Origin of the sequence: Sulfuritalea sp., from assembly GCF_017302275.1 — a bacterium.
GTDB lineage: Bacteria > Pseudomonadota > Gammaproteobacteria > Burkholderiales > Rhodocyclaceae > Sulfuritalea.
In genome coordinates, this window is sequence record NZ_JAFLDR010000017.1 from 1 (window position 1) to 54,912 (window position 54,912).

The window sequence follows — 54,912 nt, forward strand, 5'->3', positions numbered from 1 at the left end:
CAGCGCAGGGGCAGGCGCTGCCGCAGCCCTTGCCGCCGCTTCGGCCGCCGCTGCCGCTGCCGCTGCCGCCTTCACCGCCGCCTCGGCCGCCGCCTTCTTCGCCGCCAGTTCGCTGGCGACCAGCGCCTTCAGCTGTTCCTGGCCGAAGCGCTGCAGTGGCTTGCCATTGACGAAGAACTCCGGCGTCTTGCCGACGCGGAAGGCCTGCGCGTCGCTCAGGTCCTGGCCGATCACGCGGGCGATGGCCGGGTCGGCCATGTCGGCTTGCAGGCGCGCGACGTCGAGGCCGGCCTTTTTCAGGTGCGGCCAGATCCGGTCGAGATGGGCCTCGTTGTTCGCCGCCCAGTCGGACTGGGTTTTCAGCAGCGCTTCCAGAGCCGGCCAGTACTTGTCCTGCTTGCGCGCCGCCTCGAGTGCCGCGACCACCTTGGCCGAGCCCTTGTGGAAGGGTGCGTAGCGCAGCACGACGGCGATGCTGTCCGGATTGCCGGCGCGGATCTGCTTCACGATCGGGTAGAAGGCGGCGCATGTCTCGCAGGCGGGATCGAAAAACTCGACGATCACCACCGGTGCGTCGGCGCTGCCCAGCAGCGGCGAATGCGCGCGCACCATCGACGGTCCGGTGTCGGCGGGCTTCGGCGGCGGCGGCGCGGCGGCGGGCGGCGCCTTGGCTTCCGTGCGTGCCGCCGCGACCGGGCTCGGCGCTTCCTCGCGTGCGACGTTGCGCAGCAGGGCGGCGATGATGAAGGCGACCAGCAGTCCGATCGCGGCAATGATGAAAATGTTCTTCTGTTTCATGTGCTACTCCTTCGGTGCGCCGTGACCAGCAGCGCGATGATGGTCGAGAACGCCACGGCCGAAAGCAGTGGGATGGTAGGGAAGCCGAACCACTGGGTCACGTTTTCCGAGCAGGTGGCAGCTCGCCACCTGCGCGCCGGGCACGGCCGGCGCCGGCGCGGAACGAATGATACGGCGGTCCGGCGGAAACAGGCCAAACGGCAGGATCGGCGCCAGCGGGAACATGAAGATGCGCTGGTACCCGCACGGCACACGGATCGGCGGTTCCACGACCGCGCCGAAGAATAGCGCGTCCAGCGTGGCGGCGGCGGCGACCAGCCAGGCAGCGAACGGCGGCGTTGCACTATCGCCTTCGCCCGCCGGTCAGATGCCTGACGGGATGGGCATCGGCCGCAACTCGGGCCCGGTATTGCCGGGCGGCAGCCCTGGTGCGAAAGTCGGCGCTGGCAGCACGGCAGGGAACCCGACACTTTCCGGCGTAATGCCGCCGATGTGCCGGCCCATCGCGAAATGGCGTCCCGGCATGGCCACCATGCGGCCTTGGATGCGCCGGCACCACTCATGAGAGCTGCCGAATTCCGGCTGCGAATGGTCGAGGGTCAGGATGCCGCGCGAGCGCGGCGCTTCAGGAATCGAGGCGGCCTTTTTGCTCGGGTTGCGGCGCACGCGGCGGCGTAGCCCTGGGTTCGACGTTCACCTTGGCGCCGCCCAGGCTTTGCGTGATCTCGACCATGCCGGCAAAGATCCGCTGCTCGGGATTCTTCAGGCAGTAGGCGTCGAGCAGGGGAATCAGCACCGCGACGCTGGCGACCACCGGGCTCGCCGTCGCGCTGCCGCCGCGAGCGTAGACGTTGTGGCCGGCGATGAAACCCTGCGCCCACTCCAGCGCCATCGCGCGTGATTCGATGTTGCGCGCGTCCTTCCATTGCTGCCATTCGGTGCATTTGCGGATGCCCATGCCCGCCAGCTTGACGTCGCGCGACGGAGCCTGCGCGCTGCCGTCGGTGGCAAGCAGCAGCGCCAGGGTCAGGGCGGGAAACAGCAGGCAAGCGCGCGGCATGGGCATCGGGCGGTCGGCGGGGGGCAAGCGCTATCCTAGCAGCTTGGCATCCTCGCGACGAGGCGAGGTGGGTTCGCGTTCAGCCGTCAAGGCGCTGCGCGACATGCTCGGCCAGCGCGAGGCTGGAGGTGAGGCCCGGCGATTCGATGCCGTAGAGGCAGACCAGCCCGCCGCAGCCATGGTCGGCGGGGCCGGAAACGAGGAAATCGCAGGCCGCCGCGCCCGGCGCATGCGGCTTGGGGCGTATTCCGGCATAGGCCGGCAGCAGCGCGCCGTCGGGCAGTTGCGGCCAATAGCGGCGGACCTCGGCATAGAAGGCGTCGGCGCGCCTGGGGTCCACGGTGTAGTCGATCGCATCTATCCATTCCACGTCGGGGCCGAAGCGCGCCTGCCCGCCGAGGTCCAGCGTCAGGTGCACGCCCAGCCCGGCGGCCTCGGGCACCGGGTAGATCAGGCGCGAAAAGGGCGCGCGGCCGGCCAGCGAATAGTAGTTGCCCTTGGCAAAGTGCAGTGGCGGCACCGAATCGGGCGGCAGGCCGCGCAGGCGGCGGGCGACGCCCTGGGCGCCGAGGCCGGCGCAGTTCACCACCGTCGTCGCGTGCAACTGCATGGCCTCGTCCGCATCGCCGCCGATCTCCAGCACGATGCCGTCACCGACGATCCCGCCGCCGCGCACCGGGCTGTTCGCCGCGAGCACCGCGCCGCCGCGTTCGGCATCGCCCAGCAGGGATAGCATCAGGGCGTGGCTGTCGATGATGCCGGTCGACGGCGAGAGCAGCGCCGCCGTGCATTCCAGCGCGGGTTCCAGCGCGCGGGCCGCGTCGCGCGACAGTGCCTGCAGGTCGTCCACGCCGTTGGCCGCCGCCGCGGCGGCGATGCGAGCGAGTTGCTGCCCTTGCGCCTCGGTGGTGGCGACGATCAGCTTGCCGCAGCGGCGGTGGGCGATGCCGCGCTCTTCGCAGTAGGCATAGAGCCGCTGGCGGCCGGCAACGCACAGCCGCGCCTTGAGCGAACCTGCCGCATAGTAGATGCCGGCATGGATCACTTCGCTGTTGCGCGCGCTGATGCCGGTGCCGAAGGCGGCCTCGGCTTCGAGGATCAGCACTTCGCGGCCGCGCGCGGCAAGTTCGCGCGCCACGGCAAGGCCGATGACACCGGCGCCGATGATGGCGCAATCTATTTTTTCCATGGATTCTTTTGTGGCAGAGTAATACGCTTGAATGATAACCGAAGGCCCCTTGCGGACAAGGAGCGGCAGCATGCACACACGATCCATCGCCACCATCTGCTTGTCGGGCCTGCTGCTCGCGGCGCCCGCGGTGACACTTGCCGCCGATGCTCCGGCGAAGGCCGCCGGCAATGCGACGGCCACGCCGCGCATGGTGTTCCAGGTCAACGAGGACGATTCGCGCAAGTGGCACACGGTGCTGGCCAACATCAACAACGTGCAGGAAGAACTGGGCGGCAAGGTCGAGGTCGCGGTGGTTCTGATCGGGCCGGGGCTGGGCATGATCAAGGCCGACGCGCTGACCGCCAACGGCGTGCAGGACGCGATGACTACCGGCGTGCGCTTCGTCGCCTGCGGCAATTCGATGCAGTCGATGAAGCTGGCCAAGGACGACCTGGTCGATGGCGTCGCCCATGCCCGCGCCGGCTATGTCGAAATCATGCGCCTGCAGAAGCTCGGTTATGCCTACATCCGGCCTTAGTGCGGAAGTGCGCGCGCAACTCGACTGGTCCGCCATCGACACCGTCCTGCTCGACATGGACGGCACCCTGCTCGACCTGAACTTCGACAACCATTTCTGGCAGACCCACCTTCCGCAGCGCTATGCCGAAGCGCGCGGCCTGCCGCCCGGGTCCGGGCGCGAGGAGCTGATGGCGCGCTACCACGCCCGCGCCGGGACGCTGGCGTGGTACTCGGTGGACTTCTGGGAATCGGAGCTGGAACTGGACATCATGCGCCTCAAGGAGGAAGTGGCGCACCTGATCGACATCCATCCGCATGTAGTCACGTTCCTCGAAGCCATGCGTGCCGCCGGCAAGCGCGTGGTGCTGGCGACCAATGCCCACCACAAGAGCGTGACGCTGAAAATGGCGAAGACCGGACTGACGCCGCACTTCGATGCCATCGTCAGTTCGCATGCGCTGGACGCCGCCAAGGAGGAGCAGGCCTTCTGGCAGCGGCTGCGCGCCATCGAACCCTTCGACCCGGCGCGCACGCTGCTGGTCGATGACAGCCTGCCGGTGCTCGACAGCGCGCGCCGCTACGGCATCGCCCACCTGGTGACGATCAGGAAGCCGGACACGCAGAAGCCGGTGAAGGACACCGGCGACTACCCGGCGATCGACGACTTCTCGCAGTTGATGCCCTAGCGAATGAAAGGGAGTACAAATGGACTGGAATGCGGTGTCTGCTGTCGCCGGCGTGATTTCGGCCTTGTTCGTCGCACTGAGCGTGGCCTACCTTGCGCTCCAGGTAAGAGCCGGAACCAGGGCGACACGCTCGCAAACCTACTACCAGACGACAGCGGCACTGGCTGATATCGCCGCAATCATCGGCAGCGATGAGAAGCTTGCCAGGGTCGTTCGGATCGGGTGGGTAACACCCGAGAAGTTGACCGAAGACGAGCTCACTCAGTTTGGTTACCTGATGGTCAGCTTCCTGCGCCGCTACGAGAATATTTTCTTCCAGTACGAGTCCGGGCTGGTGGACGAAGGCTTCTGGGCCGGCCATCGCGAGAATCTGCTGTGGGCGTTCCGTCGCCCGGGGATGCAACTTATCTGGAAGGATAGAAAGCAGTCCTTCAGCGTCGGCTTCCGGGAGTTCCTCGAGCGCTCGGACTCAATCGAACTTGCCACGCCGGACAGTCGTCGCTTGTAGCGTCCCGCCGGCGCCGTCCGCAAGGGATACCGCCTCCGGACGTGCCGGAGACATAACTTTTCGCTCGGACTGGCGCAAGGCTTCGGTGCGCCGACCATTCGAGTTCAGGTGTTGCAGCGCAGCTTGACGCCGCCCGCCGGCGCCCTGTAAGTTGTATACAAAATATCGTATGCAATAACAAATCCACGTGAAATCAAAGGTTAATCGTTCTTCCCTGTCGGAGCAGGCGGTGGGTTTGTTGCGCGAGCGCATCTACAACCACGCACTGCTGCCGGGCCAGCGGCTGGACGAGGCCCTGCTGGCGGAGCAGATGGGGATCAGCCGCACGCCGCTGCGCGAGGCGCTCAAGGTGCTCTCCGCCGAGGGGCTGGTCGACCTGCAGCCGCACAAGGGCTGCTTCGTCGCCGAGCTGAGCCTGCGCGACCTGGAGGAAATCTTTCCCATCATGGCCACCTTGGAAGGCCGCGTCGCCCACGAGGTCGCGCAAAAGCGCACGCCGGCCCAGCTCAAGGCGCTCGACGCGCTGCACGAAAAACTGGAGAAGCACGCCGCGGCCGGCGACGTGGATCGCTACTACGAGACCAACTATGTTTTCCATGACCAGATGCAAACCTGCGCCGGCAACCGCTGGCTTCAGATCGTGATCGGCGACCTGAGGAAGCTGCTGAAACTCTCGCGCCACCATTCGCTGCGCCTCGACGGCCGGCTCGCGGCCTCGCTGGCCGAACATCGCGCGCTGATGCAGGCCTTGCACCGGCGGGATGCCGATGCCGCGGAACGCGTGATGCGCGGGCACCTGCTGGCGCAACTGGCCGCGCTGCACCAGATGTCGCTGGCAGCCGAGGTGATCGATGGTTGAGCGCCTGGTCGACCGCCTGCGCTCGATAGTCGGCGCTCGCCACACGGCGGACCTCCGGCCGCGCCAACTCGACGACTGGCGCCGGCTGCTGGCGGAATGCGCCGAGGCCAAGGGCGGCGAGGTGTCGACGCGGACCCGCGCCGCGGCGCTGGCGCAGACCTACCTCGGGCTCGACGACGAAGGCCGCCACGCCTTCCTGCGCCTGATATCGCTCGAATTCGGTCCCGAGCCGGCGCGCGTCGCGGAGGCCCACGCGGCCTACCAGGCGGCGGTGGGCATGGCGGCGCAGTGGGACGCCGAAGCCGACCTGCGCGCCGCGCTGCGCTCGGCACGGATTCGGATACTGACCCAGTTCAACGCCATCCCTCAGGGCGTCAAGTTCCTGGTCGACCTGCGCGCCGACCTGCTGCGCTACCTGGAGGACGACGCCGAACTGGCGCCGCTCGACCGCGAGCTGGAGTCGCGCCTCGCGGCGTGGTTCGACGTCGGCTTCCTCGAACTGCAGCGCATCACCTGGAACGCGCCGGCCGCGCTCCTGGAAAAGCTGATCGAGTACGAGGCGGTGCACGAGATCCGTTCCTGGGCCGACCTCAAGAACCGCCTCGATTCGGATCGCCGCCTCTATGCCTTCTTTCATCCGCGCATGCCGATGGAGCCGCTGATCTTCGTCGAGGTGGCGCTCACCGACCGCCTCGCCGACAACGTGCAGGCGCTGCTCGACGAGCATGCGCCGGTGTTCGACGCGCGCCGCGCCGACACCGCGATCTTCTATTCGATATCGAACACGCAGGCCGGTTTGCGCGGCGTGTCCTTCGGCAATTTCCTGCTCAAGCGCGTGATCGACGACCTGCAGCGGGATTTCCCGAAACTGCGCCAGTTCGCCACGCTGTCACCGCTGCCGGGCTTTGCATCCTGGCTGCGCAAGAATCCGCAGGAACTGGCGGCCGACCTGCCCGATGCCGAGCTCGGTGCGCTGGCGTCCGGCGAATGGGCCCGCGATCTCGCGACGGCGCGCCGGATCAACGAGGGTCTGGCGCAACTGGCGGCGCGCTACCTGACGCTGGCCAAGGCCAGTCGCGGCGACGGACGCCTGCCCCTCGATCCGGTGGCGCGCTTCCATCTCGGCAACGGCGCCCGCATCGAGCGCATCAACCCGCTCGGCGATGCGTCGGCCAAGGGGCTGAAGCAGTCCATCGGCGTCATGGTGAATTACCTGTACGACCTCGACGAGCTGGAACACAACGTCGAGAACTTTGCCCGCGAGGGCGCCATCGCCAACTCGGCTGCCGTGCGGCGGCTGGCGCGGCCAAAGCAAGTCCAATAGAGGAGACAAGACATGCGAGGTAAATTTCTGACCGGCGCCATCGCGGTAGTCGGCCTGCTGAGTCTCGGCCTGGGCAGCGCCCCGGTGCTGGCGCAGGCCAAGACCCTGAAGATTTCCCACCAGTTTCCCGGCGGCAGCATCGACGAGGGCGACTTCCGCGACCGCATGGTGCGCAAGTTCGCCGCCGAGGTGGAGAAGAAGACCAATGGCGCGCTCAAGTTCGAGATCTATCCGTCCGGTTCGCTGGTCAAGCCGGTCGAGCAGTGGGGCGCGATGGCCAACGGCTCGCTCGACATGTCGCTGTATCCGCTGGCCTATGCCGGCGGCCGCGTGCCGGAGCTCAACATCGGCCTGATGCCGGCGCTGGTCACCAGCTACGACCAGGGCCTGCGCTGGAAGGACGCGCCGATCGGCAAGGAGCTGACGCGCATTGTCGAGGAGAAGGGCGTCAAGATCATCACCTGGGTCTGGCAGGCCGGCGGCATCGCCTCGCGCGCCAAGCCCATCATCAATCCGGACGACGTCAAGGGCCTCAAGTTCCGCGGCGGCAGCAAGGAAATGGACGTGATGCTGAAGGCCGCCGGCGCCTCGCCGACCAACGTGCCCTCCAGCGAAATCTACAGCGCGATGCAGTCGGGCGTGCTCGACGCGGCGCTGACCTCCAGCACCTCGCTGATTTCCTTCCGCCTGCACGAGCACGCCAAGCACGTCACCACGGCGCGCGACAAGACCTTCTGGTTCATGTTCGAGCCGATCATGATGTCCAAGGCCACCTTCGACAAGCTCAGCCCTGACCAGCAGAAGATCGTCATGGAAGTCGGCGCCGGACTGGAGAAGTTCGGCATGGATGCGGCCAAGGCCGACGACCAGAAGCTGGCCGAGGTCTACAAGTCGGCCGGCGACGGCGTGCAGGACATGAACGAGGCGGCATTCGCCAAGTGGCGCGAGGTTGCGCGCAACTCGGCCTGGAAGGATTTCGAGGAGAAGATCCCGAACGGCAAGAAGCTGCTCGAGATGGCCACGGCAGTCAAGTAAGCATGGCACTGCGGCCGGCCTGGCGGGCGTTCGCGGCGACGCTCACCGGGTTGAACCTCTGGCTGGGCTACCTTGCCGGTCTGCTGGTGGCGGTTTCGGCCGTCCTCCTCACCGGCGAGGTAATGGCTCGCTACATCTACAACGCGCCCAGCGACTGGAGCCTGGAGCTGTGCATCCTGATGCTGATCGCCGCGACCTTCATGGCGGCGGGCCACACGCTGGCGGCCAGGGCCCATGTGAACATCGACATCGTCGACCACCTGATGTCGGGCAGCCTCAACCGCTGGCGCCTGTTGCTGGCCGACCTGGGTGCGGCGGGACTCTGCGGTTTCGTCGCGGTCAATGCCTGGCGGCTGACCGGCATCGCCTGGAGCGAGGGCTGGGTGAGCAATTCGACCTGGGGACCGAAGCTGTGGATTCCCTTCAGCCTGATCGCGCTGGGCATGAGCCTGCTGGCGCTGCAGTACCTGGTGCAGATCATCGACCAGCGACTGGCGGCGATGCTTGCGGGGAGGCGTCATGGGCGTGCTTGAGATCGGCTTCCTCTACCTCGGCGCGGCGCTGCTGCTGCTGTTCTCCGGCATGCCGATCGCCTTCGCGCTGGGCGGCACGGCGCTGGCCTTCATGTACTTCTTCATGCCGGCCAACAACCTGGAGAACATCGCCGAGACGCTGTATTCCGAACTCAACAACTTCACGCTGCTGACGATTCCGCTGTTCATCCTGATGGGCGCCGCGATCGGCAAGACGCACGCCGCGGCCGATCTTTACGAGGCGGCGCACCGCTGGCTCTACAAGCTGCCTGGCAGCCTCGGCGTGGCCAATGTCTTTGGCTGCTCGGTGTTCGCCGCGATGTGCGGCTCGAGCCCGGCCACCTGCGCCGCGATCGGCAGCATGGGCATTCCCGAGATGAGGAAGCGCGGCTATTCCGAGGAGCTCGCCACCGGCCTGATCGCCGCCGGCGGCACCCTGGGCATCCTGATCCCGCCCTCATTGACCCTGATCATCTACGGCATCATCACCGAGCAGTCGATCGGCAAGCTGTTCATCGCCGGGGTGATACCCGGCATCCTGCTGGCGTTGTTGTTCGCCGTTTGGGTGATGTATGCCGCGACGCGCGAAGTGGCCGCGGCGCGTGCCGGCAAGGCGGCGAGCGAACTGCTGCAGGCCGAATTCTTCACCTGGCGCCAGCGCATGGAAACCCTGCCGCGCCTGTTGCCCTTCGCCGTGCTGATCGCGGTGGTGATGATCGCCCTCTACGACGGCTGGGGCACGCCCTCCGAGGTAGCGGGGGTCGGCGCCGCCGGTTCGCTGCTGCTGGTGGTATTCATCTACGGCGTCTGGCGCTGGCGCGACATGAAGGAGATCCTGCTCGGCACCGCGCGCGAGTCCTGCATGATCATGATGATCATCGCCATGGCCTTCCTGTTCACCTACGTCATGAGCTACCTGCACATCACGCAGACCATGGCGCAATGGCTGGTCGGGCTGGGACTGTCGAAATGGGTCTATCTGTTCTGGGTGAACATCCTGCTGCTGGTGCTGGGCTGCTTCCTGCCGCCGGTGGCCATCATCCTGATGGTGACGCCGGTGATCATGCCCGGCATACTCGCCGCCGGCTTCGACCCGATCTGGTTCGGCATCGTGCTCACCATCAACATGGAAATGGGCCTGATCACGCCGCCGGTCGGCCTCAACCTGTTCGTCATCAATGGCATCGCGCCCGACATCATGTTCCGCCAGATCATGCGCGGCGTGATGCCCTTCATCTGGATCATGGGGTTCTACATCGTGCTGCTGGCGATGTTCCCCGAGATCGTCATGTGGCTGCCCGAGAAGGTCAAATGAACAAGAACCTCTATCGCCTGCTCGCTGCGCACTTTCCGGAAGACAAGACCGCCGCCTGCATGATCCTGCCCGACGGCCGGGTGTGGACCTACGGCGACGTCGAGCGCGCCAGCGCGCGCATCGCCCATCTGATCGTCGCGCTCGGCCTGCACCCCGGCGATCGCGTCGCCGCGCAGGTGGAAAAGACGCCGGAGGCGCTGGTGCTCTACCTCGCGAGCTTGCGCGCCGGCATGGTCTTCCTGCCGCTGAATCCGGCCTACCAGCGCCACGAGCTGGAGTACTTCCTGCTGGACGCGAAACCCGGGTTGTTCGTCTGTCGCCCGCAGTCGCGTGCGCTGGCCGCCGAAATCGCGGCGCTGGCCGGCGTGCCGCATTTGCTCGAACTCGACGATGCCGGGCGAGGCTCGCTGATCGACGCGGCGGCCCCGCATGCGGACCGTTTCGACACGGTGGCGAGGAGCGCCGACGACCTCGCCGCAATCCTCTATACCTCGGGCACCACCGGGCGCTCCAAGGGCGCCATGCTGTCCCACGGCAACCTCGCGCACAACGCCAAGACCTTGCACAAGTACTGGCATTTTCAGCCCGGTGACGTGCTGCTGCACATGCTGCCGACCTTCCATGTGCATGGCCTGTTCATCGCCTGCCACACCACGTTGCTGAACGGCTCTGCGATGTTCTTCGAGCCGAAGTTCGACGCCGCGCGCGCCATGGAACTGCTGCCGCAATCCACCGTGATGATGGGCGTGCCGACCTTCTACGTGCGCCTGCTGCACGAGGCGTCCTTCGGTCGCCAGGCCTGTCGCAGCATGCGCCTGTTCATCTCCGGCTCGGCGCCGCTGCTCAAGGAAACCTTCGACGAGTTCCAGGCGCGCACCGGGCACACGATACTCGAACGCTACGGCATGACCGAGGGCGGCATGTTCACCTCGAATCCTTACGACGGCGAGCGGCGCGGCGGCACGGTCGGCTTCCCGCTGCCGGGCACCGCACTGCGAATAGTCGGCGCCGGCAACACGGCGATCCGGCGCGGCAGCGTCGGCAACATCCAGGTCAAGGGCGACAACGTCTTCGTCGGCTACTGGGGCATGCCGGAAAAGACCCGCGAGGAATTCACCGCCGACGGCTTCTTCAAGACCGGCGACGTGGGCAACTGGGACGACGGCGGCTACGTGGTGATCAGCGGGCGTTCCAAGGACCTGGTGATCACCGGCGGCCTCAACGTGTATCCGAAGGAGATCGAGGAGCTGATCGACGCCATGCCCGGCGTCGTCGAATCCGCCGTGATCGGCCTGCCGCATCCCGATTTCGGCGAGGCGGTGACCGCCGTCGTGGTGCGGCAGAAGAACGCCGAAGGCCGCGCCCTGACCGAGTCCGGCATAATCGCGGCGATCAAGGACAGGCTGGCGAACTTCAAGGTGCCGAAGTGGGTATATCTGGTCGACGAACTGCCGCGCAACGCCATGGGCAAGGTGCAGAAAAACATCCTGCGCCAGGAATACTCGCCGCAAAAGCCGCGTTGAGCAGGCGACGCCTCCTGGCCTCTCGCATTTTTGGCTGGACAGCGCCCGCTCAAGTTCTTACAATACTTCGAACAATTCGTGGAATTGTAAGGAAATGATCCCGCGCGCGGCAGCTGCGTTACTCGACGACATTCGCTCCGGCTACCCGGTGATTACCCTCACCGGACCGCGCCAGTCCGGCAAAACCACGCTGGCCCGCGCGGCCTTTCCCGACAAGCCCTACGTCTCGCTGGAAACGCCGGACGAACGCGAATTCGCCGCCGGCGATCCGCGCGGTTTCCTGGCGCGCTGGAAAGAGGGCGCGATAATCGACGAGGTACAGCATGTGCCGGCCCTGTTGTCGTGGATACAATCGGACGTCGATGCCGCAGGTACGATGGGGCGTTTCGTGCTCACCGGTTCGCAGAATTTTGCACTGATGGCCCATATCACCCAGAGCCTCGCCGGGCGTTCCGCGCTGGTGCAATTGCTGCCACTGTCCATCGCCGAATTGAATGCGGCCGGCCAGCTGCCGAATGACCTGGACGCCATGCTGCTGCGCGGCGGCTATCCGGCGCTTTACGCACGGCCGCTCAATCCGGCGCGCTGGCTGGCGGACTACACCATGTCCTACCTCGAACGCGATGTCCGGCAGATCACGCAGGTGCATGACCTGTCCGCTTTCCAGCGCTTCCTGCGGCTGTGCGCCGGGCGCACCGGGCAATTGCTCAACCTGGCCAGCCTGGCGCAGGATACCGGTGTCGCGCAAAGCACGGCGCGCGCCTGGCTGTCCGTGCTCGAAGCCAGCTACATCGTCCACCTTCTGCAATCGCACCATCGCAACCTGGGCAAGCGTGTGGTCAAGATGCCCAAGCTGTACTTCATCGATGTCGCCCTGGCGGTATCGATGATGGGAATACAAACCACGGGCCAGCTGGCCATCCACCCCTTGCGCGGCGCCTTGTTCGAGACCTTGATCGTCGCGGAGTTTCTCAAGGCACGGTTCAATTCCGGCTTCCCGTCGAACCTCTATTTCTGGCGCGACAACGTCGGCCTCGAAGTCGATCTGCTGATCGACGAGCCGGAAGGCCTGCACCCCATCGAAATAAAGTCGTCGGCCACGGTTACCGACGACCTGCTCAAGGGCTTGCGCAAGTGGCTGGCGGTGGCGGACGGCGCAGCCCGCCATCCGCGGCTGATATGCGCCGCGCCCGACAGCTACACGCGAAGCGGCATCGAGGTGCGCCGCTGGCAGGAAGCCGCCGCATGAGGAAGGGTAGGCCGTCATGCTGAATGTCCTCCCGGCTCCACTAGTCGGCGCCATCGCCTTCCTGCTGCTGGCCCTCAACGTGTTCTTCTGGGTGCCGATCCTGCTGCTGTTCGCCATCGTCAGGCTGGTGCTGCCGTTCAAGGCGGTGCGGCTGCGGATCGACCCATTGCTGGTCGCCATCGCCGAAGCCTGGATCGCCGGCAACAGCGGCTGGATGGCGCTGACCCAGCGCACCGCTTGGGATGTCGAGGGCATCGAAGGGCTCGACCCAGGCGACTGGTACCTGGTCAATAGCAACCACCAGTCCTGGGCCGACATCTTCGTCCTGCAGCACCTGTTCAACCGGCGTATCCCGCTGCTCAAGTTCTTCATCAAGGACCAGTTGAAGTGGGTGCCGGTCTTGGGCCTGGCCTGGTGGGCGCTGGACTTCCCCTTCATGCGCCGCCACAGCGAGGAGTACCTCAAGCTGCATCCGGAAATGCGCGGCAAGGACCAGGAAGCGACACGCCGCGCCTGTGAAAAATTCGCCCTGATCCCGACCAGCGTGATGAACTTCCTCGAAGGCACGCGCTTTACGCCGGCCAAGCACGCCAAACAGCAATCGCCCTACCGCCACCTGCTCAAGCCCAAGGCCGGCGGCATCGCACTGGCGCTCAACGCCATGGGTGACAAATTCCGCGCCATCCTCGACGTCACCATCGTCTATCCCGATGGCGCGCCGAACTTCTGGGATTTCCTCTGCGGCCGCCTGCGCCGCGTCATTGTCCGCGTGCAGAGCCTGCCGGTACCCGAGCACCTGATGCAGGGCGACTACGCCGCCGACGCCGCGACGCGCGAAGCCTTCGCGGTCTGGGTCAGGCAGTTGTGGCATGACAAGGATGTACAGATTTCGCTGCTGTTGGAGAAGGCCGGGCGCTGAGGGGGTGTGGGGACTCGAGGGTGCGGAGCGGCAGGTTCGTGCCCTTTGCCGTCATTCCCGCAAACGCGGGAATCCAGCGGCATTTGAGCAACGAGCCTGGATTCCGGGTTCCGCTGCGCGGCCCCGGAATGATAGCGGTTGGCCGGGCCCGGCCGCTGCCTTCCAGCTCGCATCCCCGGTTTGCCAGGCCACAGAAACGTCAGCGAATGTGCAGACGCCCTTCTTCGCAGCTTACCGTCATGGCGAAATAGAACAGATCGGCGGGCGGCAGGTGCGGCCAAGTGCCGGCGGCGAGGCGCTTGCCTAAATCGGAACTGCGCAGGCGTGCGCCGAATTCCTCCGGCGCTGCGGGAACACCGCGCAGCAGCGTCTCGATGTAGTCCGCGCAGGCGATGTCCTCGTCGCCATCGCGATCGATCCATTCGCCGGTAATGACGAAGCGGACTTCCACGGCGCGGGGGGCGAGTATCGCCTCGGCGGTTGCCCCTGCGCAGACCAGGCTGGCGGCACACAGCGGGCGTGTGTGGCGAAAGCGGTGCAGTCCCTGCACGCCGGCGGCAGTGCTGATTACCGCTGGCATGCCGGCCAGGTCGGCGTGCATCAGTTCGGACGGCGAATTGGCAAGATCGAAACCGGGTGCCGGCGCGCCGCCGCCGTGGTGAATGGACGCAGCACGTCGATAACGACGACGGTGTCGCTCGGGTCGGGCTGGTTTTGCAGGCGATTCAAGAACGTCCGGGAAAAATGCATGGCTGGTGAATCCGGCGGATGTGTGATTCTGCTGGGCCCGATTTTGTCCTGCCGCTGCCTGCGCAGGGCTTCGGGTTGGCGCCATCGGCGCCGCGCCGCGGCCGTAGAATTGCTCCCGATGCGCGCTTGCGCCAGCCGGACCTCGCCCACGCCATGGAATCCCACCTCACCGACATCAGCCGCGTCATCCAGCTTGCCGTCGCGCCGGTATTCCTGCTGACCGCGATCGCGACCATGATCAACGCGCTCAACTCGCGCTTGGGGCGCATCGTCGATCGCCGCCGCGTGGTGCTGGAACGCCTGCCGACCCGGACGCCGGAACAATCCGAGGAGTCGACCCGGGAAATCCGCAAGCTCGAGCGACGCAGCCGGCTGGTGTATTACGCGATCTTCTGCGCCGTGCTCTCGGCCCTGCTGGTCTGCCTGGTGGTGGCCGGTGCCTTCCTCGGCGCACTGCTCGGCGTCGATCTCGCGCGCAGCGTGGCGGCGCTGTTCATCGCCGCGATGCTGGCGATGATCGCCGCGCTGGGCCTGTTCCTGCGCGAGGTTTACCTGGCCGTGCGCGGCGGCACCCATTACCGACCTTGAACTTGCGCCACCTGATCGCCACCGCCGCCCTCGGTCCGGTCCTGCTCGCCCAGGGCAGGCGCGTGCGCCGCCGCGTGCCGGCGCTGCCCGAACCCGAAGGTCCGCGTGAAGGCGAATGCGGCAGCGGCCCCGCCCTGCGCCTGCTGATCGTCGGCGATTCGGCCGCCGCCGGCGTCGGCGCGCGGACGCAGGACGAGGCCCTGAGCGGGCAGCTCGCCGTGTCGCTGGCGCCGACTTTTCGCGTACGCTGGAAACTGCTGGCCTTCACCGGTGCCACCACCGGCGACATGCTCGATCACCTGCGGCGGGAAGCCGCCACGGACTATGACGTGGTGCTCACTTCGCTCGGGGTGAACGACGTCACCGGCCGCCACTCGCTCGCCACCTGGCGCCGGCAGCAGCGCGAACTCGTCGCCCTGCTGACCGGGCGCTTCCATGCCGGGCAGGTCCTGCTCAGCGGCCTGCCGCCGATGCATCGTTTCCCGGCGCTGCCGCAACCGCTGCGCTGGTATGTCGGCAGCCGCGCGCGCGACTTCGACCACGCGCTGGAGGAACTCGCGGGCGGCCTGGCGTGCTGCGAATTCCTCGGTCTCGGCCATGAGATGATGGATGTTTCCGCCATGGCCAGCGATGGCTTCCATCCCGGGCCGCCGATCTACGCGGTGTGGGCGCAGGAAGCCGCGCGGCGCATCATCCACCGACAGTCGCAGCATCCAACGGAGCCAATCACATGATCGACCTTTACTACTGGACCACGCCCAACGGCCACAAGATCACGATGTTCCTCGAAGAGACGGGCCTGCCGCATCGCATCGTGCCGATCAACATCGGCAAGGGCGAGCAGTTCGCGGCGGACTTCCTCAGGATCTCGCCGAACAACCGCATCCCGGCCATGGTTGACCACGCGCCGGCGGATGGTGGTGCACCGCTGTCGATTTTCGAGTCGGGCGCGATCCTGCTCTACCTGGCCGACAAGACCGGGCGCTTCATCGCGCCCGACCTGCGCGGGCGCAACGAAACGATACAGTGGCTGTTCTGGCAGATGGGCGGACTCGGGCCGATGGCCGGACAGAACCACCACTTCACGCAGTACGCGCCGGAAAAAGTGCCCTACGCCATCGAGCGCTACACCAAGGAAACCGCGCGCCTGTATGCGGTGCTCAACAAGCGCCTGGCCGACCGCGAGTTCGTCGCCGGCGAGTATTCGATTGCCGACATGGCGAGTTATCCGTGGATCGTGCCGCACGAGAAGCAGGGCCAGAACCTCGACGATTTCCCGCACCTGAAGCGCTGGTTCGACGCGATCCGCGCGCGCCCGGCGACGCAACGCGCCTACGCGCTGGCCAAGCAGATCAACCCGGCGCCGGTGATCACGGATGCCGAAAAGAAGGTGCTGTTCGGCCAGGACGCGAGCACGGTGAGGCCGGGCTGAGCTGGCGACCGAAGCTTCCGCGCGTGGCAGCGGCAGGGAATAAACCGCCTTCCGCTTCCGTCATTGCCGGGTGGTCGCGAAATTGCACGGCGCATCGAGGCCGGGAGCGGCCCCTTCCACCCAACCCAGAGGAGCAACCATGATACGCAGAACCTTTGTCCAGCTTGTGCTCGGCGGCACCCTGCTTGTGTCCGCAATCCCTGCCGCGCTGGCCGAAGCGGGCAAGCCGAACATCCTGATCCAGGTCAGCGACGGCGATACCAAGACCTGGAACCAGGCGCTCAACGTCATCAGGAACGTGCAGGCGGAATACGGCAAGGACAAGGTCAACATCGAACTGGTGGTCTTCGGCAACGGCTCGGGCCTGCTCAAGTTCGATTCGCCACTGGCCAACCGCATCGACGAGACGCTGGCGAGTGGCGCGAGCGTTGCGATGTGCGAGAACACGATGAAGGGGCAGAAGCTGACCAAGGACGACATGCATCCCAAGATCGGCTACGTCAAGGCCGGCATCATCGAGATCGTCGAGAGGAGCCGCCAGGGCTGGACCGTGGTCAGGCCCTGACGGCCTTGATCGGCGGCGCGGTTCCGGCGCCCTCATCCCGTCAGCAGGCCGTGCAGCATCTTGGTCGCGAGCAAGGCGAGGAAGCCGCCAAAGGCGCGTTTCAACTGTCTGACCGGCAGGCGATGGGCGAGTCCGGCGCCCACCGGCGCCATCAGGAAACTGATCGCGACCACGCCGACCAGCGCCGGCAGATACACATAGCCCAGCGAAAACTCCGGCAGTCCGGAAGCCTTGAGGCCGCTGCCGATGAAGCCGATGGTGCCGGCGACGGCGATCGGAAAACCCAGTGCCGCCGAGGTGCCGACGGCGTGGCGGATGCCGACGTTGCAGAACAGCATGAAGGGTATCGAGAGGAATCCGCCGCCGGCAGCCACCAGGCTGGAGAAAATGCCGATCAGCGTGCCCGTCGCCACCATGCCGGCTGTCCCCGGTAACTGCCGGTGCGCCTTGGGTTTGAAGTCGAGCATGATCTGCAGCGAGGCGTAGTACACGATCGCGGTGAACATGATCGCCAGCGGGCGCGTCGGTACCCATGCCACCAGGAAGGACCCCGCCAGCGTGCCGGCCACCAGGCCCGGCGCGAAGCTCTTCACGATGTCCCAGCGCACCGCGCCGTGGCCGTGGTGGGCGCGCATGCTCGACACCGAGGTGAACACGATGGTCGCCATCGAGGTGCCCAGCGCCAAGTGCATGCTGTGCTCCACCGGAAACTGCTGCGCCGTGAATAGCATGAACAGCAGCGGCACGATGGTCAGTCCGCCGCCGACGCCGAACAGCCCGGCGACGAAGCCGGCGAAGACGCCGAGCAGCGGGTAGCCCAGCCACCAGAGGCTCAACGCGGGGCTTTCATCAGCTTGCCGGTGATGAACTTCCATTCCGCCGGATCGACCGGCGTGATCGACAGGCGGTTGCCGCGCTGGAGGGCGCGCAAGTTGGCCAGTTCGGGATGGGCGCGCAGTTCGTCGAGGCCGACCAGCCGCGTTTTTTTGACGATGCGCACATCGACGTTGACCCAGCGCGGATTCTCCGGCGTCGATTTCGGGTCGAAGTAGGGGCTTTTCGGATCGAACTGGGTGCGGTCGGGGTAGGCCAGCTGCGCCACCTCGGCCAGCCCCGCGATGCCGGGTTCGGGGCAGGACGAGTGGTAGAACAGCACGCCGTCACCGACCTTCATCTGGTCGCGCATGAAGTTGCGCGCCTGGTAATTGCGCACGCCCCACCAGTCCACGGTCTGTCCGGGCATCGCCAGCACGTGATCGATGCCCACCACCGCTGGCTCGGTCTTCATCAGCCAATAGCGCATTTCAAATTTCCCCGAATTCGGTTGAGCGCGTTTTACCGCGTTTTGCGGCTTCCCGGCTGAACTATCGCGGTAGTGCCGGGGCGGATGGCATAGGGCGACACGACCATCGACCCAGCGGCGAGAGTCCGGGCGACGCCCGGTGTTGCCGACGCCGTCCCCGGCGCTCGGCAATTTCGCCGGTGCTTGCGGCGCCATCCCCGCCCGGCAACTGCTTGACGCCTGCGGCGCGGATAGCCGCATATACCGATTAGTTTTCCCGGTCCCAGGATAACAAAATTTGTTGTCTGACAAGCATGTCCGTGGCGGCGAATGCAGGGCACAATCGCGGTTCTCGCAAGGTCTTGTAGAAGACTGACAACCCACCAGAGATAAGCCATGGCCGACGCAACCACGCTGCAAACCCTGCTATCCACCGCAACCGACACCGCCGCCGCCATCGGCGCGCCCTCGCGAAAATCCCTTTCCCACGGCGAACTGCGCGCCCTGATCGCGCGCACCGTCGCCCGCCTCAACGAACTCGGCGCCGGCCGCAACGACCGCGTCGCCATCGTCCTGCCCAACGGCCCGGAGATGGCGGCCTGCTTCCTCGCCGTCGCCACCGGCACGGCCTCGGCACCGCTGAACCCGGCCTACCGCCAGGACGAATTCGAGTTCTACCTGGGCGACCTGAATGCCAAGCTGCTGATCGCCATGCAGGGCGTCGACACCCCGGCGCGCGCCGCCGCCGCCAAGCTGGGGGTGCCCATCGTCGAACTGGTGCCCGACACCGCGGTCGGCGCCGGCAGCTTCAGCCTGCTAGGCGCCGGGGCCGGCAGCGCCGCCGCCAATGGCGGCTTCGCCCAGCCCGACGACGTGGCCATGGTGCTGCACACCTCGGGCACAACTTCGCGGCCGAAGATCGTGCCGCTGTCGCAGAAGAACCTGTGCGCCTCGGCCGCCAACATCCGCCGCACGCTGGCCTTCACGCCGCAGGATCGCGGCCTCAACATCATGCCGCTGTTCCACATCCACGGCCTGATCGCCGGGGTGCTGGCGCCGATTTCGGCGGGCTCCGAAGTTTTCTGTTCGTCCGGCTTCGATGCCCTGAAGTTCTTCGGCTGGATGGACGAGTGCCACCCGACCTGGTACACCGCCGTGCCGACCATGCACCAGGCGATCCTGACGCGTGCGCCGCGCAACAAGGAAATCATCGAGAAGAACCCGCTGCGCTTCCTGCGCTCCTCGTCCTCGTCGATCCCGCCGCAGGTCATCACCGAACTCGAAGCCGTGTTCAAGGCGCCGCTGATCGAGGCCTACGGCATGACCGAGGCCACCCACCAGATGGCCAGCAACCCGCTGCCGCCGGCGACGCGCAAGCCAGGCTCGGTCGGCCTCGCCGCCGGACCGGAAGTGCAGATCATGGACGAAGCCGGCAGCATCCTGGCGCCGAACACCGTGGGCGAGATCGTGATCCGCGGCGCCAACGTCACCGTCGGCTACGAGAACAATCCCAAGGCCAATGCCGAAGGTTTCACCAACGGCTGGTTCCGCACCGGCGACCAGGGCGTCAAGGATGCCGAAGGCTATGTGTCGCTGACCGGGCGGCTGAAGGAAATCATCAACCGCGGTGGCGAAAAGATTTCGCCGCGCGAGATCGATGAAGTCATCATGGACCATCCCGCCGTCTCGCAGGTGGTCTGCTTCGCCGTGCCGCATCCGAAGCTAGGCGAGGAAGTCGGCGCCGCCGTGGTGCTGAAGGAAGGCGCGACCGCCACCGAGAAGGACATCCAGGCCTTCGTCGCCACGCGCGTCGCCGACTTCAAGGTGCCGAAGAAAGTCCTGATCCTGCCCGAGATCCCCAAGGGCGCCACCGGCAAGCTGCAACGCATCGGCCTCGCGCAGAAGCTGGGCCTCGCCTGATTCCACTCAACCAATAACAACGACCCTTAACCCCGAGGAGAAAGCCATGAAGCTGACCAAGATCGCTACCGCCATCGGCGCCATTGCCGCGCTGTGCGCGGCGCCGCTCGCCCAGGCCTGGGAGCCCACCAAGCCCGTCGAGTTCGTCGTTCCCGCCGGTACCGGCGGCGGCGCCGACCAGATGGCGCGCTTCATCCAGGGCATCGTCACCAAGCACAAGCTGATGAAGCAGCCGATCGTGGTGGTCAACAAGTCGGGCGGTGCCGGAGCCGAGGGCTTCCTGGAAGTCAAGGGCTCGGCGGGCAACCCGCACAAGATCATCATCACCCTGTCCAACCTGTTCACCACGCCGCTGGCCACCGCGGTGCCCTTCAACTGGCGCGACCTGACGCCCGTGGCGATGCTGGCGCTGGACGAGTTCGTGCTCTGGGTGAATGCAGAATCGCCGCACAAGACCGCCAAGGATTATGTTGCCGCGATCAAGATGGGCGCCGACAACAAGTTCAAGATGGCCGGCACCGGCGCCAAGCAGGAAGACCAGATCATCACCGTGCTGATCGAGAAGGCGGCCGGCAAGAAGATCACCTACGTGCCCTTCAAGGGCGGCGGCGATGTCGCCGTGCAACTGGTCGGCAAACACGTCGACTCGACCGTGAACAACCCGATCGAGGCCGAGGCACACTGGCGCTCGGGCAAGCTGCGCGCGCTTTGCGTGATGGATGGCGCCCCTCTGCCCTACAAGAACAAGGTCACCGCAACCCAGTCCTGGGCCGACATTCCCACCTGCAAGTCTGCCGGCATCGACGCCGAGTACCTGATGCTGCGCGGCATCTTCATGACGCCGGGCGCGACGCCCGACCAGGTCGCCTACTACGTCGACCTGTTCAAGAAGCTGCGCGAGTTGCCGGAGTGGAAGGAGTTCATGGAGAAGGGTGCCTTCAACCAGACCTTCATGGCCGGCAAGGAATATGCCGACTGGGTGGCCAGGGCCGAGGCCCAGCACGTCGCGCTGATGAAGAGCGCGGGCTTCCTCGCCAAGTAAGCCGGTGTCGGACCAGGAACAGGGAGCCGGCCTCAACCGGCGCATCCCCGAGGCGGGAGTGGCGGCGCTGCTCCTCGCCGCCGGGATCATCGTGATCACGGACAGCCTGCGGGTCGGCATCGAGTGGGCCGACGACGGCCCCAAGGCCGGCTATTTCCCCTTCTTCATCGGCATTCTGCTGGCCTTTTCCTCGGGCTGGACCTTGCTGCAGACGCTGCTCGGCTGGAGCCGTGAGACCAATCTGTTCTCGCAATGGAGCGAACTGCGCGACGTCGGCGCAATGCTGCTACCGACAACCGTGTTCATCGTCGCCGTGCCATTCCTCGGCCTCTATTTTCCGGGCGCGCTGCTGATCGGCTACTTCATGAAGCGCCACGGCGATTTCGGATGGGTGACCACGGTCCTGACCGCGCTGGGCGTGCCCCTCACTTTCTTCCTGATCTTCGAACGCTGGTTTCTGGTGCCGCTGGCCAAGGGCCCGATTGAAGCCTGGCTGGGGTTCTGAGATGGATGAACTCAACAGCCTGATGCAGGGCTTCGCCGTGGCGATGACCCTGCCCAACCTCGGCTTCATGCTGCTCGGCCTGCTGCTCGGCATCCTGATCGGCGTACTGCCCGGCCTCGGCGGCGCCAACGGCGTGGCCATCCTGCTGCCGCTGACCTTCTCGATGAACCCGACCAGCGCCATCATCATGCTTTCCTGCATCTACTGGGGCGCGCTGTTCGGCGGGGCGATCACCTCCATCCTGTTCAACATCCCGGGCGAACCCTGGTCGGTGGCCACCACCTTCGACGGCTTTCCGCTGGCGCAGCAGGGCCGCGCGGCGGAAGCGCTGACGGCGGCCTTCACCTCATCCTTCGTTGGCGCCTTCTTCGCCGTGCTGGCGATCACCTTCCTCGCCCCGCTGCTGGCGAAGTTCGCCCTACAGTTCGGCCCGCCGGAATTCTTCGCCGTGCAGATGCTGACCTTCTGCAGCTTCATCGGCATGAGCAAGGACCCCCCGATGAAAACGCTGGCCGCGATGATGCTGGGCTTCGCCCTGGCCGCCGTGGGCATGGATACCGTTACCGGCCAGCTGCGCATGACTTACGGCTTCACCGAAATGCTCAAGGGCTTCGACTTCCTTATTGCGGTGATCGGCCTGTTCGGCATCGGCGAAATCCTGCTGACCATGGAGGAAGGCCTCGCCTTCAAGGGCAAGTCGGCCAAGATCAATTTCCGCATCGTCTGGCAGACCTGGAAGGAGCTGATCCAGTACTGGCGCACCTTCATCCGCTCGACGCTGATCGGCTGCTGGATGGGCATCACCCCGGGCGGCGCCACACCCGCCTCCTTCATGGGCTACGGCATGGCGCGCCGCGCCGCCAGGGACAAGGAATCCTTCGGCAAGGGCAATGTCGAGGGCGTGGTGGCGCCGGAAACCGCGGCCCACGCCGCCGGCACCAGCGCCCTGCTGCCGATGCTGACGCTGGGCATCCCCGGCTCGCCCACCGCCGCCGTGCTGCTCGGCGGCCTGCTGATCTGGGGCCTGCAACCCGGGCCGCTGCTCTTCGTCGAGCAGAAGGATTTCGTCTGGGGCCTGATCGCCTCGATGTACCTCGGCAACCTGGTCGGCCTCTTCGTCGTGCTGACCACCGTGCCATGGTGGGCGGCGATCCTGCGCATCCCCTTCCCGGTGATCGCGCCGGTGATCATCGTCATCTGCGCGATCGGCGCCTACACCGTGCATAGCTCGATCTTCGACGTGATCATGATGCTGGTGTTCGGCGTGCTCGGCTACCTCTTCAAGAAGCTGCGCTACCCGATGGCGCCACTGGTGCTGGCACTGGTGCTGGGCGACATGGCGGAATCCTCCTTCCGCCAGTCCATGCTGCTGTCGCAGGGAGCCGTGAATATCTTCTATTCCAACTGGCTGGTCGGCAGCCTGATGGCGCTTTCCGTCTTCCTGCTGCTGCTGCCGACGTGGGGCGCGCTGAAGAACCTGCTGCGGCGGCGCGAGGCGCGCGCCTACCTGCGCTGAACGGAAGGTGTGCCGGCGGTTGCCGGATTTGAACAAGGATTTGACATGAAGTGGCTGCGTTTCAGGCATCAGGGCAGGACAGGCTTCGGCGTCCTCGAAGGCGGGCAGGTCGCCGTTCATGCCGGCGACATGTTCGGCGAGTCGGGAGCGACCGGCGAGCGGGTTCCGCTGACGGATCTGGAATGGCTGACGCCGAGCGTGCCGGGCAAGATGGTCGGGCTGTGGAACAACTTCCATGCCGCCGCCGAGAAGAACGGCTGGGCGACTCCGTCCGAACCGCTGTATTTCCTCAAGGCGGCCAGCAGCCTTTGCGCGCATGGCCAGCCGATCCACGCCCCGGCCAGCTACGACGGGCGGGTCATCTACGAAGGCGAGCTGGCGGTCGTCATCGGCAGGACCGCAGCGGCGGTCAGCGTCGAAGAGGCGCCTTCCTGCATCTTCGGCTACAGCTGCGCCAATGACGTGACGGCGATGGAACTGCTCAACCGCGATCCGAGTTTTCCGCAGTGGACGCGGGCCAAGGGCTTCGATACCTTCGGCGTATTCGGCCCGGTGGTCGACACCGATTTCGATCCGGCACGGGGCGAGGTGGTGGTCCTGCTCAACGGCCGCGAGCGGCAGCGTTACCCGCTGGCCGACATGATCTTTCCACCGGCGCAGCTGGTATCGATGATCTCGCAGGACATGACCCTGCATCCGGGCGACGTCATTCTCTGCGGCACCTCGCTGGGCGTGCTGCCGATGAAGCCGGGCACTCGGGTAGAGGTCGTCATCGACGGCATCGGCACGCTGGCCAACGACTACGTGAAACTGCCATGAAGATCTGCATCGTCGGCGCCGGCGCCATCGGCGGCATGATCGCCGCGCGCCTGGCCCATGTCGGCCACGAGGTCACGGTGATCGTTCGTGGCGCCAACCTGGAAGCCGTGCGCCGCAACGGCGGCATGAAGCTGATCTGGGAAGACGGCACCGAGATCCTTGGCCCCGTACGCGCCACCGACAGTCCGGCCGAGGCGGGCATACAGGATTGCGTGATCCTCGCCCTCAAGGCCCACCAGTTGCGCCCGCTGCTGGGCCAGATGCCGGCGTTGCTGGCGGAGCACACCTCCATCGTCACCATGCAGAACGGCATCCCCTTCTGGTATTTCCACCGCCATGGCGGCGAGTACGAGGGGCGCACCGTGGAAAGCGTCGATCCCGGCGGCGAACTGGTTGCCGCATTGGGCGTCGCGCGCATCATCGGTTCCATCGTTTATCCGGCCTCGGAGCTGATCGCGCCGGGCGTCGTCCGTCATATCGAGGGCAACCGCTTCACGCTGGGCGAGCCGGACGGCAGCGACAGCGAACGGATCCGCGCGATCGCCGGCGCGATGCGCGACGCCGGCTTCAAGGCGCCGATCAGCAATGACATCCGCAGCGAAATCTGGCTCAAGCTCTGGGGCAACGTGATCTTCAACCCGGTCAGCGCGCTGACCCACGCCACGCTCGAGGACATCTGCCGTTTTCCATTGACCCGCGACCTTGCGGCGAAGGTGATGGCCGAGGCCCAGGCCATCGGCGAAAAACTGGGCGTGAAGTTCAAGGTGTCGATCGACAAGCGCATCGCCGGCGCCGAGTCCATCGGCGCGCACAAGACTTCGATGTTGCAGGATGTCGAAGCCGGCCGCGCCCTGGAACTCGATGCGCTGGTTGGGTCGGTGGTCGAAATGGGCCGCATCACCGGATTGCCGACGCCCCACATCGACGCCGTTTACGCCTGCGCCAAGCTGTTGGACAAAACCCTGCAGGACGCGAAGGGCCGCTTGCAACTGGGCTGACCGCAGCCCGCTTCCCGTTTTTGCCGCTGCCGCCTGCGCGTCGCGGCGGTGCGCTGCCTACTGGTCGACGCCGACGATATCGTCCGCTTCGAATTCGTCGGGAATCGTGCCGTCGCCGATGCCGGTGACCATGGCCGCCATGGTGTCGCTCTGCTTGACGAAATACTCCGCGCTGATCGGGTCATAGAAGCGCTGGCCGAGGGCGAGTTCGCTGAACTTGATGCGATGGCGGGTAAGATGTGCGGACATGCGGATCCAATACTCGGTCAGGTGGTGTGTCTGGGTGGTGGTGCCGGGAGCAAGGCTGGCCCGACGGCGGCGCGAACTGAATCGCGCAACAGAATTCGATTCCCCCGCGAGTGCCGTTTGGCCGGCATCCTGAACCTGCGTTCAGAGTGGCCACGTTCCTGCCGCTTCAGGTTCGCCCGCCGGGGGCGATCACAACAGCGGCGTCTTTGGGCTGCGGCCGATGCCAATGGATATTGGTTCAAGGAATGTATGGCCTTGGCGAACACCGCAGGGGAAACCCGGGGAAACCAAGCAACCCTTTCGCGTATCGGCGGCGGAACCTGCCTCAGAACAACTGCGAGTGTTGCGCCAGCGATGCGTCGAGCTTGGCCTCGATGGAATCGATTCTACGCTGAATCGTTTCGCTTTCAAGTGCCGCCGCAACATGTGCCGGAGTGTCGTTGGCCGCGAGCAATTCGTGGGCGAGATTGAGGGCCACCATGACCGCGACGCGCTCGCCGCTGCCCCGTGCGCCCGTGGCCGACCTGTCGCCGGCTTCCTTGAATTTCGCATCCAGTAGCGCCACCGCAGCCTCGAGTTTCGCGCGCTGTTCGGGTTCGCAGGCAACGCGGTAATCCTTGCCCAGCAGCTTGATGTCGAGGGTCTTGCTCATTCTTCGGGCAACCGGGTCATCAGGGCTTCGAGGCGTTGGCGGGCAACTTCGATCCTGGTCGTCAGCGCGGCTTTTTCCGCCTCCAGCCCGGCCACATGGGCGCGCAAATCCTGATTCTCGCCGCGCAGGCTGCTGCATACGGCCAGGATCTGTTCGACCTTGTGCTCAAGTTGATCGAGGGAAACGCTCATGGGCTCCAGTTTCCGGGAAAAGCTCAATCAGGTCAAGCAACAAGCCTTCGATTTGAATGTGGATTGACAAGGGTCGTGGGCATTTTCGCGCGCTCTGGCAAAATGGATCCATGCCCCACGAAGTCTTCTCCGCAGCCGGCCTGCGCCGTGCGCTGGTGATCAAGCTACGCCATCACGGCGACGTGTTGCTGGCCGCTCCGGTGATCTCCACGCTCAAACGCATCGCCCCGCAGTGCGAGGTCGATGCGCTGGTCTATGCCGACACCGCGCCGATGCTCGAAGGCCATCCGGCGCTGGCGCAACTGCACCGCATCGACCGCAACTGGAAGCGCCAGGGTCTGCGCCGCCAGGGCGGCGCCGAATGGCGCCTGATCCGCGATTTGCGCGCCCGGCATTACGACCTCGTGGTGCACCTGTCCGTGCATACGCGCGGCGCCTGGCTGGTGCGACTGCTGCGGCCGCGCCGGTCGGTGGCGCCGAAGTTCCGCGGCGGCTTCTGGGCGCGCAGCTTCACCCATTTCTATCCGGCCCAGTCCGACCCGCAACGCCACACGGTCGATACCAACCTCGACAGTCTGCGCGCGCTCGGGGTGACGCCGACCGAGGCCGACCAGCGCGTCGTCCTCGTGCCCGGCGCCGAAGCCGAGGCGCGCGTCGGCGAACTGCTGGCACGGCATGGCGTGGGCGCGGGCGGCTTCATCCATGTTCATCCGGCGTCGCGCTGGGCCTTCAAGTGCTGGCCGGCCGAGCGCGTCGCGGCGCTGTGCGACGCGCTGGCGGCGAAGGGCTGGCCCCTCGTGCTGACGTCGGCGCCGGACGCCGCCGAAAAGGCGCTGATCGGGGACGTGTGCGCTGTTCGCAATAGCAACGCCGTGTCGTCGGCGCCGACTTTTGATCTTTCCGGCCAGCTCTCGCTCAAGGAACTTGCCGCATTGACGGCGCGGGCGCGGCTCTTCGTCGGCGTCGATTCGGCGCCGATGCACATCGCCGCGGCGATGGGCACGCCGGTGGTGGCCATCTTCGGCCCCTCGGGCGATCGCGAATGGGGCCCGTGGGGTGCGGGACACCGGGTGGTCGCCTCGCCGGACCATCCCTGCCGGCCCTGCGGTATGGCGGGCTGCAACGACAGCAAGGTCAGCGATTGCCTGACCACGCTGCCGGTGGCGCAGGTTCTCGCAGCCTGCGAAGAGCTGTTGTGAAGCTAGCCATCGTGCGCCAGAAGTACACGCCCTTCGGCGGCGCCGAAAGATTTGTTGCGCGTGCGCTGGATGCCTTGCGGGCGCGGGGCGTCGATGTCAGCATCATCGCCCGGCAGTGGCAGGGCGAGGCGCCGGGCATCCGTGTCGATCCGTTCTTTATCGGACGTACCTGGCGCGATGCCGGTTTCGCCCGCGGCGTGCGGCGCCTGATCGCCGAGCGGCGCTTCGGGCTGGTGCAAAGCCACGAGCGCATCCCCGGCTGCGACATCTACCGCGCCGGCGACGGCGTCCATGCCACCTGGCTGGAACTGCGCGGCAAGCCGCTGGACCGCTTCGCGCCCTGGCATCGCTACACCCTGGCGGCGGAGGCGGAAATGTTCGGCCACCGGGACCTGCGGGCGGTGATCTGCAACTCGCGCATGGTCAGGGACGACATCGCGCGCCGCTTCGGACTTGCCGACGAGAAGCTACAGGTAATCTACAACGGGGTCGACCTCGACGCCTTCCATCCGCGCCTGCGCGAGGAGCAGGGGCGGGCGTTGCGCGCCAAGACCGGCGTCATCGGCGCGACGCCGGTGATGCTTTTCGTCGGTTCCGGCTATGAACGCAAGGGCCTGCCGACCCTGTTGCGTGCCATGGCGGGCATGCAGCGGCGAGACGCGCGGCTGTGGGTGGTCGGCCGCGACAGGCAGGAAATGCTGATGCGCAAGCTGGCGCAGACGCTGGACATCGATGATCGTGTCATGTTCCTCGGCGCGCAGACGGACGTGCGGCCGTTCTATGGCGCGGCCGACCTGTTCGCGCTGCCGACGCGCTACGACCCGTTTCCCAATGCCGCGCTGGAGGCGCTGGCTTGCGGCCTGCCGCTGGTCACCACGACGACCTGCGGCGCCGCGGAACTGGTGACGGAGGCGAATGGCGCGGTGGTCGCGGCGGGCGACGCGGCGGCGCTGGCGGCCAGCCTCGATCACCTGTGCGGGCGCGCCCCCCTGATGCGCGATGCCGCGCGCGCCAGCGTCGCCCATCTCGAACTGACGACGATGGCGGCGCAGCTGATGGCGCTCTATTCGCGGCTGGTGTAAGGCCGGGCGTCGGCCACGATAGGTCGCAGGCGCTCGACGAAGGCCTTGAAGGAAAAGCGCGCAAGGTGGGCCTGCGCCAGTTCGGGTTGCGGGCGCGCACGGCCGGCGAGCAATTCGTCGAGCAGCCGGGCGAAATCCGCGCCGGCATCGAGGCGCGGATCGCGGTAGAGGAAGCCGGTCGTGCCATCCAGCACGGTTTCGGTGAAGGGCGGCGCATCCACGGCGATCACCGGCGTGCCGCAAGCCTGCGCCTCGATCACGTTGAGGCCCAGCGCCTCCTTTTCGGGCAGCCCGGCGAGCAGGTAATCGAGTTGCCGGTAAATGCTGCCGACATCCCCCTGCTGGCCCCAGAAGCGCACCTGGCCGGGCGGCAGCGCGGCGAGCGCGCGGTCGAGGTCGCGCACCGAGGCGTAGCCGCCGCTGCCGAAGATTTCCAGGTTCACCTGCGGATGCCTGGCCAGCACCGGCGCCAGCTGCGCGAACAGTTGCGGGAACTGCTTGATCGGTGTCAGGCGCGAGACGATGCCCAGCGTCAGGCCGGCGCGGCGCTCGAAGGCGGGATGCGGGCGCAGCGCTTCGGCAACGGGTTCCAGCGCGCCGAGCAGGCGGTCGCGGCCCTTGCGGCGGTCCCAGTCATAGCGGCTGGCGCGGCGGATGGCGCAATCCCCCCCGGTGGCACGCGCGCCGAGTCCGGCGACACCCAGCAGCGGCGTGCCCCAGGCCGGCAGGCCGGCGGCCAGCAGGCCGTCGCGCACCCAGCCGGAAACCGGGTAGATCCGGTCGTGATCGGTGAAGGCGGCCGGGTCGCGTCCCTGCACCGGCATGTGGGCGATGGCACTGCGCAGGCGCCGTGGCATCGGTTGCCGCAGCGCGGCTGGCAGCGGTCCGTGCGAGAGCAGCCAGAGCGGACCCGCAGGCAAGTGGCGAGGCAGGTCGGCGATGCCGGCCACGGCGATGCGTCGGGTATCGGCGGGCAAGCCGAGCCGGTCCCAGAATCCGGCGCGCGGGTGAACCAGCAGTGTCGTCGCCACGCCGAGTTGCGACAAGGCGCGGCAAAAGAAGGTGGTGTAGACCTCGCCGCCGCCGAAATGGTTTTGGAGGTTGATTTGTACGTGCTTCATGGCTTTTCCGGCGACCTCTTCATCGCCGCGATCAGCACGCCGCAGAGGAAGGCGAAAAGACCCAGCCGCCAGCCGGACATGTGGCCGTCGATCAGGCAGCGCAACAGGTAGCCGCCGACCAGGAGGCTGAGCATCAGGCCGGCGGCATCATCATGCCGACGGTATTGGCGCCAGCCGCCCCGGATCGCCAGCCCCGCCGTGAGCAATAGCAGGGCGAGGCCGGGCAGGCCGCTGCCGATGGCGAAATCCAGCAAGCCGCTGTGGCTGCTGACCATGCCGCGGTGGCCGTAGGCCTGCTCGATGGCGCGACCGAAGGCATCGCGGCCGAATCCGAGTCCGAGCGGCTGTGCGGCGATCGCCGTCACGGCGCGGTGCGCCCAGGCGGCACGCATGTAGGCGGAGTCCTCCAGGATCGCGCCGGAGGGAGTCGTCGGCTGCAGGGCGGGGTCGGGGGTCAACCAGTAGCGGCTGGGCGAATTCCAGCCGATCGCGGCCGACTCGGCGAAGCGGCTCCAGCGTGCGTCCAGCGCCAGGGATACCCCGCCGAGCGTCGCTACCGCGAGCAGCAGGAGCACGAAACGCGGGCGGCGACCGACCATCAGGGCCGGTGCCAGCGCCAGCAGGATCAGGCTGACCAGGGTGCCGTTGCGCACCCGCGCGGCAAGGTCGGCAGCCAGCGTCATTGTCAGCGCGATCCAGCCCGGCTTGGTGGCAAATACCGCATGGCCGGTACGCGCCGCGAGTCGTTCCGCGAGCAGCAGGGCGAGCAGGAATCCATTCAAGCTGCTGTGGTAATCGCGCTCGCCGAAGGGAACGATCCCCTTCGAGCCGTCGCCTACGGCGCCGGTGGTCGCCAGCAGCCAGAACTGCCAGGCGAACATCCACAGCATGTGTGCCAGCAGCGCGGCCACCACGGCGCGCAGCGCGAGGCGGGGTTCAATGCGTGCCGCGGCGCCGATCGCCAGCGCCGCAACCAGCAGCGGCACGATCCAGTCACCGCGCAGGCTGTCCAGAGCAAAAGTCGGCGCCGGCGCCACGGTGAGCGAATGCAGGACCAGCCAGGCGGTGGTCGCGACCAGCCCCCACGCCGCCGGTTTCAGCAGCGGCGGCAGTCGCAGTCGCGCCGCGCCGCGCCAGGTGGCGAGCAGCGCCGCCAGGCCGACCAGCAGCAGCAGGTTGCGCAACGCGATGGTGTGTGGAATCGGGAAGACGAAGACCACGGCTGCCAGCCAGGCCTGCCAGAAAACCTCGATTGCCGTGGCCGCGCGCTTCACTTGCCCAGGCCGCCGAACCAGGAGCGCAGCCAGTGACGCGCAATGCGACGGCGCTGGGCGGTATCCCGCGCATGCCGCCACAGCAGCGCGATGTCGCCTGCCACGCGCAGCCGTTTCAGCATGGCCGAGGCGGCGGCGCGATCCGGCATCTGGGCCAGCTTGTGAAATACCGCGAGGCCGCCATCGACCATCTGCCCGCGCAACAGCGCGGCAAGCTCCGCGTCGTCGAGGCCGTCGGCGATCGCCGTCAGCATTCGCGTGTTCGCCACCGTGCTGTCGGCGATCCCCTGCAGCCGGCGCTGCTTCTGCTCCGGCGTGAAGCGTCGCTGCGGAATCCGGTAATGCACCGCGATCCGGTCGATGTAGCGCACGCGCTGCGCGGCGAGCAGGGCACGCGTGGTCCAGACCACGTCCTCGTGCACCAGCGGCGGGATGAAGCGCAAGCGAATCGCCTCGATGAGATCCCGGCGGTAGAGGTGCATCCAGACCATGTGCAGCAGCCGACCGGCAGCGAGTCGCTGGCGCAGCCACTCACGACCGGCCATCACCCCGGTCGGCGCCACGCCGGCGTAGATCGGGTAGTCCGCTTCGCGTCCCTCGAAATGGTAGTCCGCGTTGAACAGAACCATGTCGAGGCGGTCCTGCTCGGCCAGGCGCAGCGCCTCGGCGTAGGCGTCCGCCGCGACGAAGTCGTCGGAATCGACGAAGGCGAGGTAGCGGCCGGTCGCGGCGTCGAGCCCGGTGTTGCGCGCCGCGGAAAGCCCGCCGTTCTCGCGCCGGATCACGCGCATCCGCGGCAGGCGCGCTCCCCATTCGGCGAGGATGCGCGGGCAGTCGTCGGTCGAGCCGTCGTCGACGACGATGATCTCGTCGGCCGGCGGATCGAGCGCGGCCAGGCTTTCCAGGCAGCGCGGCAGGTAGGGTGCAACGTTGTAGACCGGGATCACCAGGGACAGCAAGGGGGTGCTCATTGCAGTCGGCCCCGCTTTCCCCCGTGCCATGCCAGCAGCGCGTCGTGCAGCGTCGCCGCGCGATGGGCGTAGGTGTGGCGAGCCATGACATGGGTGTGGCAGCGTTCCGCGAGGTCGCGCGCGGCGGCGAAGTTCGCCAGCCAGAACTCGATCCGCGCCAGGCAGTCGTCCAGCCCTTCGAACTCGGCCCAGTTGTCGCCCGGCGTGAAATCGTCGCGTGCATGCCTGCGCTTGTCGCAGAGCAGGAAGCCGCCGCAGGCCGGAATGCCGTAGCAGCGTTCCGGCAGGCCCGTGGCCAGCGGCGCGCCGTAGTCGCACGAGGCGCCGAAGTTGAGGTTGATGCGGGTCTTCTGGATCAAGCCTACCTGCTCTTCGATGCTCATGCCGGAGGCCTCACGGAACAGGTAGCGGATGCTGCGTGCGGCCAGCCGCTTTCCCAGCGCGGTGAAGAACTCCTGGCGGCCGCGCATCTCCTTGTAGCGGCTGCCGTCCATCGCGCCGAAGAAGCTGACGTCATGCTCATAGCGGGCCGGGTCGCGCAGCTCGGCCAGCGTCGCGCCATGCAGGTGATAACGGGCCGTATCGGCGGCGTTCGGCAGGTAGAGCACGCTGTCGGCGAAATTGCGCCGTGCGTCCATCAGGCTGTGCGTGGCGTAGAGGTCGAACAGGCGTGCGCGGTCGAGCCAGTCCAGGCGCCAGGCGGCGCGGTTGAGGTAGTGCGGCGCGTCCTGGTTCCACGCGAAGAGCGGGATGCCGCGGCGACGCAGGAAACGCGACATGCCCCATACCGTCAGCGGATGGCGCAATCCCTCGTAGAACCAGGTGTAGGCGCCGAGCATGCGGTCGGGATCACTGCGGTCGGCATCCTGCCAGCGCCGACTTTCGCGCATGACCAGCCCGCGCGCGGCCAGCTCGCGGCGCAGGGCCGGATGCAGGCTGCCGTGGGCGATCAGCAGGACATCCCTGACGGTCATGAACTACCCACCCCCCAACCCCCGCCCCGGGGACGGGGGTGCCCGCGGTTCGCGGCCATGCCGCTCCAGATCGCTGGCTGCTCCGCCCTTGGGGCGGCCCGGCAGGCGGCACTCATGCTGGCCTGTGGAAGAAGAACACGTTCTTGCGGATCAGCGAGAAATCCAGCGCGAAACCCTTGCCGACCAGCCCGGCAAACATCTCCGACAGGACGCGGTCGCCGAGTACGTCGGGATGGGTCTCGACGCAGATCTTGCGCACCATCGAAAGGTCGGCGGCGGCGAAGAATTCGGCTTCGCCGCCCTCGATGTCCACGATCATGAAGCTGGGCCGGATACGCGCCAGCTCGCTGTTGAGGTCGACCTGCTTCACGATGATGGCGCGGCCGCCGTCGCGATGCGCGGACGAGGCCCAGAAATCAGCCTCGATGCGAAACTCGCGTTCGCCTTCGCCTTGGGCCAGCAGGGCGTTGGTCAGCGTTGGCGCCACCGCATTGCGGGCATGGGTTTCGCGGATCAGCGGGATCAGTTCCGGGTTGGCTTCGTAGGTAAAGACCTTGTCGCTGCCAGTGCGCTTGGCACAGTAGGCGGAGAGGTAGCCGAGTCCGGCGCCGACCTCGAACACCACGTCGTCGGTTGCCAGCCGCCGGGAAATGATTTCGATCTCCTTCGCCTCGTAGTCGCCGAGGTAGATCTCGCGGGCGATGCCGGGCGACACCAGCGGGTGCCTGACCGGCAGCATCACGCCATGGTTGTCGGCCCAGTCCGGCTGCTTGAAGCGCCAGGCGATTTTTTTCAGCTTGCGTGCGGTACGGCCGTTGCTGCGCATGGTCTATTCCCTGTACTTTCTTATCGTGGCCGGTACTCCGGCGACCACCGCATGTGACGGCACGTCCTCGCGCACCACCGCGCCGGCGGCCACCACGGCGCCGTCGCCGATTGTTACGCCGGCCAGGATGATCGAGTTGGCGCCGAGCCAGACATCGCGGCCGATGCGTATCGGCCTGGCATCCACCGGTTGCGAGCGGATGGTCGCGCCGCGGGCGTAGCCGTGCTGGTAGGAGATGATGCGCACGCCGGGTCCGATCAGCGTGTCGTCGCCGATATCGACGCCGCCGGTGCCATTGACGATGCTGAAGTTGTTCACCTCGACGCGGTCGCCCAGGCGCACGCCGCCGTTGCCGCCCTGCACGTAGGCATAGCGGTTCAGCGTCACCTTGTCGCCGAAGCGAACGCCGGGGCTGCGCGAGGCGTCGACCGATGCATCGGCGTGGATCTTGCAGCCGCGGCCGAGTTCGATGCGATCGTAGCCCTTGATGTAGGCGGCGAAGGACACGCGATTGCCGGCGCGCCGTTGCTGCAGCACAAACAGGAAATGCCTCAGGAAGTTCACGTCGGTTCCAGCGGATGCGTTTCGAGCCAGGACAGCAGCACGGCGAAAGTGTACATCAGGCGGACATTGCCCCGTCCCAGCCGTGCCTCGCGCCACAGGGCGGCCAGCGCGCCTGCCGCCAGCCAGGGTGCGCGGGTCGCGGCGGCCGCCACCTGGGCATCGCCCCAGTCGTGCCAGGGGCCGGCGAAGTTGGTGCGCAAGGGCACCGAGAAGCCGTGCTTTTCGCGGTTCCAGACCGCTTCGGGCAGGTGCTTGCGTGCCAGCGCGCGCAGGATGGCCTTGCCGCCGCCGGCATCGAAATGCACGCTCGCGGGGAGCCTGAGCATGCGTTCCTGCAGCGCGTTGGCCAGCAGCGGCACGCGCACTTCGAGGCCGTGCGCCATGCTGGCGCGGTCGGTCTTGGCCAGGCAGTTTTCGGAAAGGTAGGTCCACAGGTCGGCGCGCAGCAGCGCGCCGCGATCGTAGCTGCCGTGGCGCGCCGCGAGATCGCGCCAGAGTTGCAGCGTGGATTCGGGATGCGCCGCGCGCGCGACATCGGGCGCGAGATAGGCGCGCAGGTCCTTGCGGCTGCCCGGGTAGTCGCCCAGTTCGACACGGCGGTAGAGCAGCAGCTCGGCGCCGGCCAGCGCGCGCCGGGTCAGGCTGCCGGGCGCGAGGCCATGCCGCAGCATCATCCGCAATGCGCGCCTGGCGGCGCTGTCCGGGTAGCGGTCGGCGCTGTCGAGAAAGCGCGGGTAGCCGCCGAACAGTTCGTCGCCGCCGTCACCCGAGAGCGCCACGGTGACATGCTTGCGTGTCAGCTTTGAGAGCGCCCAGGTCGGCACATAGGCCGGGTCGGCCAACGGCTGGTCGAGGTCGGCCAGCGCCGCCGCCAGCGCGTCGGCGCCAAGTTGCGGCGCATCGAGCACGTGGTGCTCGGTGCCGTACTTCTCGGCCACGGCGCGCGCGGCCGGGCTCTCGTCGAAGCCGGCCTCGGCGAAGCGCACGCTGAAGGTCCGGATCGGCCGCGCCCCGGCCTGCGCCATGTAATGCACGACCAGGCTGCTGTCGATGCCGCCGGAAAGAAAAGCGCCGAGCGGAACGTCGGCCACCAGCTGGTCCTCGATCGCCTGCGCCAGCAGGGCGTCGGTCTCGGCGACCAGCGCTTCGTGTCGGGGCGCCGCCTCGCCGGCATCGGGGATGGTCCACCACTGGCGCACCGTAGCGTCGGCGCCGACTCTCCAGGTCAGGCAGGCTCCGGGCGGCAGGGCATGGATGCCGCGCACCAGCGTGCGCGGCGCCAGCGGCGTCTGGAATGCGAGGTAATCGCGCAGGCCTTCGGCGTCGAGGCGTTTCGGGAAGGCGGCCAGGGCGAAGAAGGGTTCCAGCGTCGATGCGGCGACGAATCCTTGTCCATGTACGCCCCAGAACAGCGGCTTGATGCCGAGCCGGTCGCGGGCAAGGAAGATGCTGCCGTCGGCGCGGTCGTGGATGGCGAAGGCGAACATGCCGTCGAGCTTTTCCAGCACCGCTTGACCCCAGTGCAGGTAGCCCGCCAGCAGCACCTCGCTGTCGGAGCGCGTGGCGAAGGCGCGGCCGGCCGCTTCGAGTTCGCGGCGCAACTCCGCGAAGTTGTAGATCTCGCCGTTGTAGACCATCGCCAGGCGACCGTCGGTCGTCGTCATCGGCTGGCGCCCGCCGTCGATGTCGATCACGGCGAGCCGCGCGTGGCCAAGCAGGGCGGCGCCGTGGGCCAGGGTCTCGCGGGCGTCGGGACCGCGTGTGCCGAGTGCTCCCAGCGCGGCGTCGAAATCGCGGCGGAAAGCTTCGCCGACCGTGAGCAGGATGCCGCACATCAGAGGCTCTCCCGCGCCAATGTTTCCCAGGCGTCGAGCGCGCGGTCGGCCGCATAGGGCGCCAGCGCCTGCGCGACGGTTGCCGGCGCCGGTTTCGGCGCCGCCAGCGTGGCGCGCATCGCCTGCGCCAGCGCATCGACATCGGCGCAGGGAACCAGTTGCTGCGCCAGTTCGCCGCCGAGGATCTCGCGCGGGCCGGACGGGCAGTCGGTGCTGACCACGCGCGTGCCACAGGCCAGCGCCTCGATCAGCACGTTGGGCAGGCCTTCGTGGTCGGAACACAGCACCAGCAGGTCGGCGCCGGCCATCCACGGGTAGGGGTTGGCCTGAAAGTCGGCGCTGACGACACGGCCTTGCAGGTCGGCTTGTGCGATCAGCGCATCGAGCCGGGGATCGGGCGGCGTCAGCAACACCAGTCGTTGCGTCAATCCGGCGCGCGCGAAAGCGGCCAGCAGCAGATCATGGCGCTTCTGTGCGGCAAAGCGGCCGACGTGCAGGATGTAAGGGTCCGCGGGTCGCGACGGGCAGGGTTCGGCGGCCTGGGCGCGGATCGCGGCGAAGTCGAAGGGATTGCCGATCACGCGCACCGAACCGGCCCCGATGCCGAACTGCGACAGCAGGTCGTCGGCAACGCCCTGCGAGACGGCGACCAGCCGGCACCTGCCATAGAGCCGGCGATAGCGCGCCGCGCGGCGTTCCGCCTTGGCGGCGTGCAGGCGCGCGATCTCGGCCGAAAGCGTGTTGGCGATGCGACAGACGTGGCGCGGCGCGCGCGCCAGTACCGCCACTTCGTCGGCAAAAGGCAGCGTCGATACCAGCAGGTCCTGCCCCCGCGATTTCAGCAGGCGAGCCAGCCGCCAGGCCAGGCGGCGTTTGCCCAGCCAGCCGTGGCCGGCGCGGCTGGCCAGGGCGTGGAAGCGGCAGCCGGCAGGCGGCGGGTAGAGGCCGGCGTCTTCGCAGACGATGAAATCGACCTCGTGGCCGCGCCCGGCCAGTCCGGCGGCTATCTTGGCCAGTGCCTTTTCCGCGCCACCGCCGGCAAGGTTGGTGGTGAACAGGGCGAACTTCATGGCGCCGGATGCTCGGCCAGCGCCTGCTGTACCGCCGTCCAGACGCGGTCCACCGTGATCGCGGCCATGTCCGCCTCGGGTGTGCAGCGGTCGGCCAGCGGATGATCGATGGCATACAGGCAGGGATGGTCGAGCGGGGCCAGCACGCGGCTTGGCGAATAGCCGTGGTAGAGCGCGACCATCGGCCGCCGCAACGCGCCCATCAGGTGCGTCGGCCCGGTGTCGACGCCGACATACAGATCGATCCGGTTCATCAGTGCCGCGGTTTCGCGCAGGCTCAAGCGGCCGGCGCACAGCGTGGCCGAGTCGCCGAGTTCCGCCGCGAGGGCCGTGGTGCGTGCCTTCTCCAGTTCGCCGCCGAAGATCAGGAAGCGGGCGCCGGGCCAGCGCGCGCGGATGCGCCGGCAAAGTTCGCTGAAGTGGCCGGGCGGCCAGTCACGGTAAGCCTTGGTCGGAAAGCTCGCCACCTGGAGGCCGAGCAGCGGGTGACAAGCGTCGATGCCGTGCTCCGCCAGGAAACCTGCCGCCCATTGCTCTTCGCCGGCGGTAACGCAATAGCTCAGCGCCCTCCCGGCCGGCGCGGCGCCGACGGCCGCCGGCAGCAGCAACTGGATGTCGACCGCGTGGGTGGTCTGCAGCGCCGGATGCTCGACGGCCCGGTACAGGCGCCGGTTGAGTGCCTCGTCGGGCTGGCGGAAGGCCACGACGCGGCGCGCCACGCGCAGCGCATACTCGACCAGCGGCGCATCGAAGTTGCAGACGAAGGCGAGGTCGTAGCGCTTGCCAGCGAATGGATTCCCGATGCGGCCCATGAAACGCGCGCGCTGCTTCTCGATGCCGCCGGTGCGGCGCACGAACGGAAGGTGGCGCACGACTTCCTCGCGCTTGGGATGCGCCAGCAAATCGATCCGCGCCTGCGGCCAGCGGGCGGCGACGGCGCGCACCGCCGGTGTCACCAGCAGCGTGTCGCCGATGCGCGAGACATTGATGTAGAGGATGTCGCGCGGCGCCGGCAGGCCGGTTTCAGTCGCGGCGGACGAACTCATAGAGGTAGTCCGGGAACGAGAATTCGACCGGTTCCAGACGCCAGCCGATCAGGCGCTTGAGCAGCAACGCCACGGGTGAAAAGCGCTTGACCAGGTGGTAGGCCGCGAGTGCGATGCCGGCACGGCGGGCCAGTTCCATGGCCAGCGTCGGCGTGATCCAGGCGACATGGTCGAGGTTGACCACCATCACGCCGTCGCGCTTGAACTGGCGAAAAAACTTGCGCGAGAAGGGATTGGGGGTGGTCACGAACAGGCGCCCTCCCGGGGCCAGGTGGCGCGCGGCGAATTTCAGCAACAGCACCGCGTTGTCGACATGTTCGACGACGTCGCCGATGAAAACGAGGTCGAAACGTTCGCCGAGGTCGGCCTCCGAGGTGGCGTCGACGCAGCGCACGTTGAAGCCGCGGGTGTTGAGTTCTGCCACCAGCGGTTCCAGGATGTCGATGCCCACGCAATAGGCCGCCGCCCTGTGGATGCGGCCGTGGCGCCAATCCGGCAGGTCGAAGTAGCGCGCGCTGTGGGACACGACGCCGATGTCGAGCACGCGTTTGCCACGCACCAGGCCTTCGATGTGGCCGAGCAGGTCGTTGCCGGTATGCACGGTTTGCGCGGTCTTCAGCCAGGTGCGCACGGCGGCCTTGGCCTCGCGGTTGTTGGGATCGTCGGAGACCGTGGTCCAGTCGAGGGGCGTCGTCATGATGATCGGGCCTGGCGGAAGATGGTTTCCATGCGATCAAGCATGGTGTCCCGGGAAAAGTCGGCGCTGGCGACACGGCGCGCGTGGTCGCCCAAGTGTGCCGCAAGCGCTGGATTGTCGAGCAATCGGTTGATGGCGGCGGCCAGCGCGGTGGCATCCTTTGGCGGTACTACCAGTGCCGTCTCGCCGTCGCTCACGGCTTCGAGGATTGATCCTACCGGCGTGGTGACGATGGGCAGGGCGCATAGCATGGCTTGCAGGATGGCCTGCGGCACGCCCTCGTTGGCGTAGGACGGCAGGCAGAACACGTCCATCGCCTGCAGCCAGTGCTCGGGGTCCGTGCGTTGTCCGGCCAGCGTGACGCGATCGCCGAGGCCGAGCGCGGCGATCTTGTCCATGATCGGCCCTCGCATCGGGCCTTCGCCGACGATCACGAGCTGAAGATCCGGCCGCTGCAATTGTGCGAACGCATCGAGCAGGTAGAGATGGCCTTTCCAGCTGCGCAGGGTGGCGACGATGCCGACATGGGTCTTGCTTTGGTCGAGCCCCAGCACCGTCTTGGCGGCGGCCTTGTCGGCTGGGGCGAAGCGCTCGGTGTCGATGCCGGTCGGCACCGAGGTGATGCGCTCCGGGTCGAGGTCGAGGGTGTCGAGCAGGTGCCGGCGCAGGCTCTCGCCGGTGGTCGCCACCGCGCGTGCCTGACGATAGAGCCAGCGGTTGGCGAAATTGCCCGCGACCGGCGCCGAGATATGGCGGGTACGGACGATCGACGGCGGCGCCTGCAGCGTGGCGCAGGCCAGCGCCACCAGCCAGGAGTCGGCCGAGCTGTGGGTGTTCACCACGTCGGGGCGGGCCGCGGCGAGATGGCGGCGCAGCGCGCGCAAGCCGGCGATCGTCTTGAATTCGATGGGAAGGACCGTCACCGGCACGCCGAAGCGCGCTGCCTCGGCGGCCATGCGAGCGTGGGCCGGGCAGGCAACGCTGACCTCATGGCCGCGCTGGATCAGGCCGCGCGATTCTTCGAGGATGCGGATCTCCTGTCCGCCCCAGCCACAGGAGGCCTCGGTGTGAAGGATTTTCACAACGAGGGCTCCTCGTAACAACTCCAGGCCTCGGTGTGAAGGATTTTCAAGCGGCCTCCGCAAATTGCAGCCGGTAGAGGCTGGCATAGACGCCACCAGCCGCCAGCAACTCGGCATGGCTGCCGACCTCGGCAATGCGCCCCTGCGCCAGCACGACAATTCTATCGGCATGTTCGACTGTGGACAGGCGGTGCGCGATGACCAATGTTGTACGTCCGCGCATGAGGGCTTCGAGCGCTTCCTGCACGGCGCGCTCCGATTCGCTATCGAGTGCCGAGGTGGCTTCGTCGAGGATCAGGATCGGTGCGTCCTTGAGGATGGCGCGGGCGATGGCGATGCGCTGGCGCTGGCCACCGGAGAGGCGCGATCCGTTCTCGCCGATCACGGTGTCGAAGCCCTGGGGCATGGCTTCGATGAACTTCAGCGCATGGGCAGCGCGTGCGGCAGCCTCGATCTCGCCGCGAGTCGCATCGCGCTTGCCGCCGTAGGCGATGTTGGCGGTGACCGTGTCGTCGAACAGGAAAACATCCTGGCCGACATGGGCGATGTTGGCGCGCAGGGATTGCAGCGTCAGGGTTTCGATGTCCTGGCCGTCGATGCGGATTCGGCCGCTGCCGGCGTGATAGAAGCGCGGCACGAGATTGACCAGCGAAGTCTTGCCGCCGCCCGAGGGGCCGACCAGGGCCACGGTTTCGCCGGGACGGATGCTGAGGTCGATGCCGGACAGCGCGTCGCGATCGGCGCTGGCGTAACGCAGGCCGACACCGGCGAACTCGATTTCGCCGCGCGCCTTGTCCTTACCGCCCAGGCTTACCGTGCCCTGATCGACTTCCGCGGCTTCGTCGAGCATGCGGAACACGCTCTCGGCGGCGGCCAGGCCGCGCTGCAGCGGTGCGTTGATGTCGGCCAGGTGCTTGAGAGGCGCCAGCAGCAGGAGCATCGCTGTGATGAAGGAGACGAAGCCGCCCACGGTGGTTTCGTTGCCGGCCGATTGCTGCAGGGCGACCCAGACCACGATGGCCAGTCCGACCGAGGCGAAGATCTGCGTGATCGGCGCCACGGCGGCGGCGGCGATCGCCTGGCGCATGCCGTAGCCGCGCAGGGCGTTGTTCACTTTGAAGAAGCGCGCCGTGGCGTGTTCCTCGCCGCCGAAGATCTTGACCACCTTATGGCCGCGGATCGATTCGTGCAATACCTGGTTCATCTGCGCCATGCCTTCCTGCGAAGCCAGCGAGAGCCGTCGCAGGCGCTTGGAAAAGGCGCGCACCACCAGTGCCGTGAGCGGGATCACGGCGAGGCTGATCAGGGTCAGCTTCCAGTTGAGCCACAGCAGCCAGCCGACCAGGCCGAGCACCGAAAGCGTGTCGCGGATCAGCACGGTCAGCGTCGAGGTTGCCGCCGCCGCGACGCCATTCACGTCATAGGCGATGCGCGTGGCCGGAATCGAGGAGGCGTGGGCGTCGAAGTAGCTTGCCGGCAGCCGCATCAAGCGTTCGAACATGAGTTGGCGCAGGTCGGTGATGACCTTGTTCGAGACCCAGGACATGCCGTAGCCGGCGAGGAAGCCGGCCACCCCGCGCAGCACGAAGATGCCGACGATGGCCAGTGGCAGCCAGGCCAGCCAGCCCTGCTCGCCCTGGCCGAAGCCCTTGTCCAGCAGCGGCTTCATCAGCGCCGGGAACAGCGGCTCGGTGGCCGCCGCCAGCGCTGTGGCCGCCAGGGTCAGGGCGAAACCCTTCCAGTGCGGGCGCACGTGGGAGAGCAGACGGAGGTACAACTCGCGACTTCCGGTCATGATACGACCCTCCCCCCAGCCCCCTCGCCAAGCGAGGGGGTGACTGCGGTTCGCCGCGGTGCGGCTCCGGGTATTGGCTGGCGCCCCTTCGGGCGGCCGTGCGGGGCGCTCATGGCTTCATCCCCGGCAGGGTCCACGGCGTCCAGCCGCTGATCGCCGTCATGCCGTCGGCAATATCGAAGGGCTGCGCCGTGGTGCAGGCGATGAATCCCGGGATCGCAGAATCGCCATAAAACTCACGCAGCCGGCGCAGGCCGCGCAGGTCGTGACTGTCCGGCCGCTCCTTGTACTTGCATTCGATGCCGAACAGGCGCTGCTGCCACTCCACCAGCAGGTCGACTTCGTGGCCGCCGGAATCGCGCCAGTACCAGAGCGTCGCCTCCGGATGTTGCCAGTGCCGCCAGCGCAGCCATTGGCCGACGACATGGTTCTCCCACAGCGCGCCGCCGACATGCTCGGGTGGTGGCGCGTCGTCGGTCAGGCCCATGAGGAAGGCGGCCAGCCCGGTGTCGGTGAAATACAGCTTGGGCGACTTCACCAGGCGCTTGCCCAGCGAGCGGTGGTAGGGCTCCAGCAGCAGGATCTGGTTCGAGGCCTGCAAGGCACCGATCCATTCACGCGCCGTCGTGGCGGAGATGCCGACGTCGCGGCCGAGGTCGGACATGTTGAGGGTCTGGGCGCAGCGCGCGGCGCAGGCGCGCAGGAAGCGCTCGAAATCGCGCAGGCTGCCGACGCGCAGGATGTTGCGCACATCGCGTTCGAGGTAGGTCGCCAGGTAGCCCTGGTACCAGCGCTCGCGCGAAACGCCGGCGTCGCTCCACAGTCCGGGATAGCCGCCGCGCAACCAGAAGCGTCCCCAGGTACCATCCTTGGCAGCCGGCGAGGCCAGCCATTCGGCGCCCGACAAGCCGAGGAAGGGAATCACCGCCGCGCGGCCCGCCAGGCTGTCGGAGATCTCCTGCATCAGCGCGTAGTTCTGCGAGCCGGTGAGCAGGAACAGTCCCTTTTCATTGCGGTGCGCGTCGACATAGGCCTTGATGTGGCGGAACAGCGCCGGCGCGTACTGCACCTCGTCGATGATGACGGGCGGCGGGAAGCGTTGCAGGAACTCGGCCGGTCGCGTCTCGGCCATTTCCGCCTGGCTCGCGGTGTCGAGCGAGACGTAGCGGAACTCGGGAAAATCATGCTCCAGCAGCGAGGTCTTGCCCACCTGGCGCGGCCCGACCAGCGCCACCACCGGGAAGCTGGCGGTCAGCTTGCGCAGTTCGTCGGCGAGCGTCCTCTTGATCCACATTTTGCAATTTTAAGGTGGCGGCGCGAAATTGCAAAGCCGGCGGCGCAAAATCAATGCGCCGCGTCCCAGTTGGCGCCGACGCCCACTTCCACCAGCAGCGGCACCTTGAGCCGGGCCACGCCGCCCATCAGCCTGGGCAGCGCCTCGCGCAGTTGATCGAGCTCTTCCGCGGGAACTTCCAGCACCAGTTCGTCATGCACCTGCAGCATCAGCAGCGATTTCAGCCCTTGCGCATCGAGCCAGCCCTGCACCGCCAGCATGGCGCGCTTGATCAGGTCGGCCGCCGTGCCCTGCATCGGCGCGTTGATGGCGGCGCGTTCGGCGCCCTGGCGGCGACCGGCGTTGGACGAGCGTATCTCGGGCAGCCACAGGCGACGGCCGAACACGGTTTCGACGTAGCCCTTCTCGCGCGCCACGGCGCGTGTCTCTTCCATGTAGCGGGCGACGCCGGGATAACGCGCGAAGTAGCGGTCCATGTAGGCCTGCGCCGCCGTGCGGTCGACGCCGATCTGTTTCGCCAGGCCGAAGGCGCTCATGCCATAGATCAGGCCGAAGTTGATCGCCTTGGCGGCGCGACGCTGCTCGCTGCTGACCTCGATCGGCGTCAGGCCGAAGACTTCGCCGGCGGTGGCGCGATGCACGTCCTCGCCTTGGGCGAAGGCTTCGAGCAGGCGCGGGTCGTCGGACAGGTGGGCCATGATGCGCAGCTCGATCTGCGAATAGTCGGCGCTGACGATACGGCGATTTGCCGGCGCGATGAAGGCCGAGCGGATGCGCCGGCCTTCCGCGGTGCGGATCGGGATGTTCTGCAGGTTGGGGTCGGTCGAGGCCAGCCGCCCGGTGACCGCCGTGGCCTGGCCGAAGCTGGTATGCACGCGGCCGGTGGCCGGGTTGATCATTTTCGGCAGCTTGTCGGTGTAGGTGTTCTTCAGCTTGGCGAAGCTGCGGTGTTCGAGGATCTTCTTCGGCAGCGGATAGTCCTCGGCCAGTTTCTCCAGCACTTCCTCATCGGTCGAGGGTGCGCCCGATGGCGTCTTCTTCACCACCGGCAGACCCTGCTGGTTGAAAAGTATTTCGGCGAGCTGCTTGGGCGAGGCGAGGTTGAAGGGCTGGCCGGCGAGTTGCTGCGCCTCGGCTTCGATGGCCATGATCTTGCGCCCGAGCTCGTCGCTCTGCTGCGCCAGCGTCGCCGCGTCGATCAGCACGCCGTGGCGTTCCATGCGGAACAGCACTTCGGCCACCGGCAGTTCCAGGTCGCGGTAGAGCGCTTCCAGCTCCGGCGCGGCGGCGAGCTGCGGGCGCAGCACCTGGTGCACGCGCAGCGTGACATCGGCATCCTCCGCCGCGTACTCGGCGGCGCGCCCGACATCGACCTGGGCGAATGAAATGCGGCTGGCGCCCTTGCCGGTCACCGCGTCGTAGCTGATCGTCGACAGGCCGCAGTGGCGCGCCGCCAGCGCACCCAGGTCGTGGGCCTTGTCGGACTCCAGCACATAGGATTGCAGCAAGGTGTCCTCGACGATGCCGCGCAATGTCACATCGTGGTTGGCAAATACGTGGCGGTCATACTTGAGGTGCTGGCCGAGCTTGGCGTGGCGCGACGACTCCAGCCAGGGACGCAGCCGCTCCAGCGTTTCCGTCAGCGGTAGCTGCTCCGGCGCGCCGGCATAGTGGTGGCCCAGCGGCAGATAGGCGACCGGGCCGCCCGCGATGGCGAAGGAGATGCCTACCAGCCGCGACTGCATCGGGTCAAGGTCGGTGGTTTCAGTATCGAGTGACACCAGCGTTGCCGCGTCGAGGCGCGCCAGCCAGTCCTGCAACGCCGAGTCGTCGAGGATGCACTGGTAGCCGCTGCGGTCGGGTTCGGTCATCGCCGCCAGCGGGACTGCGCTAACCGCCGTCTCGCCAGCGCCGACTTTCGGCCTCGGCGCGGGCGCCTCGCCCTTCAGTTCGCGCAACCAGCCCTTGAATTCGAGGCGGGCGTAGAGTTCTTCGAGCTTCGCCGTGTCCGGCGCTTGCGGGGCCAGCTCGGTCGCCTGCAGGGGCAGCGGCAATTCGCAGGCGATGGTGACCAGCTTGACGCCCAGGGGCAGGAAGCCGAGGTGTTGGCGCAGGTTCTCGCCGACCGCGCCGCCGATCTCGCCGGCATGGGCGACGATGGCATCGAGCGAACCCCAGGCGTCCAGCCATTTCACGGCGGTCTTCGGCCCCACTTTGGGCACGCCCGGCACGTTGTCCACGCTGTCGCCAATCAAGGCGAGGTAATCGACGATGCGCTCTGGCGGCACGCCGAACTTGGCCTTGACGCCGGCGATGTCGAGCTTCTCGCCGTTCATGGTATTCACCAGCGTGACGTGCTGGTTCACCAGTTGGGCGAGATCCTTGTCGCCGGTGGAGATCACGCAATCGATCCCGGCCTGTGCCGCCTGCCGCGCCAGCGTGCCGATGACGTCGTCGGCCTCGACACCGGACTCCATCAGCAGCGGCCAGCCGGCGGCGCGGATGCATTCGTGCAGCGGCTCGATCTGCGCCACCAGGTCATCGGGCATCGGCGGGCGGTGGGCCTTGTAGTCCGGGTACCAGTCGTCGCGGAAGGTCTTGCCCTTGGCGTCGAACACCACCGCGCGAAAATCTGCCTTATAGTCGGCTTCAAGCACGCGCAGCATCGACAGCACGCCGCGTATCGCCCCGGTCGGCTGGCCGCCGGAGTTGCGCAGGTCCGGCAGCGCGTGGAAGGCGCGGTAGAGGTAGGACGAACCGTCGACGAGCAGCAGCGTGGGCATGGAGGTGATGCTGAATGAATGAGAAGGACAAACTGCCGAAGGTCCTGGCGCGCGGCGCCCGCAGCGCCGAAGCCGCTGCGCCGACGACACCGGCGACCAGCGCGCGCGAAGCCTGGCGGGTGTTCGGCATTATGGCAGAGTTCGTCGAGGCGACCGAGCGCCTGGCGGCCGTGCGGCCCGCCGTGTCGATCTTCGGCAGCGCACGCCTCGATCCCGATTCGAACTACTACCAGCTCACCGAGAAAATTGCCCGCCTGTTGTCCGATGCCGGCTTCGCCGTGGTCTCTGGCGGCGGACCGGGCGTCATGGAAGCGGCCAACAAGGGCGCCTTCGAAGGCAAGAGCATGTCGATCGGCCTCAACATCCAGCTGCCGCACGAGCAGCAGGCCAACCACTACCAGGACATCTCGCAAAGCTTCCGCCATTTCTTCGCCCGCAAGTACATGTTCGTCAAGGTCGCCGCCGCCTACGTGGTGATGCCCGGCGGCTTCGGTACGCTCGACGAGCTGCTCGAAGCGCTGACCCTGATCCAGACCGGGAAAACCCCGCGCATCCCGCTGATCCTGGTCGGCAGCGAGTTCTGGGCAGGGATGCTGGACTGGTTCCGCGAGCGGCTGGTGGGCGAAGGCATGATAAATCCCGAGGACATCGACCTGTTGCAGGTCATCGACGAACCGGAAGCGGTGGTGGCGGCGATCTTCGACCACTACGAGTCGCGCGGCTTCGGACCGCTGCCCGAAGAGCACGAATTGCTGCTGAACCTTTGATAAACTTGCTTCAGGCTTCGTTGGCGCGGGATTCCCGCCGCGCGGGCCGTTTTCCCGAGGATCTGCCATGCGCCGCACCATCGTCCTGTTGCTTTCCGCCCTTGCGCTGAATGTCGCCGCGCAGACCCAGCCGCCGAAACTGGAGCCGATTCCCGAGCCGCCCCCGCCGCCGCCCGGGTCGCTCAACGAAGCGCTGGAACCGCAGGTCACCATCACCCGTCGCGGCGAGGACAAGGTCGAGGAGTTCCGCATCAGCGGCAAGCTCTACATGATGAAGGTAACGCCCTCGCATGGCGTGCCCTACTACCTGCTCGACCACTCCGGCAACGGTCAGTGGGTGCGCCAGGATTCGAAGGATGCCGGCCTGCGCGTGCCGATGTGGGTGATCGGCACGTTCTGAGCGTTCCCGCAGACGCCGCCTGTCCCGGGCTCGCGTCGGGATACGTTTCCAGCGCCGTGACGCCGGCACCGTCCCCGAGGGATACCGTTGCACACGACATTCGACATCGCCCGCTACGGCCAGGTTTTCACCCCGCCTGAGATCGTCGCGCGCATGCTCTCGCTGCGTCGCAACCATGGTCGCGCGCTTGATCCCGCTTGCGGCGACGGCGCCTTTTCGAACCGCATTCCCGGCTGCGTGGCGATCGAAATGGATCCCGCCCACTGCCCGCCCGGCGCCTTCAACCTCGATTTCTTCGCCTATCCGGAAACCGAGAAGTTCGCCACAATCATCGGCAATCCGCCCTATGTGAAGGCGCGTGACATCCTGCCGGAGACCGCGCTGCGCCTGGCCTCCAGCCTGCTCGATGGCCATGCCAACCTTTACCTGCATTTCATCGAGAAGTGCGTGCGCCACCTCGCGCCGGGCGGCGAACTGATCCTCATCACGCCGCGCGATTTCCTCAAGGCCACCGGCGCCGGGCGGCTCAACACCTGGCTCAGCGACCAGGGAACCATCACCGATTTCGAGGACCTCGGCGACGCCAGGATATTCGCCGGCGCCACTCCCAACTGCGCCATCTGGCGCTTCGAGAAAGGCAACGCCAGCCATCGCCTGACAGATGGCCGGCGCATGGCCTTGTCCGGCGGACAGCTGATGTTCACGCGCGGCATCTACAGCCTGCCTTTGGCCAGCGTGTTCGCCGTCAGGGTCGGTGCGGTCTCCGGCGCCGACGAGATTTTCAGCAACCCGGAATTCGCCAATGCCGATTTCGTCTGCTCGAAGACCGCGCAAAGCGGCGAAACGCGACGCATGATCTGGCGCGACCGCGAAGGTCCCATCGACTGGCTGGAGCAGCACAAGGAACGCCTGCTGGCACGGCGCGTCACCCGTTTCGACGAGAACAACTGGTGGAAGTGGGGCCGTCGCCATTTCGTATCCGACGCGCCGCGCGTCTACGTCAATGGCAAGACGCGAAATGCGCGGCCTTTTTTCCTGCATCCCTGCACCAACTATGACGGAGCGGTGATCGCGCTGTTCCCGCACCGGAAAAATCTTGGCGCGGCTGAACTGCGGCGCCTGGCGGAAATGCTCAACGACGTCGACTGGAGCGAGCTCGGCTTCGTCTGCGACGGCCGCTTCCTCTTTGCCCAGCGCAGCCTGGAACAGGCCCTGCTGCCCGAGGCCTTCGCCGAATTCGCGGTCAGCGGCCTGGTGTAAGATCGCCGAAAAAAACCGCTTGCGGTTTGTCCAGGTAAACGAAACCGATGGTTCCACACCTCACCACCGCGCTGACCGGTCCGCTGCTCGACCTCGAGCGCCGCATCCTCGACAACGGCACCACCGTCGAGCGCTGGCTGCGCACCCAGTGGCTGGAGCACACGCCGCCGTTCTACAGCTCGGTCGACCTGCGCAATGCCGGCTTCAAGCTCGCACCCGTCGACACCAACCTCTTCCCCGGCGGCTTCAACAATCTCAATCCGGCCTTTCTGCCCTTGTGCGTGCAGGCCGCGATGTCGGCCATCGAGAAGATCTGCCCGGAGGCAAGGAACCTGCTGCTGATTCCCGAGAACCACACGCGCAACCAGTTCTACCTGATGAACGTCGTGCGCCTGGCGACCATCCTCGGCCACACCGGGCTCAACGTGCGCGTCGGCAGCCTCTTGCCGGAGATCACCGCGCCCACCACGCTCGACCTGCCCGACGGCCACACGCTGGTGCTGGAGCCGTTGAAGCGCATCGGCACCGAGGGCCGCCGGCTCGGACTCGATGACTTCGATCCATGCGCCATCCTGCTCAACAATGACCTTTCCGGCGGCGTGCCGAACATCCTGGAGAATACCAACGAGCAGTTCCTGATCCCGCCGCTGTGGGCCGGTTGGCACGTGCGCCGCAAGTCGAAGCATTTCGCCGCCTACCAGGACGTCGCGATCGCCTTCGCCAATGAACTGGGCATCGACCCGTGGCTGATCAATTCCGAGTTCGAGACCTGCGGCAGGGTGAACTTCCACGAGCGCTCCGGCGAGGAATGCCTCGCCGCCAACATCGACACGCTGCTCTACCGGATGCGTGCCAAATACAAGGAATACGGCATCCAGTCCGAGCCCTTCGTCATCGTCAAGGCCGATGCCGGCACTTATGGCATGGGCATCATGACGGTGAAGGATGCCAGCGAGGTCAGGAACCTCAACCGCAAGCAGCGCAACAAGATGGCCGTGGTCAAGGAAGGCATGCAGGTCACCGAGGTCATCATCCAGGAAGGCGTGCCGACCTTCGAGCGCGTTGACGAGGGCACCGCCGAGCCGGTGGTTTACATGATCGACCGTTATGTCGTCGGTGGCTTCTACCGTGTCAATACCGCGCGCGGCATCGACGAGAACCTCAACGCGCCGGGCATGACCTTCAAGCCGCTGGCCTTCGAGACCGGCTGCACGCTGCCCGACGCCCAGCTCGCGCCCGACGCGCCGCCCAACCGTTTCTATGCCTACGGCGTGATCGCGCGTCTGGCCATGCTCGCCGCCGCGCTCGAACTCGAGCGCGCCGCACCGACGGAGTAGGTCGTGAAGTTCGCCTTCATCCTCGATCCGCTGGAAGGCCTCAAGGCCTACAAGGACTCCAGCATCGCGATGATGCGCTGCGCAACGAAGCGCGGCCACGAGACATGGGTCATCCAGCGCGCGGCGCTGACCTGGCGCGATGGCAGCGTAGCCGCTCGCGCGCAGCGCCTGGAAGTCGGCGCTGATGACACGGCGTGGTACTCCGTCGCCGAAGAATCGGTGCTGCCGCTCACCGCCTACGACGCCGTGCTGATGCGCCAGGACCCGCCCTTCGATTTCGAGTACGTTGCCGCCACCTGGCTGCTGGAACGCGCCGAGGCCGAGGGCGCGCGCATCTGGAACAAGCCGCGCTCGATCCGCGACCACTCCGAGAAGGTCGCCATCGCCGAGTTCCCGCGGTACGTGCCGACCACGCTGATCGCGCGCGACCCGGCCGACATCCATGCCTTCATCGACGAACTGGAAGACGTCATCCTCAAGCCGCTTGACGGCATGGGCGGCAGCAGCATTTTTCGCGTCACGCGGACGGATTCCAATCGCAACGTCATCGTCGAAACGCTGACCGGCTTCGGCGCGCGCAGCATCATGGCCCAACGCTACCTGCCGGCCATCAGCCACGGCGACAAGCGCATCCTGCTGATCGCCGGCGAGCCGGTGCCCTATTGCCTGGCGCGCATCCCCAAGGCCGGCGAATCGCGCGGCAACCTCGCCGCCGGCGGCAAGGGCGTGGCGCGCCCGCTGATGGGGCGCGACCGCGAGATCGCCGAGGCGCTGGCGCCGATCCTCTGGGCGCGCGGATTGCTGATCGTCGGACTCGACGTGATCGGCGACAGCCTGACCGAGATCAACGTCACCAGTCCCACCTGCTTCGTCGAGATCACCCAGCAAACGCGCTTCGACGTTGCGGCGATGCTGGTCGATGCCCTCGAAAGGGAATGCGCCGCCTCCTGACGCTGCTTGCCGCGACCGTGCTGCTCGCCGCCTGCGGGCAAGCCGAGCCGTGGCGGCAGGAATCCTATGTCTTCGGCACGCGCGTCGATCTGGCGATTGCCGGCATGCCCGAGGCGCGCGCGCGCGCCGCCGCCGAGCGCGTGCTGCGGGATTTCGATTACCTGCACCGCAGCTACCACGCCTGGCAACCATCCGATCTCTTGACCCTTAACGAGGCCATTGCCGCCGGCCGTGGCCACGAGGTATCCGCCGAGTTCGCCGCCTTCATCCGCGAAGCGCAAGTCGCCGCCGCCGCTGGCGACCACCTGTTCGATCCCGGAATCGGTCGCCTGATCGCCTTGTGGGGCTTCCATACCGATGACATCCAGCCGCGCCTGCCCGAGCCGGGCGCCGTGGCGGCGCTGGTGGCGCGGCATCCGTCGATCGCCGACCTGTCCGTAAGCGAGGGGCATTGCCTGGAGTCGCGACGCGGCGAACCGAAGTCACCTGCTTCCGGGCGGGGGGCCGGGGGATGGTGCGTCAAAAGCCGAAGCAATATCGCAGCCATCGACTTCGGCGGCTACCTGAAGGGCGTCGCGCTCGACCGCGCCGCCGCCGCGCTGAAGCAGGACGGCATCGCCAATGCGCTGATCAACATCGGCGGCAACGTCATTGCGCTGGGCAGCCGCGATGGCGCCGGCACGCCCTGGCGCATCGGCATCCAGCATCCGCGCCCGCAGGCCGTCGGCGGTGCGCCGCTGGCCACGCTGGATCTGCGCGACGGCGAGGCCATCGGCACCTCGGGTGACTACCACCGCTTTTTCGAAGTCGGCGGGCGCCGCTATCCGCACCTGCTCGATCCGCGCAGCGGCTTTCCTGCCGAGGGCACGCAGGCGGTGACGGTGCTGATCGTTCCGGGTCCTTCGGTGGGCATGAAGTCCGACGCGCTGTCCAAACCCATCTTCATCGCCGGCCGCGACTGGCGTGCCATGGCGCGAAAGCTCGGCGTCGCCGCGGTGCTGAAAGTCGGCGCTGACGGCACGGCACAGGCGACCCCGGCGATGCAGGCGCGCATCAAGGTCGAAGTTCCGGACCTGAAGCTGGAGGTAGTCCAATGACAGACGACCCCGACAGGGAACGCAACGTGCGCCGCACGGTCGCCATGCGCCGCCATGCGCCGCATCCGTCGCATCGTCGATGCCGATAACCAACTCGAAGCGCAAAAGACGCGCTGGGCACGGCGCATCCTGCTGGCCTTGCTCGCCGCGGTCGCGCTCGCCTTGGCATGGTTCGCCTTCCGATAGAATGCCGCCATGATCGGAATCTTCCTTCTCACCCACAGCACCTACGGCGAAGCGCTGATCCAGTGCGCCTGCCACGTGCTCAACAAGCGGCCGCTGCAGATCGCCCAGCTCGGCGTCGCCGCGCAGGACGATCCGCTCGACGCGCTGCCGCTGGCGCGCGACATGCTGAAGCTGGTGGATACCGGGCAGGGGGTGCTGATCCTTACCGATATCTACGGCGCCTCGCCCTCCAACCTCGCCATGAAGCTGCTCGAACCGGGACGCGTCGAAGGCGTTGCCGGAGTCAATCTGCCCATGTTGCTGCGTGCGCTGACCTACCGCGACAAGGACATGGAAACCCTCGTCACCCGCGCCGTGGCCGGTGGCCGCGACGGCGTGCTCAACATGCTGAAGCACTGATGACGACCTATCCTCCGACCCCTTTTCCTGGAAAAGGGGTGACTAAGGTTCAGCGACTTCGTCGCATCCATCAAATTGGACGCACGCCCCCTTGGGGCGGCCCGGCGGGCGCGTGACATGCCGCGCGCCGAAGCTGAAATCCTCAACAAGCTGGGGCTCCATGCGCGGGCCTCGGCCAAGCTCACCCAGCTCGCAGGCTCCTTTCCCTGCGAGGTCTGGATGGAGCGCGGCAGTCGCCGCATCAACGCCAAGAGCATCATGGGCGTGATGATGCTGGCCGCCGGCAAGGGCTCGACCGTGATCGTCGATACCGAGGGCGAGCGCGCCGACGAGGCAATGCGGCAGATCCTCGACCTGATCGCCGGCAAGTTCGGGGAAGCGGAGTGAGCGGCGGCAGTCGCCGGGGCGCTTGCAGCCAATGACCTTCAGCCTGCACGGTCAGGCGGTATCCGGCGGCATCGCGATCGGCCGTGCCCACCTGGTATCGCATGTGATCCTCGAAGTCGCCCAATACCAGTTGCGCGAGCGCGACGTCGCGGGCGAGCTGGCCCGCTTCGACAAGGCCGTCGAGGTCGCGGGCGCCGAGCTGAACGCGCTGCGCGGCGAAGCCAGCGTCCCCGGTGCGCCTGCCGAGCTGTCGGCCTTCGTCGACCTGCACGCGATGATCCTCGCCGATCCGGCGCTGACCGACGGTGTCCGTGCCCTCATACGCGAACGCCGCTGCAATGCTGAATGGGCCATGGTGCAGCAGATGCAGCAGGTGGTCGACCAGTTCGACGAGTTTGAGGACGCCTACCTGCGAGAACGCAAGCAGGATATCGTCCAGGTGGTCGAGCGCGTGCTCAAGGTGTTGCTGGGCAAGGCACGCAAGCTGGCGCGGCGCAAGGCTGCCGCAATCGACGACGAGCTGATCGTGGTCGCCAACGATCTGTCGCCGGCCGACACGATCCAGTTCAAGAGCCTCAAGATAGACGGCTTCGTGACCGACCTCGGCGGATCGACTTCGCATACGGCGATCGTGGCCCGCAGCCTGGCGATTCCCGCCGTGGTCGGCATGCAACACGCCCGATCGCTGATCCAGGATGACGATCTGCTGATCGTCGATGGCACGCGCGGCGTGCTGATCGTCGATCCCGACCTCGGTGTCCTGCAGGAGTATCGCCTGCGGCGTTCCGCGCTCGCTCTGGAACGCTCCAAGCTCAAGCGCCTGGTCGCGGGACGCTCGCAAACCCTGGACGGGGAGAGTGTCTTCCTCCACGCCAACATCGAATTGCCGCAGGATGCCGAACGCGCCAAGGAAGTCGGTGCCGACGGCGTCGGCCTGTATCGCACCGAGTTCCTCTTCATGAACCGCGACGAACTGCCCGGCGAAGACGAGCAGTTCGAGGCCTATCGCAGCGTGGTGCGGGCCATGGGCGACAAGCCGGTGACGATTCGCACCCTCGACATCGGCGCCGACAAGGAAGCGCGGGCCCTGCGCAATCGGGCCGGCAACCTGGCGGCGCCCAATCCGGCGCTCGGCTTGCGCGCGATCCGTTTCTGCCTCGCCGAGCCCCAGCTTTTCCTGGTGCAGTTGCGCGCAATCCTGCGCGCCTCGCACTATGGCAAGCTGCGCCTGCTTATCCCGATGCTGGCGCATGCCACGGAGATCGAGCAGACCCTGGCGCTGATCGAACTGGCGAAACTGCAGCTGCGTGAAGCGCGGCAAAAGTTCGACGCGGTGGCGATCGGCGGCATGATCGAAATCCCTGCCGCGGCTCTTTCGCTGGGTCCCTTCCTGCGCCGGCTGAACTTCCTTTCCATCGGCACCAACGACCTGATCCAGTACACCCTTGCCATCGACCGCACCGACGGTGCCGTCGCCCACCTCTATGACCCCCTGCACCCGGCGGTGCTCAAGCTGATCGTGCAGACCATCCAGGGCGCGCAGCGAGTAGGCATGCCGGTCGCGGTATGCGGCGAAATGGCCGGCGACCCCAAAATGACCAAGCTGCTGCTAGGCATGGGCCTGCGCGAATTCTCCATGCATCCGGCGCAACTGCTCGAGGTCAAGCAGCAGGTCATGATGTCCGACTCCGCGCAACTCGCGGTACGCGTCGCCAGGCTGCTGAAGTCCGACGAGCCCGACAAGATCAGCGAGCAACTGGACAAGCTCTAGCCCGATTGACAAGCCGCGTGCCACGCGGCATAGTCTGCCTATTGCGCCAATTTGACTCGGCTTGCGGGCGCACTACAAATACGGCTAAGCGAGACGGAAGTCACAACGCCCGGATCGCTTGTCTCACGCGCTCGCGGGCGTTGCTGTTTGCGGACGTCGGAGCGCGGCAATGCGCCGGTTGACGCGCACGTTATATGGAATTTGCATGTCAGGTGTCGGTCTCGTCGCTGCGCAACGCGCGCATTTCAGCCAGCCGCTTCAATTGAAGGGCGGTGGGGTGCTGCCCGCCTTCGACCTGGTCTATGAAACCTACGGCACGCTCAATGCAGCGAAGTCGAACGCGGTCCTTGTCTGCCACGCTCTGTCCGGCCATCACCACGTCGCCGGCCATACCGCCGATAATCCTGCCAACGTCGGGTGGTGGGACAACATCGTCGGGCGCGGACGACCGCTCGACACCGACCGCTTCTTCATCGTCGGCGTGAACAACCTTGGCGGCTGCCACGGCTCCACGGGTCCGGGCAGCCCCAATCCGGCCACCGGCAAGCCGTGGGGCGCGGACTTTCCCGTGGTCACGGTCGAAGACTGGGTGGACTCCCACGCCCGCCTCGCCGACCACCTCGGCATCGACGCCTGGGCTGCCACCATGGGCGGTTCGCTGGGCGGCATGCAGGCCCTGCAATGGGCGCTGTCGTATCCTGAGCGGGTGCGCCACGCCCTCGTCATCGCCGCGACG

The 54,912-nt window shown here is 66.9% G+C and carries 60 protein-coding genes and 1 other RNA gene (1 of these 61 only partly in view); 34 read left to right on the forward strand and 27 right to left on the reverse strand.

All coding sequences use genetic code 11. From position 1 onward, the window contains the following. The 5 genes from J0M27_RS10910 to J0M27_RS10930 form a co-directional block, all read right to left on the reverse strand. Positions 1-798 (reverse strand): thioredoxin domain-containing protein (locus tag J0M27_RS10910; protein ID WP_294991186.1); only part of this gene is annotated, 798 nt, incomplete at its 3' end. A 3-nt stretch (positions 799-801) separates the two neighbouring features. Further along, positions 802-1,068, reverse strand: a complete 267-nt coding sequence (locus J0M27_RS10915; protein WP_294991188.1) for a hypothetical protein — start codon at positions 1,066-1,068, stop codon at positions 802-804. 93 nt (positions 1,069-1,161) lie between these two features. Beyond that, positions 1,162-1,464, reverse strand: a complete 303-nt coding sequence (locus tag J0M27_RS10920; protein WP_294991190.1) for a hypothetical protein — start codon at positions 1,462-1,464, stop codon at positions 1,162-1,164. Further along, positions 1,424-1,885: a hypothetical protein gene (locus tag J0M27_RS10925; protein ID WP_294991192.1), complete on the reverse strand. Its 462-nt coding sequence runs from the start codon at positions 1,883-1,885 to the stop codon at positions 1,424-1,426. Before J0M27_RS10925 ends, J0M27_RS10920 begins: the two co-directional genes overlap by 41 nt. Positions 1,886-1,937: 52 nt before the next feature. Further along, complete coding sequence (locus J0M27_RS10930) at positions 1,938-3,047, reverse strand: NAD(P)/FAD-dependent oxidoreductase (protein ID WP_294991194.1); 1,110 nt, start codon at positions 3,045-3,047, stop codon at positions 1,938-1,940. Between the two features lie 70 nt (positions 3,048-3,117). On the opposite strand from J0M27_RS10930, the gene J0M27_RS10935 reads away from it, so the two are divergent. The 11 genes from J0M27_RS10935 (at position 3,118) to J0M27_RS10985 (ending at position 13,499) form a co-directional block, all read left to right on the forward strand. Further along, a complete protein-coding gene (locus tag J0M27_RS10935; protein WP_294991197.1) occupies positions 3,118-3,567 on the forward strand; it encodes a DsrE family protein in 450 nt (149 codons plus the stop codon). Beyond that, positions 3,548-4,234 (forward strand): GMP/IMP nucleotidase, encoded by a 687-nt coding sequence (yrfG, locus tag J0M27_RS10940; protein WP_294991199.1) that lies wholly within the window; start codon positions 3,548-3,550, stop codon positions 4,232-4,234. Before J0M27_RS10935 ends, yrfG begins: the two co-directional genes overlap by 20 nt. Before the next feature lie 19 nt (positions 4,235-4,253). Next, positions 4,254-4,742, forward strand: coding sequence for a hypothetical protein (locus J0M27_RS10945; RefSeq protein ID WP_294991201.1), 489 nt, complete (start codon positions 4,254-4,256; stop codon positions 4,740-4,742). 187 nt (positions 4,743-4,929) lie between these two features. Further along, positions 4,930-5,601, forward strand: a complete 672-nt coding sequence (locus tag J0M27_RS10950) for a GntR family transcriptional regulator (RefSeq protein ID WP_294991202.1) — start codon at positions 4,930-4,932, stop codon at positions 5,599-5,601. Next, on the forward strand, positions 5,594-6,925 hold the full coding sequence (locus tag J0M27_RS10955) for a malonyl-CoA decarboxylase (protein WP_294991205.1): 1,332 nt from the start codon (positions 5,594-5,596) through the stop codon (positions 6,923-6,925). Before J0M27_RS10950 ends, J0M27_RS10955 begins: the two co-directional genes overlap by 8 nt. Before the next feature lie 12 nt (positions 6,926-6,937). Beyond that, positions 6,938-7,960 carry a TRAP transporter substrate-binding protein DctP gene (dctP, locus tag J0M27_RS10960; RefSeq protein WP_294991208.1) on the forward strand — a complete coding sequence of 341 codons (1,023 nt, stop codon included), beginning with the start codon at positions 6,938-6,940 and terminating at the stop codon, positions 7,958-7,960. Positions 7,961-7,962: 2 nt separating this feature from the next. Further along, positions 7,963-8,493, forward strand: a complete 531-nt coding sequence (locus tag J0M27_RS10965; RefSeq protein WP_294991211.1) for a TRAP transporter small permease — start codon at positions 7,963-7,965, stop codon at positions 8,491-8,493. Beyond that, a complete protein-coding gene (locus tag J0M27_RS10970; RefSeq protein WP_294991214.1) occupies positions 8,480-9,808 on the forward strand; it encodes a TRAP transporter large permease in 1,329 nt (442 codons plus the stop codon). The genes J0M27_RS10965 and J0M27_RS10970 overlap by 14 nt, the downstream gene beginning before the upstream one ends. Then, complete coding sequence (locus tag J0M27_RS10975) at positions 9,805-11,331, forward strand: malonyl-CoA synthase (protein ID WP_294991217.1); 1,527 nt, start codon at positions 9,805-9,807, stop codon at positions 11,329-11,331. Before J0M27_RS10970 ends, J0M27_RS10975 begins: the two co-directional genes overlap by 4 nt. 94 nt (positions 11,332-11,425) lie before the next feature. Next, entirely contained in the window at positions 11,426-12,580 is a 1,155-nt protein-coding gene (locus tag J0M27_RS10980; protein ID WP_294991220.1) for an ATP-binding protein, read from the forward strand. A gap of 16 nt (positions 12,581-12,596) precedes the next feature. Further along, on the forward strand, positions 12,597-13,499 hold the full coding sequence (locus J0M27_RS10985; protein WP_294991223.1) for an acyltransferase: 903 nt from the start codon (positions 12,597-12,599) through the stop codon (positions 13,497-13,499). A 199-nt stretch (positions 13,500-13,698) separates the two neighbouring features. On the opposite strand, the gene J0M27_RS10990 is transcribed toward J0M27_RS10985, so the two are convergent. Together J0M27_RS10990 and J0M27_RS10995 are read right to left on the reverse strand one after the other, a co-directional pair. After that, positions 13,699-14,100, reverse strand: a complete 402-nt coding sequence (locus tag J0M27_RS10990) for a 2-phosphosulfolactate phosphatase (protein ID WP_294991226.1) — start codon at positions 14,098-14,100, stop codon at positions 13,699-13,701. Then, complete coding sequence (locus J0M27_RS10995; protein WP_294991229.1) at positions 14,100-14,249, reverse strand: hypothetical protein; 150 nt, start codon at positions 14,247-14,249, stop codon at positions 14,100-14,102. The genes J0M27_RS10990 and J0M27_RS10995 overlap by 1 nt, the downstream gene beginning before the upstream one ends. A 126-nt stretch (positions 14,250-14,375) precedes the next feature. Between J0M27_RS10995 and J0M27_RS11000 the strand changes: the two genes are divergently transcribed. The 4 genes from J0M27_RS11000 (at position 14,376) to J0M27_RS11015 (ending at position 16,834) form a co-directional block, all read left to right on the forward strand. After that, positions 14,376-14,837 (forward strand): DUF2721 domain-containing protein, encoded by a 462-nt coding sequence (locus J0M27_RS11000; RefSeq protein ID WP_294991232.1) that lies wholly within the window; start codon positions 14,376-14,378, stop codon positions 14,835-14,837. Next, complete coding sequence (locus J0M27_RS11005) at positions 14,834-15,571, forward strand: SGNH/GDSL hydrolase family protein (RefSeq protein ID WP_294991234.1); 738 nt, start codon at positions 14,834-14,836, stop codon at positions 15,569-15,571. The genes J0M27_RS11000 and J0M27_RS11005 overlap by 4 nt, the downstream gene beginning before the upstream one ends. Then, positions 15,568-16,269: a glutathione binding-like protein gene (locus tag J0M27_RS11010; RefSeq protein ID WP_294991237.1), complete on the forward strand. Its 702-nt coding sequence runs from the start codon at positions 15,568-15,570 to the stop codon at positions 16,267-16,269. Before J0M27_RS11005 ends, J0M27_RS11010 begins: the two co-directional genes overlap by 4 nt. A 139-nt stretch (positions 16,270-16,408) precedes the next feature. Then, entirely contained in the window at positions 16,409-16,834 is a 426-nt protein-coding gene (locus J0M27_RS11015) for a hypothetical protein (protein ID WP_294991240.1), read from the forward strand. A gap of 32 nt (positions 16,835-16,866) precedes the next feature. Here the strand turns inward: J0M27_RS11015 and J0M27_RS11020 are convergent, their stop codons facing one another. Then, on the reverse strand, positions 16,867-17,670 hold the full coding sequence (locus J0M27_RS11020; protein ID WP_294991243.1) for a sulfite exporter TauE/SafE family protein: 804 nt from the start codon (positions 17,668-17,670) through the stop codon (positions 16,867-16,869). Beyond that, the gene (locus J0M27_RS11025) at positions 17,667-18,137 is read right to left on the reverse strand and encodes an EVE domain-containing protein (protein ID WP_294991246.1); all 471 of its coding nucleotides are present in this window, start codon (positions 18,135-18,137) and stop codon (positions 17,667-17,669) included. The genes J0M27_RS11020 and J0M27_RS11025 overlap by 4 nt, the downstream gene beginning before the upstream one ends. Before the next feature lie 375 nt (positions 18,138-18,512). Between J0M27_RS11025 and J0M27_RS11030 the strand changes: the two genes are divergently transcribed. Genes J0M27_RS11030 through J0M27_RS11055 form a run of 6 tightly spaced genes read left to right on the forward strand, consistent with a single transcriptional unit; the run spans position 18,513 to position 24,916 of the window. Beyond that, positions 18,513-20,036 carry an acyl--CoA ligase gene (locus J0M27_RS11030; protein WP_294991249.1) on the forward strand — a complete coding sequence of 508 codons (1,524 nt, stop codon included), beginning with the start codon at positions 18,513-18,515 and terminating at the stop codon, positions 20,034-20,036. A gap of 46 nt (positions 20,037-20,082) precedes the next feature. Then, entirely contained in the window at positions 20,083-21,078 is a 996-nt protein-coding gene (locus J0M27_RS11035) for a tripartite tricarboxylate transporter substrate-binding protein (RefSeq protein ID WP_294991252.1), read from the forward strand. Between the two features lie 4 nt (positions 21,079-21,082). Next, positions 21,083-21,583, forward strand: coding sequence for a tripartite tricarboxylate transporter TctB family protein (locus J0M27_RS11040; RefSeq protein WP_294991255.1), 501 nt, complete (start codon positions 21,083-21,085; stop codon positions 21,581-21,583). Between the two features lies 1 nt (position 21,584). Further along, the gene (locus J0M27_RS11045) at positions 21,585-23,099 is read left to right on the forward strand and encodes a tripartite tricarboxylate transporter permease (protein ID WP_294991258.1); all 1,515 of its coding nucleotides are present in this window, start codon (positions 21,585-21,587) and stop codon (positions 23,097-23,099) included. A gap of 45 nt (positions 23,100-23,144) precedes the next feature. After that, the gene (locus J0M27_RS11050; RefSeq protein WP_294991261.1) at positions 23,145-23,918 is read left to right on the forward strand and encodes a fumarylacetoacetate hydrolase family protein; all 774 of its coding nucleotides are present in this window, start codon (positions 23,145-23,147) and stop codon (positions 23,916-23,918) included. Further along, positions 23,915-24,916, forward strand: coding sequence for a 2-dehydropantoate 2-reductase (locus J0M27_RS11055; RefSeq protein ID WP_294991264.1), 1,002 nt, complete (start codon positions 23,915-23,917; stop codon positions 24,914-24,916). Before J0M27_RS11050 ends, J0M27_RS11055 begins: the two co-directional genes overlap by 4 nt. Positions 24,917-24,973: 57 nt before the next feature. Here J0M27_RS11055 and J0M27_RS11060 read toward each other — a convergent pair whose 3' ends face one another. The 4 genes from J0M27_RS11060 to zapB form a co-directional block, all read right to left on the reverse strand. Then, positions 24,974-25,165 (reverse strand): hypothetical protein, encoded by a 192-nt coding sequence (locus J0M27_RS11060; RefSeq protein WP_294991267.1) that lies wholly within the window; start codon positions 25,163-25,165, stop codon positions 24,974-24,976. A 97-nt stretch (positions 25,166-25,262) separates the two neighbouring features. After that, a non-coding RNA gene (gene ssrS, locus J0M27_RS11065) (6S RNA) lies at positions 25,263-25,442 on the reverse strand. Between the two features lie 48 nt (positions 25,443-25,490). Further along, positions 25,491-25,817: a cell division protein ZapA gene (locus tag J0M27_RS11070; protein WP_294991270.1), complete on the reverse strand. Its 327-nt coding sequence runs from the start codon at positions 25,815-25,817 to the stop codon at positions 25,491-25,493. Continuing rightward, the gene (gene zapB / locus J0M27_RS11075; protein ID WP_294991273.1) at positions 25,814-26,008 is read right to left on the reverse strand and encodes a cell division protein ZapB; all 195 of its coding nucleotides are present in this window, start codon (positions 26,006-26,008) and stop codon (positions 25,814-25,816) included. The genes J0M27_RS11070 and zapB overlap by 4 nt, the downstream gene beginning before the upstream one ends. A gap of 110 nt (positions 26,009-26,118) precedes the next feature. Between zapB and rfaQ the strand changes: the two genes are divergently transcribed. Both rfaQ and J0M27_RS11085 read left to right on the forward strand, forming a co-directional pair. Further along, positions 26,119-27,207, forward strand: coding sequence for a putative lipopolysaccharide heptosyltransferase III (gene rfaQ / locus J0M27_RS11080; protein WP_294991275.1), 1,089 nt, complete (start codon positions 26,119-26,121; stop codon positions 27,205-27,207). Further along, positions 27,204-28,289 (forward strand): glycosyltransferase family 4 protein, encoded by a 1,086-nt coding sequence (locus J0M27_RS11085; protein ID WP_294991278.1) that lies wholly within the window; start codon positions 27,204-27,206, stop codon positions 28,287-28,289. The genes rfaQ and J0M27_RS11085 overlap by 4 nt, the downstream gene beginning before the upstream one ends. Here J0M27_RS11085 and J0M27_RS11090 read toward each other — a convergent pair. From J0M27_RS11090 to polA, 14 genes are all read right to left on the reverse strand, one after another. Then, complete coding sequence (locus J0M27_RS11090) at positions 28,271-29,410, reverse strand: glycosyltransferase (protein ID WP_294991281.1); 1,140 nt, start codon at positions 29,408-29,410, stop codon at positions 28,271-28,273. The genes J0M27_RS11085 and J0M27_RS11090 overlap by 19 nt on opposite strands. Further along, positions 29,407-30,684 (reverse strand): O-antigen ligase family protein, encoded by a 1,278-nt coding sequence (locus tag J0M27_RS11095; protein ID WP_294991284.1) that lies wholly within the window; start codon positions 30,682-30,684, stop codon positions 29,407-29,409. The genes J0M27_RS11090 and J0M27_RS11095 overlap by 4 nt, the downstream gene beginning before the upstream one ends. Then, complete coding sequence (locus tag J0M27_RS11100; protein WP_294991287.1) at positions 30,681-31,655, reverse strand: glycosyltransferase; 975 nt, start codon at positions 31,653-31,655, stop codon at positions 30,681-30,683. Before J0M27_RS11100 ends, J0M27_RS11095 begins: the two co-directional genes overlap by 4 nt. Continuing rightward, positions 31,652-32,629, reverse strand: coding sequence for a glycosyltransferase (locus J0M27_RS11105; protein WP_294991290.1), 978 nt, complete (start codon positions 32,627-32,629; stop codon positions 31,652-31,654). The genes J0M27_RS11100 and J0M27_RS11105 overlap by 4 nt, the downstream gene beginning before the upstream one ends. 112 nt (positions 32,630-32,741) lie before the next feature. Then, the gene (locus tag J0M27_RS11110; protein WP_294991293.1) at positions 32,742-33,455 is read right to left on the reverse strand and encodes an FkbM family methyltransferase; all 714 of its coding nucleotides are present in this window, start codon (positions 33,453-33,455) and stop codon (positions 32,742-32,744) included. 3 nt (positions 33,456-33,458) lie between these two features. After that, the gene (locus J0M27_RS11115; RefSeq protein ID WP_294991296.1) at positions 33,459-34,019 is read right to left on the reverse strand and encodes a DapH/DapD/GlmU-related protein; all 561 of its coding nucleotides are present in this window, start codon (positions 34,017-34,019) and stop codon (positions 33,459-33,461) included. Further along, the gene (gene asnB, locus J0M27_RS11120) at positions 34,016-35,854 is read right to left on the reverse strand and encodes an asparagine synthase (glutamine-hydrolyzing) (protein WP_294991299.1); all 1,839 of its coding nucleotides are present in this window, start codon (positions 35,852-35,854) and stop codon (positions 34,016-34,018) included. The genes J0M27_RS11115 and asnB overlap by 4 nt, the downstream gene beginning before the upstream one ends. Continuing rightward, positions 35,854-36,924: a glycosyltransferase gene (locus J0M27_RS11125; RefSeq protein ID WP_294991301.1), complete on the reverse strand. Its 1,071-nt coding sequence runs from the start codon at positions 36,922-36,924 to the stop codon at positions 35,854-35,856. The genes asnB and J0M27_RS11125 overlap by 1 nt, the downstream gene beginning before the upstream one ends. After that, the gene (locus J0M27_RS11130) at positions 36,921-37,970 is read right to left on the reverse strand and encodes a glycosyltransferase family 9 protein (RefSeq protein WP_294991304.1); all 1,050 of its coding nucleotides are present in this window, start codon (positions 37,968-37,970) and stop codon (positions 36,921-36,923) included. Before J0M27_RS11130 ends, J0M27_RS11125 begins: the two co-directional genes overlap by 4 nt. Next, entirely contained in the window at positions 37,948-38,667 is a 720-nt protein-coding gene (locus tag J0M27_RS11135; protein WP_294991306.1) for a methyltransferase domain-containing protein, read from the reverse strand. Before J0M27_RS11135 ends, J0M27_RS11130 begins: the two co-directional genes overlap by 23 nt. Next, the gene (locus J0M27_RS11140; RefSeq protein WP_294991309.1) at positions 38,664-39,749 is read right to left on the reverse strand and encodes a glycosyltransferase family 4 protein; all 1,086 of its coding nucleotides are present in this window, start codon (positions 39,747-39,749) and stop codon (positions 38,664-38,666) included. The genes J0M27_RS11135 and J0M27_RS11140 overlap by 4 nt, the downstream gene beginning before the upstream one ends. A 46-nt stretch (positions 39,750-39,795) precedes the next feature. After that, entirely contained in the window at positions 39,796-41,544 is a 1,749-nt protein-coding gene (msbA, locus tag J0M27_RS11145) for a lipid A export permease/ATP-binding protein MsbA (protein WP_294991311.1), read from the reverse strand. Between the two features lie 109 nt (positions 41,545-41,653). Beyond that, entirely contained in the window at positions 41,654-42,838 is a 1,185-nt protein-coding gene (locus J0M27_RS11150) for an ATP-binding protein (protein WP_294991314.1), read from the reverse strand. Positions 42,839-42,888: 50 nt separating this feature from the next. Next, on the reverse strand, positions 42,889-45,621 hold the full coding sequence (polA, locus tag J0M27_RS11155) for a DNA polymerase I (protein ID WP_294991316.1): 2,733 nt from the start codon (positions 45,619-45,621) through the stop codon (positions 42,889-42,891). Between the two features lie 14 nt (positions 45,622-45,635). Here polA and J0M27_RS11160 point away from each other — a divergent pair, with 14 nt between their 5' ends. The 11 genes from J0M27_RS11160 to J0M27_RS11210 all read left to right on the forward strand — a co-directional run. After that, positions 45,636-46,388: a TIGR00730 family Rossman fold protein gene (locus tag J0M27_RS11160; RefSeq protein WP_294991319.1), complete on the forward strand. Its 753-nt coding sequence runs from the start codon at positions 45,636-45,638 to the stop codon at positions 46,386-46,388. Between the two features lie 67 nt (positions 46,389-46,455). After that, positions 46,456-46,788 carry a DUF2782 domain-containing protein gene (locus tag J0M27_RS11165; RefSeq protein WP_294991322.1) on the forward strand — a complete coding sequence of 111 codons (333 nt, stop codon included), beginning with the start codon at positions 46,456-46,458 and terminating at the stop codon, positions 46,786-46,788. Between the two features lie 87 nt (positions 46,789-46,875). Next, complete coding sequence (locus tag J0M27_RS11170) at positions 46,876-48,048, forward strand: class I SAM-dependent methyltransferase (protein ID WP_294991324.1); 1,173 nt, start codon at positions 46,876-46,878, stop codon at positions 48,046-48,048. 47 nt (positions 48,049-48,095) lie between these two features. After that, on the forward strand, positions 48,096-49,385 hold the full coding sequence (gene gshA, locus J0M27_RS11175) for a glutamate--cysteine ligase (RefSeq protein ID WP_294991327.1): 1,290 nt from the start codon (positions 48,096-48,098) through the stop codon (positions 49,383-49,385). Between the two features lie 3 nt (positions 49,386-49,388). After that, the gene (gshB, locus tag J0M27_RS11180; protein ID WP_294991329.1) at positions 49,389-50,336 is read left to right on the forward strand and encodes a glutathione synthase; all 948 of its coding nucleotides are present in this window, start codon (positions 49,389-49,391) and stop codon (positions 50,334-50,336) included. After that, positions 50,321-51,433: an FAD:protein FMN transferase gene (locus J0M27_RS11185; protein WP_294991330.1), complete on the forward strand. Its 1,113-nt coding sequence runs from the start codon at positions 50,321-50,323 to the stop codon at positions 51,431-51,433. Before gshB ends, J0M27_RS11185 begins: the two co-directional genes overlap by 16 nt. 54 nt (positions 51,434-51,487) lie before the next feature. Beyond that, on the forward strand, positions 51,488-51,619 hold the full coding sequence (locus J0M27_RS11190) for a hypothetical protein (protein WP_294991332.1): 132 nt from the start codon (positions 51,488-51,490) through the stop codon (positions 51,617-51,619). Positions 51,620-51,628: 9 nt separating this feature from the next. Continuing rightward, positions 51,629-52,018, forward strand: coding sequence for a PTS fructose transporter subunit IIA (locus J0M27_RS11195; protein WP_294991334.1), 390 nt, complete (start codon positions 51,629-51,631; stop codon positions 52,016-52,018). A gap of 117 nt (positions 52,019-52,135) precedes the next feature. Continuing rightward, positions 52,136-52,405: an HPr family phosphocarrier protein gene (locus J0M27_RS11200; protein WP_294991336.1), complete on the forward strand. Its 270-nt coding sequence runs from the start codon at positions 52,136-52,138 to the stop codon at positions 52,403-52,405. Positions 52,406-52,436: 31 nt separating this feature from the next. Next, on the forward strand, positions 52,437-54,176 hold the full coding sequence (gene ptsP, locus J0M27_RS11205) for a phosphoenolpyruvate--protein phosphotransferase (protein WP_294991339.1): 1,740 nt from the start codon (positions 52,437-52,439) through the stop codon (positions 54,174-54,176). A gap of 205 nt (positions 54,177-54,381) precedes the next feature. Then, positions 54,382-54,912, forward strand: partial view of a homoserine O-acetyltransferase gene (locus J0M27_RS11210; RefSeq protein WP_294991342.1) — the beginning only. It continues 588 nt past the right edge of the window; 531 of the gene's 1,119 nt are visible here — the first part of the coding sequence; it begins with the start codon at positions 54,382-54,384; the stop codon falls past the right edge of the window.

Excerpts from the sequence above, each read along its gene's own strand:
- J0M27_RS11110 (WP_294991293.1), bottom strand. The coding sequence starts at position 33,455 with ATGCGCAGCAACGGCCGTACCGCACGCAAGCTGAAAAAAATCGCCTGG.
- J0M27_RS11200 (WP_294991336.1), top strand. The coding sequence starts at position 52,136 with ATGCCGCGCGCCGAAGCTGAAATCCTCAACAAGCTGGGGCTCCATGCG.
- rfaQ (WP_294991275.1), top strand. The coding sequence starts at position 26,119 with ATGCCCCACGAAGTCTTCTCCGCAGCCGGCCTGCGCCGTGCGCTGGTG.
- zapB (WP_294991273.1), bottom strand. The coding sequence starts at position 26,008 with ATGAGCGTTTCCCTCGATCAACTTGAGCACAAGGTCGAACAGATCCTG.
- dctP (WP_294991208.1), top strand. The coding sequence starts at position 6,938 with ATGCGAGGTAAATTTCTGACCGGCGCCATCGCGGTAGTCGGCCTGCTG.
- J0M27_RS11010 (WP_294991237.1), top strand. The coding sequence starts at position 15,568 with ATGATCGACCTTTACTACTGGACCACGCCCAACGGCCACAAGATCACG.
- J0M27_RS11090 (WP_294991281.1), bottom strand. The coding sequence starts at position 29,410 with ATGAAGCACGTACAAATCAACCTCCAAAACCATTTCGGCGGCGGCGAG.
- J0M27_RS11165 (WP_294991322.1), top strand. The coding sequence starts at position 46,456 with ATGCGCCGCACCATCGTCCTGTTGCTTTCCGCCCTTGCGCTGAATGTC.
- J0M27_RS11125 (WP_294991301.1), bottom strand. The coding sequence starts at position 36,924 with ATGAAGTTCGCCCTGTTCACCACCAACCTTGCCGGCGGTGGCGCGGAA.
- J0M27_RS11035 (WP_294991252.1), top strand. The coding sequence starts at position 20,083 with ATGAAGCTGACCAAGATCGCTACCGCCATCGGCGCCATTGCCGCGCTG.
- J0M27_RS11100 (WP_294991287.1), bottom strand. The coding sequence starts at position 31,655 with ATGAGCACCCCCTTGCTGTCCCTGGTGATCCCGGTCTACAACGTTGCA.
- J0M27_RS10995 (WP_294991229.1), bottom strand. The coding sequence starts at position 14,249 with ATGCATTTTTCCCGGACGTTCTTGAATCGCCTGCAAAACCAGCCCGAC.
- J0M27_RS10965 (WP_294991211.1), top strand. The coding sequence starts at position 7,963 with ATGGCACTGCGGCCGGCCTGGCGGGCGTTCGCGGCGACGCTCACCGGG.
- J0M27_RS11160 (WP_294991319.1), top strand. The coding sequence starts at position 45,636 with ATGAATGAGAAGGACAAACTGCCGAAGGTCCTGGCGCGCGGCGCCCGC.
- J0M27_RS10945 (WP_294991201.1), top strand. The coding sequence starts at position 4,254 with ATGGACTGGAATGCGGTGTCTGCTGTCGCCGGCGTGATTTCGGCCTTG.
- J0M27_RS11025 (WP_294991246.1), bottom strand. The coding sequence starts at position 18,137 with ATGCGCTATTGGCTGATGAAGACCGAGCCAGCGGTGGTGGGCATCGAT.
- asnB (WP_294991299.1), bottom strand. The coding sequence starts at position 35,854 with ATGTGCGGCATCCTGCTCACGGTCGGCGAAGCTTTCCGCCGCGATTTC.
- J0M27_RS11050 (WP_294991261.1), top strand. The coding sequence starts at position 23,145 with ATGAAGTGGCTGCGTTTCAGGCATCAGGGCAGGACAGGCTTCGGCGTC.
- J0M27_RS10990 (WP_294991226.1), bottom strand. The coding sequence starts at position 14,100 with ATGCACGCCGACCTGGCCGGCATGCCAGCGGTAATCAGCACTGCCGCC.
- J0M27_RS11105 (WP_294991290.1), bottom strand. The coding sequence starts at position 32,629 with ATGACCGTCAGGGATGTCCTGCTGATCGCCCACGGCAGCCTGCATCCG.
- J0M27_RS11135 (WP_294991306.1), bottom strand. The coding sequence starts at position 38,667 with ATGACGACGCCCCTCGACTGGACCACGGTCTCCGACGATCCCAACAAC.
- J0M27_RS10985 (WP_294991223.1), top strand. The coding sequence starts at position 12,597 with ATGCTGAATGTCCTCCCGGCTCCACTAGTCGGCGCCATCGCCTTCCTG.
- J0M27_RS10955 (WP_294991205.1), top strand. The coding sequence starts at position 5,594 with ATGGTTGAGCGCCTGGTCGACCGCCTGCGCTCGATAGTCGGCGCTCGC.
- J0M27_RS11190 (WP_294991332.1), top strand. The coding sequence starts at position 51,488 with ATGCGCCGCATCCGTCGCATCGTCGATGCCGATAACCAACTCGAAGCG.
- gshA (WP_294991327.1), top strand. The coding sequence starts at position 48,096 with ATGGTTCCACACCTCACCACCGCGCTGACCGGTCCGCTGCTCGACCTC.
- J0M27_RS11130 (WP_294991304.1), bottom strand. The coding sequence starts at position 37,970 with ATGAGTTCGTCCGCCGCGACTGAAACCGGCCTGCCGGCGCCGCGCGAC.
- ptsP (WP_294991339.1), top strand. The coding sequence starts at position 52,437 with ATGACCTTCAGCCTGCACGGTCAGGCGGTATCCGGCGGCATCGCGATC.
- J0M27_RS11150 (WP_294991314.1), bottom strand. The coding sequence starts at position 42,838 with ATGTGGATCAAGAGGACGCTCGCCGACGAACTGCGCAAGCTGACCGCC.
- J0M27_RS11055 (WP_294991264.1), top strand. The coding sequence starts at position 23,915 with ATGAAGATCTGCATCGTCGGCGCCGGCGCCATCGGCGGCATGATCGCC.
- J0M27_RS10975 (WP_294991217.1), top strand. The coding sequence starts at position 9,805 with ATGAACAAGAACCTCTATCGCCTGCTCGCTGCGCACTTTCCGGAAGAC.
- J0M27_RS10970 (WP_294991214.1), top strand. The coding sequence starts at position 8,480 with ATGGGCGTGCTTGAGATCGGCTTCCTCTACCTCGGCGCGGCGCTGCTG.
- J0M27_RS11045 (WP_294991258.1), top strand. The coding sequence starts at position 21,585 with ATGGATGAACTCAACAGCCTGATGCAGGGCTTCGCCGTGGCGATGACC.
- J0M27_RS11015 (WP_294991240.1), top strand. The coding sequence starts at position 16,409 with ATGATACGCAGAACCTTTGTCCAGCTTGTGCTCGGCGGCACCCTGCTT.
- J0M27_RS10935 (WP_294991197.1), top strand. The coding sequence starts at position 3,118 with ATGCACACACGATCCATCGCCACCATCTGCTTGTCGGGCCTGCTGCTC.
- msbA (WP_294991311.1), bottom strand. The coding sequence starts at position 41,544 with ATGACCGGAAGTCGCGAGTTGTACCTCCGTCTGCTCTCCCACGTGCGC.
- polA (WP_294991316.1), bottom strand. The coding sequence starts at position 45,621 with ATGCCCACGCTGCTGCTCGTCGACGGTTCGTCCTACCTCTACCGCGCC.
- J0M27_RS10980 (WP_294991220.1), top strand. The coding sequence starts at position 11,426 with ATGATCCCGCGCGCGGCAGCTGCGTTACTCGACGACATTCGCTCCGGC.
- J0M27_RS11185 (WP_294991330.1), top strand. The coding sequence starts at position 50,321 with ATGCGCCGCCTCCTGACGCTGCTTGCCGCGACCGTGCTGCTCGCCGCC.
- J0M27_RS11070 (WP_294991270.1), bottom strand. The coding sequence starts at position 25,817 with ATGAGCAAGACCCTCGACATCAAGCTGCTGGGCAAGGATTACCGCGTT.
- J0M27_RS11195 (WP_294991334.1), top strand. The coding sequence starts at position 51,629 with ATGATCGGAATCTTCCTTCTCACCCACAGCACCTACGGCGAAGCGCTG.
- J0M27_RS11030 (WP_294991249.1), top strand. The coding sequence starts at position 18,513 with ATGGCCGACGCAACCACGCTGCAAACCCTGCTATCCACCGCAACCGAC.
- J0M27_RS10930 (WP_294991194.1), bottom strand. The coding sequence starts at position 3,047 with ATGGAAAAAATAGATTGCGCCATCATCGGCGCCGGTGTCATCGGCCTT.
- yrfG (WP_294991199.1), top strand. The coding sequence starts at position 3,548 with ATGCCTACATCCGGCCTTAGTGCGGAAGTGCGCGCGCAACTCGACTGG.
- J0M27_RS11060 (WP_294991267.1), bottom strand. The coding sequence starts at position 25,165 with ATGTCCGCACATCTTACCCGCCATCGCATCAAGTTCAGCGAACTCGCC.